The following is a 57,504-nucleotide window of genomic DNA, read 5'->3' on the forward strand; positions in this document are numbered from 1 at the left end:
CGGGATCGGCCACACCTCCTGCTTATATACCGATCAGGACAACCAGCCGGAGCGCGTTAAATTCTTCGGTGAGAAGATGAAAACCGCGCGTATCCTGATTAACACCCCGGCATCACAGGGCGGGATCGGCGACCTGTATAACTTCAAACTGTCTCCGTCACTGACACTGGGTTGCGGCTCCTGGGGTGGTAACTCCATTTCCGAAAACGTCGGACCGAAACACCTGATCAATACCAAAACTGTGGCAAAACGAGCTGAAAATATGTTGTGGCATAAACTTCCGAAGTCTATCTATTTCCGCCGTGGTTCTCTGCCGGTTGCTCTGGAAGAGATCGCCGGTGACGGCGCAAAACGTGCCTTTATCGTGACTGACGGCTATCTGTTCAATAACGGCTATGTGGATGAAGTCACCCGTGTGCTGAAGTCCTATGGTATGGAAGTGGAAATTTTCTTTGAAGTGGAAGCTGACCCGACACTTTCTGTGGTCCGCAAAGGCGCGGAGCAGATGAACAGCTTCAAACCGGACGTGATTATTGCCCTCGGCGGCGGCTCCCCGATGGATGCAGCCAAAATTATGTGGGTAATGTATGAGCATCCGGAAACCCATTTTGAGGAACTGGCACTGCGCTTTATGGATATCCGTAAACGTATCTATAAGTTCCCGAAAATGGGCGTGAAAGCGAAAATGGTTGCTATCACCACCACCTCCGGTACCGGTTCTGAAGTGACACCGTTCGCGGTTGTGACAGATGATACCACCGGGCAGAAATACCCGCTGGCAGACTATGCACTGACCCCGGATATGGCGATTGTTGATGCCAACCTGGTGATGAACATGCCGAAATCCCTCACCGCCTTCGGCGGACTGGATGCGGTCACTCACGCACTGGAAGCTTATGTGTCAGTGCTGGCAAACGAATTCTCTGACGGCCAGGCATTGCAGGCGCTGAAACTGCTGAAAGAGTTTTTACCGGCCAGCTATCACGAAGGTGCGAAGAACCCGGTTGCCCGTGAACGTGTACACAATGCCGCGACTATCGCTGGTATCGCGTTTGCCAACGCCTTCCTCGGGGTATGTCACTCCATGGCGCACAAACTGGGCTCTGAGTTCCATATTCCGCACGGTCTGGCTAACGCCCTGCTTATCTGCAACGTCATCCGTTATAACGCTACCGATAACCCGACCAAACAGACCGCATTCAGCCAGTATGACCGTCCGCAGGCGCGTCGCCGTTACGCGGAGATTGCTGACCATCTGCAACTGAGCGCTGCCGGTGACCGTACCGCGCAGAAGATTGAAAAACTGCTGATCTGGCTGGACGAAATCAAAGCGTCTCTGGGGATCCCGAAATCCATCCGTGAAGCCGGTGTGCCGGAAGCGGAATTCCTGGCAAAACTGGATAAACTGTCCGAAGATGCCTTTGACGACCAGTGTACCGGTGCAAACCCGCGTTATCCGCTGATTGCAGAATTAAAACAAATCATGCTGGATACCTATTACGGACGCACCTATGACGAATCTGTTCCTGTTGCGGCACCAAAACCGGTTGCCAAACGAAATGCTAAGAAATAATCATCAATCCGGCAAATAATAACCGTAAAGCCCTCCCCGGAGGGCTTTTTTATATCTGTCTCATAATAATTATTAAATAATTGTCTTTGTATTAACAGCGGTTCACTTTTGATCATGTTTTCCGCTGCAGCCGGTTTTAATATTTCACTTAATACCCGTTACAAAACTGTGGTAACTCCCGGGGGTATTCACCGGTATTTTATCCCTGCTGACTCAAATACCGCCTCATCACTTTCCCCGCAGAAACCGTTCCGGCGTTTTTTGATATCCGGCGCAATCCGCAGCGGATATAAAAAAGCCGGACAATGACGTCCGGCACTTTTTGTATAACAGAGAGGCTTCCCTCATTTATGACCGATATTCTGCTGCTTTTACTTCGCGTATCGCTTCATTGTAATGTTTGCGGCAGACAGATACATATTTTTCATTACCGCCGATGTCAATTTGCGCACCGTCTGACATCACCCGCCCTTGTCCGTCGTAACGTAAAACACGGCTGGCTTTTCGTCCGCAATAACAAATAGTTTTTAATTCAACTAATTTATCCGCCCAGGCTAATAAATAATGGCTGCCGCTGAATAACTCACCTTTAAAGTCTGTGCGTAACCCGTAACACAGAACCGGGATGTCAATATCGTCGACGATATAGCAGAGCTGCTCCACCTGCGCTTTGGTCAGGAACTGGCATTCATCGATTAATACGCAGTGTACGGGTGTCTGCTGATGTTCACGGATAATAACCGGGCTGACGTCCGTCTCAGGGCCAAATACCCGTGCATCAGCGCTCAGGCCGATACGTGAGGTGACTTTGCTCTGCTCATAGCGGTTATCTATCTCTGCGGTGAATATCAGCGTGCGCATACCGCGCTCATTGTAGTTATAGGATGACTGCAGTAACGCTGTCGATTTTCCCGCATTCATTGCGGAGTAATAAAAATAAAGCTGAGCCACCGGCTCTCTCCCCTTACACATTCAAGATCCGGGACAATACTAACACATTAGTGTTAAAAACAGCGCAATCTGTATTTCGCACATGCCGTGATCGCATGCACAATATCCTGAGTTCATCGCTCACGTAAATTCACACAGGTCATGGTTGCATACCGGATATTCACTGTTGTTATCGGGTATCCTTCGCTTTATCCTGTTTTTCATTATACCGGGGCCGAAGAATAACGTTTCTTTACATAAGATAAGGTTAAATATAATTTGTATTCCCTACCACATTTATGAACAATTTTTATGAAGATGCTGAACATCAACACATTTTCACCCCGTCCCCTTATCAAATTTAAACGAAAAGCCAAAAAGACCCTTATTATTCCTCAGAAATAATTGCTTTTAAAAAAAATGTGTTTTAACCTTACTCCGAAATTTGCTATTGCAGATTTTTAAATAGCAATCTATTATTATCTATACACCAGCCAACATTTAATTTGAGACCAGGATTATGAGTGAATCTTTGAAGCCATTTAATAATATCCGTACTCTTCGCGCTCAGGCGAGAGAATCCAGCTTAGAAGTTTTAGAAGAAATTCTGGAAAAGCTGACTTCTGTTGTTGAAGAACGCCGTCTGGAAGAATCCCAGGCTCAGGCTAAAGAAGAAGAGCGCACCCGTAAATTAGAAGAATTCCGTCAGCTGCTTGAAAAGCAGAATATCAATCCGGAAGAATTAATTCAGTCTATGGGTACAGGCAAAACAGCCCGCAAATCCAAGCGTGCTCAGCGCCCTGCCAAATACGAATATATCGATGAAAACGGTGAAAGCAAAACCTGGACCGGCCAGGGCCGTACACCAGCTGTGATCAAGCAGGCTATCGATAACGAAGGTAAATCTCTGAACGATTTCTTAATCAAGTAAGTGATAATATCTGCAAAAAAAGCCCTTCTCTGAAGGGCTTTTTTATATCTTCCGGTCAGACGGACAGTAAAAAGGAGGCTTTTGCCTCCTTTTTTATACTTATAACCGTCGCTGTTAGTTATTTTTTTCCGTGATAAAACGACATATACCAGTCAACAAACTGTTGCACGCCGTAATTAACCGGCGTATCCGGTGAGAAACCAATCGTTTTATACAATTCGGAGGAGTCTGCACAGGTGGATAACACGTCACCATCCTGCATATCCATATAGTGTTTGTTGGCTTTAATATCCAGCGCCGTTTCAATCGCCTGAATAAAATCACCCAGCCGGGTCGGCTGACCGTTACCGACATTATAAATTTTGTACGGCGCAGAACTGGCTGACTTCAGCCCTTCTTCCACCGTCCAGTCATTATTTACCGCCGGAATCACATCCACCAGACGCACCACCGCTTCAGCAATATCACCGACATAGGTGAAATCGCGTACCATATTGCCGTGGTTATATACATCGATCGGTTTTCCGTCCAGCATGGCTTTCACAAACTTAAATAACGCCATATCCGGACGACCCCACGGGCCGTAGACGGTGAAGAACCGCAGACCGGTTGTCGGCAGCTGATACAGATGTGAATAACTGTGAGACATTAATTCATTGGCTTTTTTCGTTGCCGCATACAATGACACCGGATGGTCCACATCATCCTCAACGGAGAACGGCTGTTTGCGGTTCAGACCGTATACAGAACTTGAGGAGGAGTAGATCAGATGCCCGACGTTATGATAACGGCACCCTTCCAGAATATTCATATGCCCCAGAATATTCGCGTCAATATACGCCATCGGATTCTGGATGGAGTAACGCACGCCCGGCTGTGCCGCCAGATGGATCACCCGTTCAAATTTTTGTTCGGCAAACAGCTCACTGACAGCCGCTTTTTCCGACAAATCCATTTTAAAAAACTGAAATTGCGGATGCAGTAATAACAGATCAAGACGGGCCTGCTTGAGATTCACATCATAATAGTCATTCAGGTTGTCGGCACCGACAACCTCGTGCCCCTGCTCAAGCAGGCGCTGCGAGACATGATAACCAATAAAACCGGCCGCGCCGGTTACAAGTATTTTCATATTCAGACTCAGATTACCGGATTAATGGAAGCACCACGGCCTATACCATAATAGATAAAGCCGCGATTTTCTAAACGTTCCGGGTCATAAAGGTTGCGTCCGTCAAAAATAACCGGGGTTTTCAGGCCAGCTTTGATAGCATCGAAGTCCGGCGCACGGAAACTCTGCCATTCCGTACAGATAACCAGCGCGTCTGCGTTGTGCAGTGCTGCTTCTTTGGTGCCCATCAGCGCCAGGTCATCACGCAGCCCGAAAATGCGCTGCGCTTCCTGCATTGCTTCCGGATCATACGCCTGAACTTTGGCACCGGCGGCCCATAATTCCTGCAACAGGATACGGCTGGAGGCTTCACGCATATCATCGGTGTTCGGTTTAAAGGAAAGACCCCATACCGCGAAGGTTTTGCCTTCCAGATTTTCACCGAAATGACGTTTGATAAAGGATGGCAGTTTGTATTTCTGCTGCTCATTCACTTCTTCCACCGCACGCAGAATGCGCGGGGTAAAGCCGATATGTTCCGCCGTGCGGATCAGCGCCTGCACGTCTTTCGGGAAGCAGGAACCACCGTAGCCGCAGCCCGGATAAATAAAGTGATAGCCGATACGGGAGTCAGAACCGATCCCCTGGCGTACATTCTCAATATCCGCGCCCAGCATTTCCGCCAGGTTGGAGATTTCGTTCATAAAGCTGATTTTTGTCGCCAGCATGCAGTTTGCTGCGTATTTGGTCAGCTCCGCACTGCGGATATCCATCACAATCATGCGGTCGTGGTTACGGTTAAACGGCTCATACAGTTCGCGGATAATATCGATAACACGATCATTATCACAACCGATAACAATACGCTCAGGACGCATACAGTCAGCGACCGCTGCCCCTTCCTTCAGGAATTCAGGGTTAGATACCACGTCATAGGCAATATCCGCACCACGCTCAGCCAGTGCTGCTTTGATAGTGGCATTCACTTTATCCGCGGTACCGACCGGAACGGTGGATTTGTCGATAACCACTTTGTAGTCCTGCATATGCTGCGCAATAGTGCGGGCAACGGCGGTGACATATTGCAGATCCGCAGAGCCGTCTTCATCCGGCGGTGTACCGACCGCGATGAATTGCAGTGTACCGTGAGCCACACCCAGTGCCGCATCCGTGGTGAAGCTTAAACGACCTTCGTCATAATTTTTCTTCACCAGCGGGGTCAGGCCCGGTTCAAAAATCGGGATAACACCGTTTTTCAGGTTTTCCACTTTTTTTGCATCAACATCGACACACATAACATCATGGCCGACTTCCGCCAGCACAGTTGCCTGCACCAGGCCGACATATCCGATTCCAAATACGGTTACTTTCATAGTTCACCTATTGCAACAATTATTAATTCTGTAATGTTTTCAGCCAGTCTGAGAATTCACGGCCCAGGTGCTTATGACGCATGCTGTATTCGACAAAGGCTTTCATATAGCCCATTTTGTCGCCGCAGTCATGGCTGTGGCCTACCAGACGGTACGCCTCCACCGGATTTTTTTCAATCAGCATGGCGATAGCGTCAGTCAGCTGGATCTCATCACCGGCCCCCGGGGCAGTTCTCCCCAGCAGCGGCCAGATATCCTGAGAAAGCACATAACGGCCGACAATAGACATGTTCGACGGTGCTTTGGCCGGTTCCGGTTTTTCCACCACGGCAAACATCGGTTTGCTTTCACCGGCGGCCAGGCTTTCACCGTGGCAATCCACCACACCGTAATTTGCCACCATTTCCTGCGGAACCGGATCGACCATCACCTGGCTCGCGCCGTGTTCTTCATAACGCGCTATCATCTCTTTCAGGTTAAACTTCGCCAGGTCAGTGCTGTATTCATCAATAATGACATCCGGCAATACCACAGCGAAAGGCTCATCACCAATCATTGGTTTTGCACATAACACCGCGTGGCCAAGCCCTTTGGCGATCCCCTGACGGGTCTGCATGATAGTAACGTGACGCGGGCAGATTGACTGGACTTCATCCAGCAACTGACGTTTTACCCGTTTTTCCAGGATGGCTTCCAGTTCAAAACTGGTGTCGAAATGGTTTTCAATGGAGTTTTTTGATGAGTGGGTCACTAAAATAATTTCAGTGATCCCCGCCGCGATACATTCATTCACCACATACTGAATAAGTGGTTTATCCACCAGCGGCAGCATTTCTTTCGGAATCGCTTTTGTGGCCGGCAGCATACGTGTTCCTAATCCTGCAACCGGGATCACAGCCTTGTGTACTTTACTTTTCTGCACTGACATACATCATCCTCAATGCGCATAAACAGAATAAATACGCGATTTATAAAAAATAATGAGACTGAGTATACCAGCTAATTTTCCGGGATAAATACTCTGTGCCGCGTAAATGCGGTTTAGTGTTAAGAGATGTTTAATATCTGAACGGGTTGGTAAAGTCCGGTAATTATCCCTGATGCGGTCCGGGGGTCAGGCTTAATTTAATCTGACTGCTGCTGTTCCAGATCCGGCATTGCAGATGGCGGCTGAATTCACTTATCTGACTGGAATAAACGGAGGAGAGTGTCCCCAGCGGAATACCCCGGTTAATGCGGATCACATGGTTATCAGAGCGTAATTCGGCACTAATACCGGCACTGGACAATAACACCGACTTGCGCCGGGTGTGATAATACCCCAGCAGCAGCGGCAGCTGTCCCGGAATACCCGCGTCCTGCAATAAGCGGTTCAGCTTATTTAATATAGCGGTCATGCTCGGTAATTTCCGGTGGTGATTATGAATATAGCGTTTAAGCAGATCGTTAAAGATGACGCGGATTAACATCGCCATCAGCGGGCCGTTGCCGGTGTTCTGACTGATATCGAGACAATAAAACGCCACTTCATTATCAGAAAATTCTGCCACATCAAATACCAGCCCTGCCCGGCAGGTATCGGATAATTGCGCATAGCGGATCTGATAATTGGCCAGCACCTGGCTCGGCGGCGGGTTCAGCTGTTTTAATAAACGTAAAACATCATCCACATTATGCTGTAACTGAGCCCAGATCCCGGAGAGATCATTATTTTCCAGCACACCCGGTGAGAAAAATGACGGATACAGGTGGGACAGACATAATTTTTTTATTTCTTCCAGCCTGTTCAGGGGTTTTAACAACACATCTTTTGCCCCGAGGCGCAGTACTTCATCGATATCCGACATTTTTTGTGTCGCGGAAATAACAATCACCGGAATAGCCGGTAAATCCGACTGTGACCGGGCAATAAATTCCGCCCCGGTCATCACCGGCATATTGAGGTCGCAGAAAATCAGTTCCGGCTGAAAGCCCTGTTCTATACATTCCCATGCGCGTGCACCATCACCGGCAGATAACACCGTGGCACCGAGAAGGCGCAGATAGGATGACAGCGCCATATTGAATGCCGGGTCGTCATCGATGACTAACAATCGTTTTCCGTCCAGTGCCTGCTTCATCGCATCCCCTTTCTGCCCGGCCTCATCACTCAGCGTGCCCGGAACACCGGTAATGCCGCTGCTCCCGCACTGCTGCTGAGATTAAGGATAGCGTGTGATCGCTATTTCCGGTAGCATCTGAGCTCTGTTCCTTACGATTATTTACCCTGAACACATTATTTGATAATTATGTCTCACTTTACAGATACCGATCCCTGCCCGTGCGGCAGCGGGGATACTTTTGCACAATGTTGCCAGCCTTATCTCTCCGGTGCACAGTCCGCCCCCGATGCGCGGGCACTGATGCGTTCACGTTACAGTGCGTTTGTCACCCATAATGCTGATCATCTGATCCGGACATGGTATCCGCCGGCACACGCAGAAGCACTGCGGGCAGAACTGACCGCCGGGTTCGGTGAAACGGAATGGCTGGGGCTGAATGTCATTGATTTTCAGTCCGGCACCGCGCCGGACGAGGCTTTCGTTGAATTTTGTGCTTGCTTTATTGATAAAAAGTCCGAAGATAAACAATTCATTCACGAACGTTCCCGTTTTCGCCTGACTGACGGTGCCTGGATGTACCTCGATGGCGTAAAACCACAGACCGGTCGTAATGACCCCTGCCCCTGCGGCTCCGGAAAAAAATATAAAAAATGCTGTGCCTGACACCGGACAGGCACCTTCTGTAAACAAACATCACCGACATCAGTTATTAAGGATCCACACCTTCCATGCAACACCAGACGAGCCAGAAAAAAATTCTGCGAACCATTTGCCCTGACGCAAAAGGCCTTATCGCCAAGATCACCAATATTTGTTACAAGCATCAGCTGAATATTGTCCAGAACAATGAATTCGTTGATCACCGCACCGGCCGCTTTTTTATGCGTACCGAGCTGGAAGGGATTTTTAACGATGAAACCCTGCTGGCCGACCTGGATGATGCACTGCCGAAAGGCTCCACACGCGAATTAACCACCGCCGGACGCCGCCGCATTGTCATTATGGTAACCAAAGAAGCACACTGCCTCGGTGATATCCTGATGAAAAGCGCCTATGGCGGTCTGGATGTCGAAATCGCGGCGGTTATCGGCAATCACGATCTGTTGTCTCATCTGGTCACGCAGTTTGGCATTCCGTTCCATCATATCAGCCACGAAGGACTGACCCGTGAGCAGCATGATATGCAGATCATTCAGCAGATTGATCAGTATCAGCCGGATTACGTCGTGCTGGCAAAATACATGCGTGTGCTGACCCCGGCATTTGTGCAGCACTATCCGAACCAGATTATCAACATTCATCACTCCTTCCTGCCGGCCTTTATCGGCGCACGGCCTTATCATCAGGCGTATGAGCGCGGCGTGAAGATTATCGGTGCCACCGCGCACTATGTGAATGATAACCTCGATGAAGGCCCGATCATTCACCAGAGCGTGATTAACGTCGACCACACTTACAGCGCTGATGATATGGTCATGGCCGGTCGTGATGTGGAGAAAAATGTGCTCAGCCATGCCCTGGGACGCGTTCTGACACAACGGGTATTCGTTTACGGTAACCGTACTGTCATTTTATAACGGCTTAATTGCCTGAAGTTGCACGGTTAACGTGCACTTCGGGCAAAAAAACACCGACCACACATTTTTTCTCTTTTTTTACTTTACAGCGTCCGCATATTTGCTATTATGCAGCCCGTCCCAAGGCAACAGCTGAACGGACAGACAATTTGATTTTTGGTGGGATACCCAAGCGGCCAAAGGGAGCAGACTGTAAATCTGCCGTCACAGACTTCGAAGGTTCGAATCCTTCTCCCACCACCATCTCTCTTCTCTCCTGTTATTTCATATTCTCGATACAATCCATTATTTTGTTCAGCACACTCGCGTGTGATTTTGACTTGTACAGATAGCAATGATTTTCCGCCTCACTCTGCGATAACGGCAGAAAAATCAGGTCATCGCTGTACGGCAGCGTTTTCGGGTGCTCGTCTATAAAGCAGAGATAATCCCCGTCAATCAGCAGATGCAGATAACTGTTCACATTGTCGATCAGATGCACATGTTCATGCTTGCTCTGCTCACCGAGCTGCAGCAATAATGTTTTGAGTAACGGGCTTTCATATAATAACGGCTCACATAACCAGACGCAGGAGGATAATAAGGTCTGTAAATTGTTATCACAGTCCTGAAACAGTGAACGACGGCAGCAGATCCCGATTTGACCCTGCGGTAAATGGCGCAGCAGCGTAAAACGTTCGCTGATAACCTGCTCTGACGACAGTATCAGCGTATTGCCCTCAAAATCATTTATTTCATCAATACAATCATAGTGAAAACGAAATATATTAATTTGTATACCTGCTTTGAATGCTGTCCGGTACAATGCCGCAATATATTTACTTTTCCCCCAGTCATAAAATATATTCACCTTATTACATATCGTTCCGCTGATATGTTTTTTTGTGATTTCTTTTTCCTGCATATAGAGATCTTTAAGGTCATTGTACAACTCCATCCCTTCCCGCGTCAGGCTCATACCAAATTTTTCGCGTTTAAATAAACGCTTACCCAGTGAGATCTCAAAATCCTTGATAGACTTGGCCACAGGCGGGGTTGTCCTGTTCATCACTTTTGCTGCCTTGCTGAGCGAGCCGTATTCAACAACAGCCATAAAGGCTTCCAACTTCCTTGAAAAAAACATAATGTCGATTCCTGTGCTGTAGTAAATAATCAGTTAAATAATTACTTATTGATATGTAACGACTTTATTTCTGGTGTTTTTTCTCAAACAAAGAGTTTAAATACGATTTAAATTAAAACTCATACAATAACAATAATGCAATGTTATATTTTTATTATTCTGTTTTATTAAATTTCATTTAAAAGATTAATACATAAAAACAAAAATCTTCCTTCCGATTTTTATCACACCCATTTCATTTCACTGTACAGAAGAAAGAATAATCATTATTAATGCTGATTATTTTGTCAATTAAAATTAAGACATATTAACCCCTGCCCGGTGTACCGGTTTTTATTATTCTGCCGGCGGGTTACTTTTTTTCTGCGATCTGTTACTCTTTTGTTGTTAACTCATCAACCGGTTGGAATTCTATGAAGTTTGTCTCTTTTAACATTAACGGGTTAAGAGCCCGGCCTCACCAGCTGGAAGCGATTATCGCACAGCATCAGCCTGATGTTATCGGCCTCCAGGAAACCAAAGTCCATGACGAGATGTTCCCGCTCGAAGACCTGAAACACCTCGGCTACCACATTTTTTATCACGGTCAGAAATCCCATTATGGTGTCGCCCTGCTGACCAAAGCAGAGCCGCTTGCCGTGCGCAAAGGCTTCGCCGGGGATGATGAAGATGCCCAGCGCCGTCTGATTATGGCGGATATTGATACCCCCGCCGGCGTACTGACAGTGATTAACGGTTATTTCCCCCAGGGAGAGAGCCGCGACCATCCGCTGAAATTCCCGGCGAAAACCAAATTCTATCAGGACTTACAGGACTATCTGTCCGGGCGCTCCAGTCAGGATCCGATAGTTATTATGGGCGATATGAATATCAGCCCGCAGGATATTGATATCGGAATTGGTGATGCCAACCGCAAACGCTGGCTGAAGACCGGTAAGTGCTCTTTCCTGCCGGAAGAGCGCGAGTGGATGGATCGCCTGCTCAGCTGGGGACTGACAGACACTTACCGCGCAATGTATCCGGATGCAGACGACCGTTTCTCGTGGTTCGATTACCGTTCACGCGGCTTTGATGACAACCGGGGGCTGCGGATTGACCTGATTCTGGCAAGCAACGCGCTGGCGCCGCGCTGTACCGCCACCGGCATTGATTATGAGATCCGTGGTATGGAAAAACCCTCTGACCACGCGCCAATCTGGGCTGAATTTGATTTAACCCGCTGATAACAAAACGTCCCGCAATGCGGGACATTTTTTATTCATCTTCCTGTGGCGGCGCTTTTTTTCCGCCTGTCTTCCCTTTGCCCTTCGCGGCAGTTTTACCTTTACCTTTCGCACCGGCCTTCTTCGTCTGCGGCGGCGGTGGTAAATCACGGAAGGCGCGGACATTCCGGTTCTGCCGGGCCTGGTTTATCAGCCCGGTCAGTGTTTCAGACAATGGCACCATGAAATCCTGATAACGATACTGTTTTTCACTGATTTGGGTCAGTGTCGATTCCCAGTGCGCCGTCATATCCGGCAAGGTGGCCATTTCGGGCAGAACATGGATCAGTGCACGACCAGCCGGAGATGAATGAATATTCCGCCCTTTTTTGTACAAAAACTCGCGGCGGAACAGCAGTTCGATAATCCCGGCGCGGGTCGCTTCAGTGCCTAATCCGTCAGTTTCACGCAGTACTTTTTTCAGCGCCTTATCTTTCACAAACCGGGCAATCCCGGTCATGGCTGACAGCAACGTGGCATCGGTAAACGGTCTCGGCGGCTGAGTCTGGCGCTCCACCACTTCACCGCGCTCACACAGGAGTTCATCCCCTTTGGTCAGCACCGGCAGCGGCGTACCTTCGTTTTCCTCATCGCGCTCTTTGGCACCCAGCATGGTCCGCCAGCCCGCCTGAGAAAGAAAACGCGCCTTTGCCACAAATTTACCGTTAGCAATATCCAGCTCAATCACGCATTTGCGGTATTGTGCATCCGGCATAAACTGCATCAGATACTGACGCGCAATCAGCTCGTAGATATTGGCTTCATTCTCACTGAGCGATACGGAGACCGATTTGGCGGTCGGAATGATGGCGTGGTGCGCATCGACCTTTTTATCGTCCCAGCAGCGGTTACGCTGCGAATCATCCAGGTTATCCTGCGGCAGCAGATGCGGGGTATGCACAGAAATCGCGTTAAGCACACTGTGACGCCCGGCAAAATGCTCTTCCGGCAGATGACGGCTGTCCGAGCGGGGATAGGTAATCAGTTTGTGAGTTTCATACAGACGCTGACAGACATCCAGCACCGCCTGGGCACTCAGACCGTAGCGTTTGGCGGCCTCAATCTGTAAGGCGGATAATGAAAACGGCAGCGGCGCGATTTCATTTTCTGTTTTATCCTGAAAATCAGTCACAAAGGCCGGTTTACCGGTGATGCGGCTGACCACATGCTCCGCCAGCGGCCGGTGAGTCAGACGACCTTCGTCATCCTGATAATCCTGGCATGCCTCACTCGGCACCCACATTGCCGTAAAACGTTCGTCTGCCGGGGTAACAATATGTGCCCGCACTTCGAAGAAATCGCGCGGCACAAAGTTTTCAATTTCCTCATCACGCCGCACCACCAGCCCGAGCACCGGGGTCTGCACACGGCCGACCGAAAGCACGCCGTTATATCCGGCATTACGGCCAAGGATGGTGTAAGCGCGCGTCATATTGATGCCGTAGAGCCAGTCTGCCCGTGCCCGGGCCAGCGCCGAGACACACAGCGGGATAAAATCACGGTTAAGACGCATTTTATCCACCGCCCGGGTTACCGCCTGCGGGTTAAGGTCATTGACCAGACAGCGCTGCACCTGCTGACGCTTTTCCGGGGCGAGTTCCAGGAAATCCAGGACCTCATCCACCAGCAACTGCCCTTCGCGATCGGGGTCTCCGGCGTGGATAACTTCGGTTGCGGAACTGAGCAGCGTACCGATGGTGCGCAGCTGTTTCGCCACCGCGTCGCGGGGTCTGAGGATCCATTTTTGCGGAATAATCGGCAGATCAGCCAGGTTCCAGCGGGCATAACGCGGATCATACGCATCCGGCTCTGCCTGCTCCAGCAGGTGGCCGACACACCAGGTCACGCAGTCATTCTGACCGCAGCGGATAAAGCCGTCCCCCCGCTGGTGCGGTTTGGGTAATACATCCGCAATCGCACGGGCAAGGCTGGGCTTTTCGGCAATAAACAAACGCATGTTTATGCGGTGACTTCAATCAGTGCACGGGACGGGTCCGGCTCAGTCAGTTCACCGACCGGGCTTAATGTCAGGCCGTATTTGCGGGCAACTGTCTCCACTTCCTCACGCGCCGCCGGGTCGACCGCCAGCAGCAGCCCGCCGGATGTCTGCGGATCACACAGCAGTTTGCGCTGAACATCGGTCATTTCGCCGATAAGGTGGCCGTAGCTGTCAAAGTTACGCTGTGTGCCGCCCGGGCAGCAGCCCTGTGCAATATAGTCATATACACCAGGCAGCACCGGAACAGAATCGGTGTGAATGATGGCCTGTAACCCGGAGCCCTGACAGATTTCACTAAGGTGGCCGAGCAGACCGAAGCCGGTCACATCGGTCATCGCTTTTACACCGTCAATTTCAGAGAAATCCGCGCCCGGTTTATTGAGCTGACACATAGTGTCACGCGCCAGGTTTTTATGTTCAGGCCGCAGTTTGCTCTGTTTTTCAGCCGTAGTCAGAATACCGATACCCAGTGGTTTGGTCAGCAGCAGCTGGCAACCGGCTTTTGCGCGGTTATTTTGTTTGATTTTATCTGTCGGGACGATACCGGTGACTGCCAGGCCGAAAATCGGCTCAGGGGCATCAATAGAATGGCCGCCCGCCAGCGAAATACCGGCATCGCGGCAGACCGCACGTCCGCCCTCAATCACCTGCTGTGCAATTTCCGGGGCCAGTTTGTCTACCGGCCAGCCGAGGATCGCAATCGCCATAATCGGCCTGCCGCCCATGGCATAAATATCACTGATGGCGTTGGTGGCCGCAATACGTCCGAAATCATACGGGTCATCCACAATCGGCATAAAGAAATCGGTGGTGCTGATGATGCCGGTACCGTTACCGATATCATACACCGCCGCATCATCACGGGATTCATTGCCGACCAGCAGATTAGGATCAAGAAATTTTGCCTGCTCACTGTGCAGGATGGTATCGAGCACTTTCGGGGAAATTTTACAGCCGCAACCCGCGCCGTGACTGTATTGCGTTAAACGCACCGCTTCTGACATGATAGTCTCCTTGTTAACGTCAATCCGCTCAGAAATACGTGACAAACGGTGTCAGATCCGGTGCCGCCACTTTGGCAGGCGCTTTCAGTGCCGGCGTGCCGAGATACAGAAAGCCGACAATTTTATCGTGCTCCTCACATCCCAGACCTTCCCGTACCACCGGGTCCTTTGTCCACGAGCCGGTGCGCCAGATCCCGCCGAAGCCCTGAGCCACAGCAGCCATCTGCATCGCATGAACCGAACAGCCTGCCGCCGTGACCTGCTCCCATGCAGGAACTTTATGTTCCGGCTTCACTTTCGCGATAACCGTGATAATCAGCGGTGCGCGTAATGGCGCATTGCGGGCTTTCTCTTCCACTTCCGGCCCGAGTCCGGCTGTTTTTGCCGCTTTTTCGAGCAACTGACTGAATTTGGTGATGCCGTCATCCTGCATCACGATAAAATGCCAGGGCTGTAACGCGCCATGATCCGGCGCACGCATCCCGGCATTGAGAATATTTTTTAATGCTTCGCCTTCGGGTGCAGGTGTGGTCAGACGAGAAGCAGAACGGCGATTGAGTAGTAATGTCAGTGCATCCATCGGTTTTCCCCTTTTTTAGTCGCTAATAAGCTACCACTTTTTTCACTATTTTTAAGGATAGATTGCTTAACTGCCTATATTTTCCGCAATGTGTCGTTTTCAGGCTGACAAATCCGCACATCCTCTTTACGATAGCAGGACATCTTTGTCTTTGGAGCCGTCATGCATACTTTATGGACTATCATTGCCGGAATATTTAAATGGAGCTGGCGTATACTGAATTTTGTGCGTCAGCTTGTCGCCAATGTCCTTTTTATCATCATACTGCTGTTAGCCGCCGGGGCCTATGCACTGCTGAGTGAGCAGGATGCTCAGACCAGCCGTGAACCCGGAGCATTATATGTAAATCTTTCCGGTGTTGTCGTCGATCAGCTGACCCGTAACAGTCCGCTGGAAAGCCTCTCCCTTCAGCTGCTTGGCGCGTCTTCCGGTCAGTTACAGGAAAACTCCCTGTTTGATGTGGTGGAAACTATCCGTACCGCCGCCACCGACCCGGATATTACCGGGATGATCCTGAAGCTGGATGATTTCGTCGGTGCTGACCAGCCGTCACTTCAGTATATCGGCAAAACCATCACCGAATTCCGCAAACAGGGTAAGCGGGTCTATGCCGTCAGCGGCAACTATAATCAGGCTCAATACTACCTGGCATCCTATGCAGACAAAATATACATGCCGCCGCAGGGCAGCGTCGGTATCTACGGCTTCGCCACCAATACGCTGTATTATAACGAATTACTGGAAATGCTGAAGGTGAAAACCCATATCTTCCGCGTCGGTACCTATAAATCGGCAGTTGAGCCGATGTTGCGCAACGATATGTCACCGGAAGCCCGCGAATCCACACAGCGTTTTATCAGTGTGCTGTGGGATAATTATCTCACCAGCCTCGCGGAAAACCGCAAAGCCGGTAAGAGTACTATTTTCCCGGGCGCACAGCAGATGCTGGCTCTGATGAAAACAGCAAAAGGTGATAATGCCGCTTATGCCGTCACGCAAAAGCTGGTTGATGAGATCATGCCGGCTAACGTGTTTGAATCAGAAATGGCCAAAACCTTCGGCTGGGATAAGAAGAACAACACAATCAATGCGATTCCGTTTGCCGAGTATGCCAAAAACATGAGCATCGGTGTGCCGCAGGGCAAAACCACCGGTAATATCGCCGTGGTTGTGGTTCAGGGTGCTATCGTTGACGGCCCGGATGCCCCGGGAATGGCCGGCAGTGATACCATCGCCGCACAACTCCGCGAAGCCCGTCTGGATCCGGAAGTGAAAGCGCTGGTACTGCGGGTGAACAGCCCGGGCGGCAGTGTGACGGCATCGGAGCAAATCCGTGCGGAAGTCGCGGCACTGAAACAGAGCGGCAAGTCCGTGGTGGTTTCCATGGGCGGCGTGGCAGCCTCCGGCGGTTACTGGGTCTCAACACCGGCGAACTACATCATTGCCTCACCGAGTACCATTACCGGTTCCATCGGTATTTTCGGTGTGGTCACCACCTTTGAGGACTCTCTGAGCGAAATCGGTGTGCACACTGACGGCGTGTCGACCTCACCGCTGGCTGATGCCACAGTAACCAAAGCTCTGACCCCGGAATTCTCAGAGCTGATGCAGCTCTATATTGAAAGCGGCTACAGTAATTTTATTAATCTCGTTGCCAAATCCCGTCACAAGACGCCGGAGGAAGTGGATAAAATTGCCCAGGGTCGTGTCTGGGTCGGTAGTGACGCCAAAGCTAACGGCCTGGTCGATAAACTCGGTGATTTTGATGACGCGGTTGCCAAAGCAGCAGAGCTGGCCTCTGTTGAGCATCCGGTACTGAACTGGATGCAGCCGGAAATGACATTCATTGACAGACTGCTTGCGGAAACGGCCGGTAATGTGAAAGTGACACTGCCTTCATCATTGCAGGGGCTGATCCCGGCGCCGGTCGGTGCACAGCTGACACAACAGGCATCCTTTATGAAAATGCTGACGGATCCACAGTACCGCTATGCGTTCTGTTTAAATTGCACCAATATTCAGTAAGTTTTATTCTCAGCTGACAAAAGCCTGTTCGTGACGAACAGGCTGAAATTGCTGCAAAGCAGGATAAAACGTGGTTTTTCCTGCTTTGTGTTATCAGCCGAAAATCAATAAATTGATTTTCCTTATTTATTTTCACAACCTCTGCCGGTCGTCGCCTCCCCCTGCGGGTTTGTCAACGGCCTGAGCCTGTTCGTGACGAACAGGCTTTTTTTTATTTCTGAAGCCCCTATAATTTCCTTCCCTGTACTCATTGTTAAGAGCAGTAACATGCAAAAGAAATCCATTTATGTGGTCTATACCGGCGGGACTATCGGTATGCAGCACTCGGCGCAGGGCTATATCCCTGTTTCCGGCCACCTTCAGCGCCAGGTTGCAAAAATGCCGGAGTTCTTCCGTCCGGAGATGCCGGATTTCACCATCACCGAGCACCAGCCGCTGATTGATTCTTCCGATATGACACCGGATGACTGGCAGTGTATCGCGGATGATATCAAAGCCCAGTATGACCACTATGATGGTTTCGTTATCCTGCATGGTACGGATACCATGGCATTCACCGCGTCAGCACTGTCCTTTATGTTTGAGAACCTGACCAAGCCGGTTATTGTGACAGGGTCACAAATTCCGCTTGAGGCACTCCGCTCCGATGGCCAGATCAATCTGCTTAATGCCCTTTATCTGGCGGCAAATTATCCGGTCAATGAAGTGGGATTGTTCTTCAATAACCGCTTATACCGGGGTAACCGCACCGTCAAAGCCCATGCTGACGGCTTTGCGGCCTTTACCTCCCCGAACTACCCGCCGCTGATGGAAGCCGGGATTAATATCCGTAATCTCAATACCCACCCGCTGCCGCAGAGCACCGCACCTTTCACGCTGCATAACATCACCCCGCAGCCCATCGGCGTGGTGACCGTATATCCGGGCTTGTCAGTGGATGTGGTGAACAACATTCTGCAGCAGCCGGTCAAGGCGTTGATTATCCGCTCTTACGGTGTCGGTAATGCACCGCAGCAGCCGAAGCTGCTCACCGCATTGCGGGAGGCCACAGAGCGCGGCATCATCGTGATCAACCTGACACAGTGTATTTCAGGACGCGTCAATATGGGCGGCTATGCCACCGGTCATGCGCTGGCAGAAGCCGGCGTGATCAGCGGCTTTGATATGACCTTCGAGGCGGCACTGACCAAACTGCATTATCTGCTCAGCCAGGATTACACCAGCGATGAGATCCGCATTCTGATGCAGCAGGATCTGCGCGGAGAACTGAGCTATAACGACAACTGAGGAGTCTGCAATGAAACCGGCACTGCTTCTGGTGGATATTCAGAATGATTTTTGTCAGGGCGGCAGCCTGGCTGTCCGCGACAGTGATGCGGTGATCCGCACAGCAAACCGGATGATAGCCTGTTGTCAGCAACAGAATATTCCGGTGATCGCCAGTCAGGACTGGCATCCCGCTGAGCATCTGAGCTTTGCGGTTAACTCCGGGACAGTGATTGGTGAATGCGGCGAACTGAACGGGCTGCCGCAGGTCTGGTGGCCGGTGCATTGTGTGCAGAACACGCCGGGGGCGGATTTTCATCCTGAGCTCAATAAACAGGCTGTCAGCCATATTATTTATAAAGGTGAAAACCCGGCCACGGACAGTTACAGCGCGTTTTATGATAACGACCACCGGGAGCCGACCGCCCTGCTGCAACTGCTGGCAGAACTGCAGATCACGCACCTTGTGGTACTGGGGATCGCTGCAGATTACTGTGTGAAATTTACGGTGCTGGATGCACTGGCGGAAGGATTTGCCGTCACTGTGCTCACGGACGGCTGCCGGGGTGTTAATTTACAGCCGGATGACAGCCTCACCGCATTTGCAGAGATGGAGAAAGCCGGTGCGCTGTTGCAGACAGCGGCTCAGTTCTGCGACGAAAAAGAATAGCGATCGTCATGACGGGACAGTAACCACTGTCCCGTTTTACACTCAGTCCTGCGGTTTCAGTGTGGCCAGATGTGTATCAGTAAACAGCGCTTTCAGTTCCTGCTTACTTTTCAGGCTGATTTCCCCGTCAGTACCCACCGTCATATGTGCCGGATCCGCGTTATGGCGGGACTGCCATAACATCACCAGCTGCAGACTGCTGCTTTTCTGCGATTCCGTAAGTGGTACACCATCGGCCCATTTCCCCAGTTCGACGGCGGTCACCAGACGCCCGTAGACTTCCGGCGTCATGGCAGACAATAAATCATCAATTTCCATACAGTTCCTTCCCCGAAAGCGTCTGATTTCACGTTTTGATCACATCAGAAGCTGAATCGTTTTTTCTATCGTTATACAAATGTTAAATTTCAATATAACCAAACTAACCGTTTGTTATTGCTTTTGTTTTTTCATCTTCGAAACTCAGTGATGCTGAATTAATACAATAACGCTGCCCTGTCGGCGCAGGCCCGTCAGGAAAAACATGCCCCAGATGCGCATCACAATGGCCGCAGCGCGTCTCAATACGATGCATGCCATGAGAGGTATCGTCAATATACCGGACCGCACTTTTGCTGACCGGCTCATAAAAACTCGGCCAGCCGCAACCGGCATCAAACTTGGCATCCGAATAAAAAAGCGGAGAACCACAACAAATACAACGATATACCCCCTGTTTCTCGTTATAGAGCAGGCGGCCGGTAAACGGGTGCTCAGTTCCCGCTTCCTGTGTGACGTAGCGCTGAATCTCTGTCAGCTCAGCGGGTGTATCCCGCTTTTTATCAGTCCCGGACATAGCTGAATCCTTATCATTATTGTGCAGGGTCAGTCAGAATACAGAGTAACAAAAAATTAACATAAAATGACCGGATGTTATTCTAAACTTGTCATGTCAGCATTGACACCACTTATTTGTGACATGTTTCACATTTATGCCCCATACACGCTGTCTTTATTCCGGTAAGTCCCGATAATAGCGGCGACAAATTTACTGAAAGTGGCGATTTGTTGAGCAGATTAAATGTTAAATGACATTAATTGACACGATTCCGCTTGACGGCTGGCAAGGTTTTGGTAACTTTAGTAGCAACTTTAATTCACTAACAAATAGCTGGTGGTAATACTATGACTATCAAAGTAGGTATTAATGGTTTTGGTCGTATCGGCCGTATCGTATTCCGTGCTGCACAAGAGCGTTCAGATATCGAAATCGTTGCAATCAACGACCTGCTCGATGCAGATTACATGGCATACATGCTGAAGTACGACTCAACTCACGGCCGTTTTAACGGTACCGTTGAAGTGAAAGATGGCCATCTGGTTGTTAATGGTAAAACTATCCGCGTTACCTCCGAGCGTGACCCTGCAAACCTGAAGTGGAACGAAGCCGGTGTTGATGTTGTTGCTGAAGCAACCGGTCTGTTCCTGACTGACGAAACTGCACGTAAACACATCCAGGCAGGCGCGAAGAAAGTCGTTCTGACCGGTCCTTCCAAAGATGCGACCCCGATGTTTGTTATGGGTGTTAACCACAAAGATTACGCGGGCCAGGAAATCGTTTCTAACGCATCCTGTACCACTAACTGCCTGGCACCACTGGCAAAAGTCATCAACGACAAATTCGGTATCGTTGAAGGTCTGATGACCACTGTTCACGCCACCACTGCCACTCAGAAAACTGTTGACGGTCCTTCACACAAAGACTGGCGCGGCGGCCGCGGTGCATCTCAGAACATCATCCCGTCTTCTACCGGCGCAGCAAAAGCAGTGGGCAAAGTTATCCCTGCACTGAACGGCAAACTGACCGGTATGTCTTTCCGTGTTCCTACTCCTAACGTCTCTGTTGTTGACCTGACTGTCCGTCTGGAAAAAGCAGCAACTTACGCTGAAATCTGTGAAGCTATCAAAGCGGCAGCAGCAGGCGAGCTGAAAGGCGTGATGGGTTACACCGAAGATGACGTGGTTTCCACTGACTTCAACGGCGAAGTACTGACTTCTGTGTTCGATGCCAAAGCCGGTATCGCACTGAACGACAACTTTGTGAAACTGGTTTCCTGGTATGACAACGAAACCGGTTATTCTCATAAAGTCCTGGATCTGATTGCACACATCTCCAAATAAGTCTGCACTCCGTTATCCTCACAAAGAGCCGCTTTTGCGGCTCTTTTGTTTTGTGGTAAACAGTCGTAAAGTAGAGAGTAAATGTCCTGTTTTTATTACAAAAGGGTAAATTATGATTGACCGCCTTCTTGCGTTACCGGTTACCAGTCCGATCACCCCTTCGCTGTCCCAGCGTCAGATGGGGGATTTACCGGTTATTGTGATCGACCATCCGAAAGTCCGTGCTGCGGTCAGTTTTCAGGGAGCACAGGTGCTGGCATGGCAACCGGCCGGTTCAGAACAGCCCGGATTGTGGCTCAGTGAGAACAGTGCATTTACCCCGGGTGTAGCCATACGCGGCGGGATCCCGATCTGCTGGCCGTGGTTCGGTCCGGTGCAGGCACCTTCCCACGGTTTTGCCCGTATTATGCAGTGGGAATTCACGGCTCATAATGAAAATGAAGAGGGTGTGTTTCTCACATTCACTTTGCGTGACAGTGCTGAAACCCGCAAGTTGTGGCCGCACGAGTTCACACTGATCGCCCGAATCCGCCTGGGGGATACCTGCGAGGTCGAACTGGAAGCTTACGGGCAGTATCAGGCAACCGCTGCGCTGCATACCTATTTTACTGTCGGTGATATTGCTCAGGTCAGTATCAGCGGGCTGGGTCAGCATCTGCTGGATAATCTGTCACAGCGTGAAGAATATACGGAAGAGACAAAGCTGATTTTCAACGGCCGCACTGACCGCATCTATACCGAGCCGGAACAATCCACCTATATCCACGATAAAAAATTAAAACGTCATATTGAAGTGGTGCATTTTCATCACAGTGATGTGGTCTGCTGGAACCCGGGTGCAGCATTATCCGCATCAATGGCCGATATGCCGGATGACGGTTATAAAACCATGGTGTGTGCCGAAAGCGCGCGAATTAACCGCCCTATGGCACCACAGGGCGATAAACCGTCCCATCTCTCCGTCCGTATCCGCCTGAACCCGAAAATCGGCTGACAGACCACTCAGGAACATATAAAGCCGGTGAATGGTTACCGGCTTTCATATACCGTTTTCAGCAACAGTGAATCAAACATCGCCACCGGCGAAATCACCGTTTCATTCAGCGGAACCACCTTTCCGTACCGTTCTTTCATCTTTGCCTGTACTTCCGGTGAGGATAAATCAAACTCCCGCAACGTCTGTAACTGACCAACCTCTGTATTCAGGGCATTTTTATAGATTTTCCAGACCAGTTCAGAACAATAAATCCGCTCATCATCCCATGAAAATGTCAGGTCGTAAGGCCGGGACAGATAACGGATAGCCTCACGGTACAATGCCTGTTGCTGTGATGCACTCAGTGACTTTTTCAGGCGTTTCACCACGTAATGGTTACCGGTGCCGCGTGCAACCCACTGTTTCAGCGGCGTAAAGCGGACGGTTTTTGCCGCCTCGTACACATACGGCTTACCGTCACGCAGCAGAATAATCCCCATATGGCTGTAGACCGACCCGGTCGCTTTTTGTATGGCGAGGCTCTGAGAGGAACGCGAGGTATGGAAAATAATATCGCCCTGCTGCGGCTGCCACGCGTACACGGCGGAGACAAAGAAACAGAGCAATAGCAGACAATGACGCAACACACTGATCACAGAACGCCTCCGGCATGGTTAACAGCCATAAAAAAACTGCACCGGACACAAATCGGGTGCAGTTCTGTTATACCACTGAATTATCAGAAAGTATAAGTCACGCCTGTCCACAGGATAGAGGTGTGTTTTTTGTCCACCATCGGGCTGTCTTTGGCCTCACTTGGTAACAGGTCGATACGGCCCATGGCGAATGCAGACCAGTTTTCATCAAACTGATAATGACCGGACACCTCAACATACGGTGTCCAGCTGCTGCCCGGACGGTATTCATCCAGACCGCTGCGGCGGGATTCAGCAGCAGTGATCCCGTATTCATAACGGTTCTGTTTTTCGCTGGACCAGATCACACCCACACCCGGCTGGACAGACCATTTGTCGCCCTCAAACCCGTAAAGATAAGCGGCATCAAAACGCATACCGTCACTTTTACCCAGGATATCGCCGGAGAAGTTGGCACGCAGTGTTCCCCACTCCTCATGATGACGATAGCTCATTCCTGCCATGGCGGTATCACGGCGGTTATCGAGCTTGCGCATACGGGAATCTTTATTATCTTTGGCACGGTATGCCTGCGGATAGTAGAACAGATCAACGGACAGCTGATCTTTTTTGTCATTCCACAGATAATAACCGGTCGCTAAGGTATGAAAATAAAAGTTTTTACCTTCATAGTTAACCATCGGAACCGGCATAAATTTATCAGACGTTTTTGTGCCGCGGTATGCCTGCTCCTGATAGAGTACGGAAGCACCGACAGACCATTTTCCGTCGTCTGCAAACGCAGAAGCTGACATGACAGTTAACATACTGAGACTGAGCAGGCCGGTTAATTTCTTATGCATTATTATTTCCTGAGTTAAATTCATGTACAAATTACCGCAACAACTGTTTGCGGTGCGAATATGTTGCGGTGAATGATAATTCAGCGATGATAAAAATTACAAATATTTACTGTGCTAAATCGTGCCACCAGTTTCAGTTAAGTAATGTCATTGCCGCGATAAGTGCCTGACCTGCCGCTATTCCGCCATCACCGCATGGCAACTGACGGGGTTCCCGCACCTGTCTGTGGCTTAATCTGTCCTTAATGAAACGACGCAATAACCGGTTATTAAACACGCCGCCGGAGAGTACGATGATATCCGTATTTCGCCGGGTGGCGGTGTCATCGGCCAGCGCCGCAAAGGTATTAGACAACAGCACATGAAAACGGAATGCTCTTTCCGGTTTTGTCAGAGCATCATCCGCCAGCATCTGCCAGAGCGGACGTAACTCAATAATATTACCCGTCGTCAACGGCAGTGTTTCACCGGTGATAAGCTCATCCTGATTGTGACACTGTAACGCGCAGTTTTCCAGCGCACAGGCTGCTTCCCCTTCCCAGCTTATCTGAGCTTCTGTTAATCCGAGCGCACAGGCCACCGCATCAAACAAACGCCCGCAGGATGACGCTTTCGGAGCATTGATGCCCTGCTCAATGGCTTTAATCAGCAATGATACATTCTTCCCGGCAAGCCGTGCTGCCAGTGGCGAAGACGGCCACAAACCGGAATGATGCAGATGTGCCAGCAGGTTACGCCACGGCTGAACAGCGGCTTTATCACCACCGGGCAGACTCACCGCCGGTAACCCCCCGGCACGGGTCATCTGCCGGTAATCACCCGCCAGAATTTCGCCGCCCCACAATGTGTTATCCGCGCCGTATCCGAGTCCGTCCAGCGCAATTCCCACCACTTCGCCATCTTCCTGACGCCAGCCGTGTTCTGCCAGACAGGCTGCAATATGCGCATGATGATGGTAAACCGGTATAAATGGCACCTGATACGTCTGTGCCAGTGCCATCCCCATCTGATGGCTGATATAGCCCGGATGCGCATCCCCCGCGATAACCTGTGGTTTGATCTGATAAATCTGCTCAAACAGTTTCAGCGAAGCCTCCAGCTGCCCCTGTACAGAGAGATCCGCCAAATCCCCGAGATGCGGTCCGGTAATCAACTGCTGATGATGCAGCAGACAGAAGGTGTTTTTAAGATCACCCCCCAGTGCCAGTACAGCAGGCGGATTTTCGCCTGTTATCGCACTGACGTCGATGGTATCCGGCACATAGCCGCGGGCACGTCGTATTACCTGAATATCACCGGACTGATAGCGGACGAGTGAATCATCTGCGCGCTGAATAATTTCGCGATTATGCAGCAGAAAAGCATCAGCAATGTGACTGAGTTGTGCAAATGCCGCCGCGTGATCCAATGCCGGGGTATGACCCGATGCATTCCCTGAAGTCATAATCAGCGGGCGCTGAATATCATGCAGCAACAGGTGCTGTAACGGGTTAGACGGCAGCATAATACCGGTTTCACACAGTCCCGGCGCGACCAGCGGAGACAATGCGGCGATCACTTCCGGTTCATCTGTCAGCACAATCGGTGCAGACGGACTTTTCAGCAAGGTTATCAGGCCGGGATCCGGCTCCTGTCCGGTGCATTCCGCCAGCCAGTCAACGGACGGTATCATCACCGCAAATGGCTTGGCAGGCCTGTGCTTACGGGATCTCAGCAGGGCCACAGCGTCACTGTTTTGTGCATCCGCCACCAGATGAAAACCACCCAGCCCTTGCATCGCCAGAATTTTTCCGTCTTTCAGTAAGCGGACTGCGGCTGACAGAGCATCATCAAAACGGGCGGTAATCTGCTGCTGCGGATCCGTCAGCCAGATATGCGGCCCGCAATCCGGGCAGGCATTAGGTTGCGCGTGAAAGCGGCGATCTGCCGGGTCACGATATTCATGCTGACACACCGGACAAAACGGAAAAACCGACATCGCGGTATTCGGGCGATCGTAAGGCATTCCCCTGATAATAGTGAACCGGGGTCCGCAGTGTGTGCAGTTAATAAAAGGATAGCGGTAACGGCGGTTACCGGAGTCAAACAACTCACTCAGACAGACATCACAGGTTGCGGCATCCGGGATAATCTCTGTATCCATTTCTCCCTGTCCGCTGGCGGTGATGGTAAATGCTGCCGGACACTGTTCAAAGGTATAATGCTGCTGCCCGATATGGTCGATTCTTGCCAGCGGCGGGCACTGCGCCTGCAACCGGCTGATAAAAGCGGCAATATCCGCATCTGCCGGAAGGTGGATAAGCACCCCTTCACTGTCATTGCTGACATCCCCGCACAATCCCATCTGATGTGCTATCTGCCAGACAGCCGGACGAAACCCGACCCCCTGAACTTTTCCTTTCACCCGGATTTCCACACCCGCCTGCATACCGCACTCCTGCCTGATTTCAACCGCCACAGTTTACTGCGCGCAGCGTGGCCGGGTATTTATCAGGATCATAAAAACAACCGGAAAGACGTATAATTACCCGGCGGTGATCACCGGTACCCGCCGTGCCAGTGCTGTCAGCAGCTCGTAGCCGATAGTCCCGGCATATTGCGCGACATCATCCGCCGGAAGATTCGCCCCCCACAATTCAACCGGTGTACCGATATCAGCTTCCGGACAATGGGTGATATCAACTGTCAGCATATCCATGGAAATTCGTCCCGCCAGCGGACAGCGCTGACCGGCAATCCAGACCGGTGTACCATCCGGCGCATGGCGCGGGTAACCATCGGCATAACCACAGGCAATGGTGGCAATCCGCATCGGCGCTGCGGCGGTAAAACGGCTGCCGTAGCCTACCGTTTCACCGGCTTCAATATCATGAACAGCAATAATTTCACTGCGCAGTGTCATCGCCGGTTTCAGGCCGAATTCTGCAATATCCGCACTGTTACCGCTCGGTGATACACCATAGAGGATGATACCGCAGCGCACTTCATCCGCACGGGTGTCCGGTTCCCACATGGCTGCGGCGGAATTCGCCAGACATTGCGGTAAGTTCAGAGAACTGAACAGCGCAATACGCGACATCTGTTTATGAATACCGGCGGTTAAATCCGCATCTGCAAAATGGCTCATCAGTGTGATAGTGCCGACCTGCGGTAATACTGTCAGGCGCTGGAGTGCATTCAGGTACGCCGCCGGTGAAAAACCTAATCGGTTCATGCCGCTGTTCAGTTTCAGATACACATTCAGCGGATGAATAAATGATGCTTCCTCTATCGCTTTAATCTGCCACTCACTGTGTACAGATGTTGACAGCTGATAACGGTCAATCAGTGACAGATCCTCTGGCTGAAAAAATCCCTCCAGCAGCAAAACCGGCTTTTGCCAGCCCAGTTCACGAACCTTTACCGCCTCACTGAAATCAAGCAGCGCAATGCCCTCCGCCTGCGCCAGTGCCGGAAAAATCCGTTCAATACCATGTCCGTATGCATCCGCTTTTACCACTGCCCACACCCGGGACGGGCTGACCCGCTCTTTTACCCGGGCCAGATTATAGCGGACGGCTTCACTGTCAATCACAGCCTGTATCGGACGAGGCATAAAATCACCGTACCTTATTTTGTTGGTTATGCTGTATGTAACTGCTGCGGGATCACCAGCCGGGTTCTGAACCCGTTCAGATAGCGTGAAACGGCAAGATCATCCGCACGGATAGCCGGTTTATCACCGGACATAATATCAGCAAGCAACTGCCCGCTGCCGCAGGCCATTGTCCAGCCGAGGGTGCCGTGACCGGTATTGAGAAACAGGTTACTGTATGCGGTCGGCCCGACAATCGGTGTGCCGTCCGGTGTCATCGGACGCAGACCGGTCCAGAACGTGGCTTTGCTGATATCCCCGCCGCCGCCGTAAAGATCCTGCACCACCATTTTCAGTGTTTCGCAGCGACGTCTGACAATATCAAGGTTAAAACCGACCACTTCCGCCATACCGCCGACACGGATACGCTGGTCAAAGCGGGTTACCGCAATTTTATAGGTTTCATCCAGTACGGTGGATGCAGGAGCGCGGCTTTCGTCAATAATAGGCATGGTCAGGGAATAACCTTTCAGCGGATACACCGGGATGGCGACATGGCCGTGCAGTAATTTCGTGGAGTATGACCCCAGCGCCACCACATACTGGTCACCGGTGATCACTTCCTCATCACAAATCACCCCGCTGACGCGATCACCGCTGAATTGCAGACGGTGAACATTGACACCGAAACGGAATTTTACACCGGCCTGCTCCGCCATTGCCGCCAGCCGTTTGGTAAAGAGATTACAATCCCCGGTTTCATCATTCGGCAGTTGCAGGCCACCCGCCAGCTTATGTTCCGCATGGGCCAGCGCCGGTTCTGCCTCGTGCAGTTCACGGGCACTCAGCAGGCGGTACGCCACGCCTTCCTGCTTCAGAACCGCAATATCATTGGCGGCGTTATCCAGCTGTTTTTGTGTGCGGAACAGTTGCAGTGTACCGCCCTGACGCCCCTCATACTGTATTCCGGTTTCGGCGCGTAATGCTTTCATACAGTCACGGCTGTATTCCGCAATCCGCACCATGCGGCTTTTATTCATGACGTAATAATCAGCACCGCAATTGCGCAGCATCTGCCACATCCAGCGCAGCTGGAACAGCGAACCGTCCGGCCTGATGGCCAGCGGAGCATGTTTTTCAAACATCCATTTCACGGCTTTCAGCGGAATGCCCGGAGCACCCCACGGCGTGGCATAACCGGGAGAGATTTGCCCGGCATTGCCGAAGCTGGTCTCTTCCGCCGCCGCCGGCTGCCTGTCGATAACGGTCACATCGTGCCCTTTCTGCGCGAGATACCAGGCTGTTGTGACACCGATAACACCACTTCCCAGGATGACAATGTTCATGTTGCCGCCTTGTTATTTATTTCACATTAGCATCAGCATAATATTTCAGAAACATTTTGCCAACATAGCGGAATCCCCTCGTATCATATTAAGTGTGTTTCTTTGCAGCCGGTCACAAAACAGTATTTTTTTTAATCACTGATATAATTAATTAAATTATCCTTTTATCCGAAAATGATTTTATTATCTTGTAATATAAGCATTTGTTAAATAACAGGCAGGTTATCTGTCGCAGGCACCGCTGCGAACTCATCGCGAAACGCAACCGGACTCCCGTCTCTGTTGCCGATGACACCAGACTGAATAAATAATCCGTATATTTACGTTATGACGGTTATTTATCAGAAAACCCTTCTTCTTTTTTATGCCTTCCGGCATATTTTCCGGTAATCACCATGAATATTAAAAACCAACGCAAAAACATCACCCTCTTACCCGATGGCCGCCGCTTCAGCTGGTATGATTCCGGCCCGGAAACCGGTACGCCGGTTGTGTTCTGTACCGGTGCAGGTATGAGCGGCTCTGCCGGGTTCGGTATTTCGCATCTGGCAGACCATAATATCCGGCTGATCACCCCGGATCGCCCCGGGCTTGGAGATTCTTCTCCCGATGCCGGAAAATCCCTGAAATCCATTGCTGCAGATATCACTTTTCTGATGCAGTCGCTGGGTTACACCCGGTTCAGGGCGGCCGGATTCTCTCAGGGAGCGGTTTATGCCATGGCGCTGGCGTATTATGCGGACGTTTCCGCTCTGGCACTGATTTCGGGACAGGATCAGTTCGATTACCCGCCAATCCGGGCGCTGTTATCTGCGGATGTCATTGATATGCAAAATAACGCCCGGACTCAACCTGACGGATTTAGTGCATGGGTGCGGGAAAATATCACGGCAGAGTGGCTGATGAATTTCATTCTGAATTACAGCGGGGAAACAGACCTGGCGGTCTATCAGGCAGCAGATTTTTTACCGGTTTACCGGCAGTGTATGGCAGAGGCGTTTTCTCAGGGACATGAAGGCTATACACAGGATCTGCTGATTGCCATGCAGGAATGGGGATTTACACCGGAGCAAATCACCTGTCCGGTGTCGCTGTGGTACGGGGAGAAGGACACCAGCACCGTGCATTCCCCTGATGGCGGCAAAATCCTGGCCGGACGCTTTCCCCGTGCGGAACATCATCTGTTTGCGGAAGAAGGCGGTTCCCTGCTCTGGACACAGTCACCGGCGATATTACAGGTACTGGCCCGCGCATAACAAAAAACCGGCCAGCGCCGGTTTTTCATCCTGTCCGCCTGTATTACTGCGGATTCAAATCCTGTGCAATACCGCTCTGCATGGTCTGCCAGATAGTGCCGCTCTCTTTGCCGTAGCTGCGGACACAATCCAGCACTTTATCATAGGCTTTTTCACGGCACAGGCCGGTCAGCTGCTGATAAAAATTCCGCGCCAGTTTACGGGCTTCCGGGCTTGCAAAATAGAAGCGGCCGACACGGGTGTACAACCCTTTCAGCCCGTTGAGGATCAGGCCGTAAATCGGGTTACCGGACGCAAATGCCAGACCACGGAATACATCATAATCATACTGGCTGAACGCATCTGAATTATCATCCGGTTCATTTTCCTGACTGAGAATTTCCAGTGATTTTTCCGGATTATTGCGAAACGCAGTACGGATAAAAATAGAAGCAATATTAGTCCTGGCTGCCAGCAGGTTCTCAATCAGTTTCGGCGCGCTTTCGTGATCGAGACGGGCAATGGTTTCCAGGATATTCAGTCCGGATGTTTCCCAGAAATTATTAATTTTTGTCGGTTTACCGTGCTGAATCGTCAGCCAGCCATCTCTGGCAAGGCGTTGTAAGACTTCACGCAGGGTTGTCCGGGTCACACCAATCAGTTCAGATAACTCACGCTCTGCGGGTAAAATGGATCCCGGCGGGAAGCGGTTATTCCAGATACTCTCAATAATATACTCTTCTGCAAACCCCGCAGGGCTCTGCGCCTTGATGACCATAGATGACTTCGTCCAAAACAATTAACCTTCCAATTATCCGGATGATAACAGAATGTGATGCCGCGATATAGCAATCAGCTTGCGAAAGAGTGAGTCCGGTCATAAATCATGATAGTGCGGACGGTAACCATCAGTTGATTTAAATTCTTAATAAATTCAGAATACCGGCGTAGTATAAAGCACTGTAGTTATACGCGGATCATCTTTTCACCCCCTGCGGAGGACACACAGCAACAATGGAAATATCAATGCGGCAGGCCTTCCTGAAGAACTTCATGGGCCACTCTCCTGACTGGTATAAGCTTGCTATTATTCTTTTTTTAATTATAAATCCGGTTGTTTACTTCTTTATTGACCCTTTTACCGCCGGCTGGCTGCTGGTCATTGAGTTTATTTTTACCCTTGCGATGGCGCTGAAATGCTATCCGCTGCAACCCGGCGGCCTGCTGGCGATTGAGGCGGTACTGATCGGCATGACATCTCCGGCGCAAATCAGCCATGAGATTGTGAATAACCTTGAGGTTATCCTGCTGCTGATCTTTATGGTTGCCGGTATTTATTTTATGAAGCAGCTGCTGCTGTTTCTGTTTACTAAACTACTCCTGTCTATCCGTTCCAAACGCGCTCTTGCCCTTGCTTTCTGTCTGGCAAGTGCGTTTTTATCCGCGTTTCTGGATGCACTGACGGTGATCGCCGTGGTGATCAGTGTGTCTGTCGGGTTTTATGCGATTTATCATCAGTATGCCTCTTCCGGAAAAGAAACGGTGACGCTCAGTGATGATGAATTTATCGACAGTACCGAAAAGCGTCAGACGCTGGATCAGTTCCGTGCCTTTCTGCGCAGCCTGATGATGCATGCCGGTATCGGTACTGCCCTCGGCGGCGTGATGACCATGGTCGGTGAGCCGCAAAACCTGATTATTGCCAAACATGCCGGATGGGATTTCGTGAATTTCTTCCTGCGCATGGCGCCGGTGACGATTCCGGTGTTTGTCTGTGGTCTTCTGGTCTGTTACCTGGTGGAACGGTTTAAACTGTTCGGTTATGGTGCGGAACTGCCGGATCGGGTCAGGGCCGTACTGGAGGATAATGCACAAAAATCCGCGGCACGCCGGACCAAACAGGAAAAAATGCAGCTGATTGTTCAGGGCCTTATCGGTATCTGGCTGATCACTGCACTGGCCCTTCATCTCGCCGAAGTCGGGCTGATCGGTTTATCTGTGATTATTCTGGCAACAGCATTCTGCGGGATCACGGAAGAACATGCACTCGGTGAGGCTTTCGAGGAAGCATTGCCGTTTACCGCGCTGCTGACCGTGTTCTTCTCTGTTGTTGCGGTAATTGTTGACCAGAAATTATTCACACCGTTTATTCAGTTTGTCCTCAGTTCGGATCCGTCATCACAGCTGTCACTGTTCTATCTGTTCAACGGCCTGCTCTCGGCGGTCTCCGATAACGTCTTTGTCGGCACTGTGTATATCAATGAGGCAATGACGGCGATGAAAGCCGGACTGGTATCCTATACACAGTATGAATATCTGGCTGTTGCTATCAATACCGGGACAAACCTGCCGTCAGTGGCGACACCAAACGGTCAGGCGGCATTCCTGTTCCTGCTGACGTCCGCACTCGCACCGCTGATCCGGCTTTCCTACGGAAAAATGGTGATAATGGCGCTGCCTTACACCATCGTGATGACACTGGTCGGCTTCTTTGGTGTTGAATTATGGCTGGTGCCGGTTTCAGAATGGATGGCTGCCAATGGTGTGATCACACTACCGTAACCACCTTTTCACACTGCACTAACCGGAATAACAGTGTTATTCCGGTTTTTTTGTTTCTGCCCGCCGTAAATGCGGAAAAGGGGTGCGCTGCAGTATTTTTTATCGTACAGTCGCTGCGTTAGTTAATCTGTTTCTTATTAATCGGATAACCCGGATACAATTATGCTGACTTATCTTTATGAGTGTTCGCGGGGCCGCAGTGCATGGTTTTTACTGATGATCTCCGCACTGGCACTCGACGGTATCGCCCTGTTCTTTCAGCACGGAATGGGATTACAGCCGTGTGTGATGTGTATTTATGAACGTATTGCCGTCCTGGGCATTGCGTTTGCCGGATTCCTCGGCTGGATAGCGCCGCGCAGCGTTATCATCCGCTGGCTGGCTATTGCCCTGTGGATTTACAGCGGAATTGCCGGATTACAGCTGTCATGGGAACACACCATGATTCAGCTCTACCCGTCTCCGTTCAATACCTGTGATTTCTTTGTGAATTTCCCGGAATGGCTGCCGCTCAATACCTGGCTGCCGTCAGTATTTGAGGCATCCGGTGACTGTTCAGTTCAGCAGTGGGTATTCCTGAAACTGGATATGCCACAGTGGCTTATCGGGATCTTTGCTGTGTATCTGCTGATCAGTGCGCTGGTATTATTATCCCAGTTCATTCACCGCAAACAGCCACGTCGTCTGTTCTGATCTTACTCTGCCGATAACAGCCGCGCTGTCATAACGCGGCTGTTCCGGACATCCCTCACAATACCGACCCGCAACTTCCGGAAAGCAGTGACTGCTGGCTGCAGCGTTTGCCGTTGGCAAACTGACACCCCGGTGTCTGTGCGCCGTTCAGCTCACGGATAAGTGATGGTGTTCCGCCTGCATAGCTGCAACTGGCACGGGCATCTTCGGTTAAATCAATTAACGGCTGCTGGAAGCGCGGAATCTGCTTTTGCTGCACCGTATCCGGTGAACTGCTGCAACCGGCAGCAAAAGCCGCTGCCGCAACAATAACACTGCACAATATCCGCCCCGGGCGGCGGAAAAATGGAACTGATATCATGATTATGGCCTCATAGCTGCGGATGCAGCTCAGTGAACACTGCTTTTCGAAAATAAATTTATCACTAATACACCCGCAATAATGAGAGCCATCCCGATAACTGCGGGTAAATCCAGTTTCTGGTGATAGATAAAATAAGCGGCGGCAGAGACAATGACAATACCCATCCCGGACCAGATAGCATACGCAATCCCCAGCGGCATCATCCGCACCACCTGAGACAGCGCCCAGAACGACACACAATAGCCAATCACCACCACGACCGACGGTATCAGCCGGGTAAAACCGTCCGCCGCCCGTAACATTGAGGTCGCCACCACTTCCGCGCCCACGGCCAGCGTCAGCCACAATAAACCATTCATAAAACACCCGTTCATATCGTTATCAGCCAGTAAGGCGGATATTATAAAGAAATCAGAAAAAAAATCCCGCAGCGAAACGGTGCGGGATTGTATTAATTGGTGCGGAATATGATTAATTTATGACGGATTATGCGAGGTAATACGGCTCTCCGCTTTCGGCCTTTGTATAAACAAGGCCCGGTAACGGCGGAAAACAAACAGTGAGATAAGCACTCCCGCCACAGCAAATACCGCCCCGGCATAGCCTATCTGTTCCATGCCCATATGAATAATCACCTGATTACCGAGCAGCGCCCCGCCGCCGATACCGATATTAAAAATGCCAGAATAAACAGACATCGCCAGATCGGTGGCATCCGGTGATAAATCAATCACTTTGACCTGTAACCCCAGCGCGGTGCACATCATACCGATCCCCCAGACAACCCCGAGGATAATCAGCGCAGTATCGGTCACACGGCTGGTCAGCAGCAGCATCAGACATACCGTCAGTAATGTTATCGCCGCAGGCAGAAACAGCAACGGCAGCCGGGTGTTGTAACGACTGAAAATCACACTGCCGATAATCCCCGCTGCTCCGAAAATCAGCAGAAACAGCGTAGCGAAATCCTGTGATTTCCCGGCAACGGTCTGCACAAACGGTTCAATATAGTTATAAGCGGTGAAATGCCCGGTGACCACAATCGCTGTCAGCACAAAAATCCCCACTAACGCGGGCCGTCTGAACAGAACCGGAATACTTTTCAGGGAACCGGAATGCTCGCTCGGCAACAGCGGAAGAAAACGCGCCATCGCCGCCATCGTGATCAGCGCCAGGCCGCCGATACAGAAGAACGTCATCCGCCAGCCGACCCACTGCCCGATAACACGGCCTATCGGCAGCCCCAGCACGGTTGCCAGCGCCGTACCGGTCGCCAGCAATCCCAGCGCCTGGGATTTTTTACCGGGCGGTGCCACCCTGACCGCCAGAGATGCGGTGATCGACCAGAACACCGCATGCGCCAGCGCCACACCGATCCGGCTGACCACCAGCACATCAAAACGCTGCGCCAGCCCGGACACAATGTGACTTATCACAAATACGGTAAACAGCCAGAGCAGCAATTTGCGCCGCTCAATACGCGCCGTCAGCAGCATCAGCGGCAGCGACGTCAGCGCCACCACCCAGGCATAAATGGTGATTATCAGTCCGGTCTCTGCGGGTTGCATCGCAAAGCCCGCCGAGATATCACTCAGCAGCGCAACCGGAATAAATTCAGTGGTATTAAATACAAATGCCGCCACCGCAAGTACCATCACCCGCAGCCAGGCCTGATTTCGTGACAGGGTTTCAGTCATTATGGTCCCCCGTAAAGAAAAGCTGTATCGATACAGCTTTTGAGCGGAAAAGTGTGACCATGGTAACACATATGGTTTTCACGGGAAACGCGGGAACAAAAGCAAATGCCCGGCATCATCGCCGGACAACCGTATTATAACGCGCGTTTTGACTGTTCCGGAATGGCATCAAAAATCGCTTTTAACTGCGCTTTTTTGAGTGTCGGCCCGACAATACGGACACGGCGGCTGTTTGCCGGATGATAACTCAGAATATAAGAGTCCGTGGAGAAAGAGACCATTAACGCTTTCAGCCCCTTCACTTCCTGCAGGGAAAAATGGCCGCCGTCAAACGGCATAGATACCACTTTACCGACCGCAATTTTGGAGGTCAGTTTATCACCGTACACTTTAATCACAGGGAACTGCGCGATATAGACATATACCGTCAGACCCAGCGCGGCAGCCACGCCCGGCATCCGTGTCTGGAATAAGTACGCCAGTGCGATATAAAGCACAATAACCACAAAGAATGTAATGATACAGGTGATAATTCTGCGTTTCTGATCAACCTGATATACCGTTTCTGCTGAACTCATAACCCATCCTGTTGCTGAATTTCCGCTGCCGGAAAATAAAAAAATATCAAGGCCGGACAGGATAACGAAAATACCGGCGATTGACAGTAACATTCCGTGAAAAAATCATTCCTGCGTACTCTGCGGAAATCCCGGAAACAGGGGGTTTACAATCCTGCTTTTATTTGACACCATTGCCGCAGTTCATTTCCCCTGAGGATGTCTGCCGACATGATTTAATTGCCTGAATCCCATTGCTGTATCATCCGCATTTTTACTAATGCGCTGTTTTGATATCGGGCAGGCAGCTATCCTCATCATCGTTTTCTTTTTTATCCGGTAAATCCGCCTGCCCCTGTTTATTCAGGAGCTTTTGTATGTCCGTACAATGCCATTTTTCTCACTTATCAGTGACATTTAACGATATTCCGCTGTTTGACAACATCAGCGGCACATTAACCCGTCAGGTTCAGGGGCTTACCGGTCATAACGGGCGCGGTAAATCAGTGCTGATGTCGTTGCTCGCGCAGCAGCGGCAGCCGGCAACCGGCACGGTCAGCTGGCAGGTACCGTTTTATTACGTACCGCAACTGACCCGCCTTTCCGGTATCACACTGGCGGATGCACTCGGAACCGCAGAAATTCAGGCTGCACTGCGCCGCACAGAAGACGGCACTGCCACCGCAGAGGATTATGATTTTCTGGCGGATAAATGGGATATGCCGCGACAGCAGCAATCCCTGCTGGAAAGTGCACAGCTGTCGCATCTCCCGGCGGACACTCTCTGCACAAACCTGAGCGGCGGTGAGCAAACCCGGCTGGCACTCTGCCGCGCCTTTTTACAGCCGCGCGCCTTCCTGTTACTCGATGAACCCGGAAACCATCTGGATGCCGCCGGGCGCTGCTGGCTGAGTGAGCAACTGCGGAATCACCCGGCCGGAGCACTTGTGATCAGCCACGAGCGCCGTTTGCTCGACACCATGCAGCGGATTTTTGAACTCACGCCGTCCGCACTGGAAGAGTACGGTGGCAATTATACCCATTATGCGGAGCAGAAAGCCTTTCAGCTCTGCGCATTACAGAGTGAAGAGAAGCAGTTACAATCGCAGCTGAACAGAGAAAAAACGGAGTTGCAGCGCGCACTGGAAAAGAAAGCGCAGCGCCGCCGTCAGGGTGAGAAAGTGCGTTCATCCGGCTCCTCCTCTGCCCTGCTGCTCGATATGAAAAAGAATAAAGCGGAGAAGCAGCAATCAAAAATAACCGGCCGCCATGACCGGGTTATGACTCAGCTGGACAGCCAGCGCCGGGAAGTGAATGAGAAAATACAGCATATCACCCCGCAAATGCTGGCTTTTAATTATACCGGAGAGCAAAAACGGGTGCGGATTAACGCCCGTGATCTGCTTTTACCGTTTGGCACACAAGAGCCGCTGTCACTGACCATTTCCGGTGGTGAACACTGGCATATTGCCGGGCGCAACGGCTGCGGAAAATCCACATTACTGAAAGTGCTGGCAGGTTTGCTCACTGCAAAATCCGGGGATTACTCCCTGCACGGTCGTCTGCGATATCTGGATCAACACCTGGCGCTGCTGAATAAAGCCCTGCCGGTTACAGAAGCACTGTGTGAGTTTGATCCGTCCATTCCGGCACAAACCTGGCGTACCCATCTCGGAGCGTTGCGGATCAGAGGTGATAAGGGGTTAATTCCGCTGTCACAATTAAGCGGCGGTGAGCAGCTGAAAGTCACGCTGCTGGCATTAACATTATCCGAACCTCTGCCGGATATTTTACTGCTGGATGAACCGGATAACCATCTGGATCTCGATTCCCGGTTATTACTGGAAAATGTGCTGCGCAGTTATAAAGGGGCATTATTACTGGTCAGCCATGATGAGGCATTTACTGAACATTGTGCCATTACCCATACACTGACCTTAGCCTGAAAAAGAATACGGCGGGATCACCGCCGTATTGCTACAGTTTACAGATATTCACGATAACATAACGTGCCGCATTAATATTATGCTTTTCCGCATCGGCGGCAGCGGCATTATTAAATAGCGCGACAAAACGTTCTGCTTCCGTTCTGCTGATATCGGTATTAATGGCCACATGGCTGCGGAATAATACCGAGCCGGTTAACCCCAGACCTTCATAACACACAATATACTTATCCATATCCTTCTGAATTCCCTGTAATGATAATTTTCCTATCATAGTGTGTATTACCGGCCGGGGTTATCAGTATTTCCTTAAACTGCCGGACACCGCTGTTATTTTAATGCCCGGCCTTCTTTTGCACCCAACGGGGTATGGAGCTGTGACGGCACAAATACACCGGTGCTGTCATTACGTCCCTGTAATAATACTTTGGCGTCCTTCTGACCGTGCTCTTTAACCGCCTGTTTTGATAACTGCCCGATAATGGTATCCGGTGAACGCAGACGGTTAATAATCAGCACCACTTCCGTATCCGGGAAGTCGGACATCATATTCTGGTCACCTTCACTGTCACCGGCGACTAATAACGGTCCTTTACCGGCATATTTATCCTGAATAAACTTGTTGATAGTCTCTGTTTTCCCTTTACCCTGCGTCTGCGGATAAACCGGATCCAGATCAGATGTCAGTTTATTATCTTTGGTGCGCAGTAAATGCATAGCAAATACCTGTGACTCCGGCACAGAATATGGTGGTTGTGTGACAATCGATTTAATCACTTCCAGATTCGACGCAGAAATCACATAGACATCAATACCGGATTTTTGCAGCACCTGATACAAATCCTGCATTTCCGGCACCAGACGGAAACCATTATGCCAGTCAATTTCAACAATACCCGCCTGTCCCGGTAACGATTCAGGGCTTTCCCATACCACACCCTCAACCGGCTCTGATTTCTGCCATTCAATGGTTTGGGCGGTAATATCCGCAACCTGCTCCGGTGTCATATTCATAAATAAATAGGTGACCCAAGGATAGGAAACGGCATGATCAAATGTGCCGCCGATTGCCGCATATAAATAGCGCATTTTGGTGATGAAATTCTGATAATGCGGCGACTTTTTGATTTCAGACAGCGGCTTATCACCCTTCAGGCCATCATAGTTGTCATACAGCCACTGGTAACTTTCCAGAATATCGGTACCGACCTTCTCAATATTGACCGGTTTACCGTCTTTATTGTTGAACTCAGCGGAAAAATTCCCGGCCGGAATATCTTTGAAAATAACGGATTTCAGTTCCTGCGGTGTCATGGCAAATAACAGGTGCTCAAGCTGATAAATCATCACCGCTTCTTCAATATCCAGAAATGCCGTCGTGTTATCAAAGTCAAACACCGCATAATAGGTATGTGCCGGTGACTGTTTTGCTTTGGCAATCATGGCATCCAGACGCTGTTTATTAAAACTGTCCCACTGGCCCTGCTGTAACACCGCTATTTCTGTCACAGCCTGCGGTACTGCGGCGGCATTCAGGGAAACAGTCTCAGCCTGAGCAGTCATATTCAGTGACAACATACCAACAGCCAGTGCAATTGCACTGTAACGATTAATAAATTTCATTGATAATCCCCTTTGAAATAAAAAAACTGATAAAAGGGATACCACAGGCTATTTTTTTGCTGTATCAAAAATCAGCAACGGATAGCATTAAGCGAAATTGATCACACTCTTTTACCCGGTCCGTTCCGCCGGTTACGTGATATTATCAGGCCAGTCACAAACCGGTTATTTACAGCGGATAAATTCATGAGTGATCACTTTGATAGTAAATATGAAGCGGAAATTAAAAACGGTGCTGAATCAGCATAATAGTGTTCAGCACCGCAAGTACCTGTTTATTTCAGCGTATACATGGTCAGCACAGTATAAGTGACATCTTTTTCATCATTTATCTGTACCAGATTGGCATTACTGACCACCCCCACCACAACCTCAGTATCTTCTGATTCATATTTGCGCTTAAACTGCCCGATTTTTCCTTTGGCGACTTTTGCCAGGAACGGCGTTTTGCGATCATATTCTTCATTGACCCCGGCCGGTTTGCCGTAGATTTTCTCCATTTCCGCATTCACTTTATCGTATTCATTCAGCAATGCGGCCTGATCACGGCTCCAGACACCGAAGCGGGATATTGCATTTAATTTTTGCCCTTCCGGTGAAAAGACCATCATAAAGAATTGCTTTTCAACATCCGGTGATGCCAGTGAACTGCATAATTGCCCGCCGTCACGGGTTTTTGTGCAGTCAAAATCGTCCAGATTCAGTGCTTTTAATTCTGCGGGCGTCTGCCCCCATGTAAAGCCCCAGGGTGCTTCCGGTGTTTTACTTCCTGTACCTGCACAGCCGGATAATAATGCGGCCATAATCCCTGACAGAATAAATTTTCTCATTGCCCCGCCCGTATACATTGAGTTACTTATTACTGATCATACCAAAGACCGGCAAGTGACCAGAAGCCTTACTGTCGCTTTATTCATCAAAATCAGATTTGATGAAGATGTTACCGCGTAATTATACGCTTTATTCAGCAGATATCAGGTATATATACCCGGTTCCGCACGATTTAGTCAGCCAGACGGATATCAAGTACCCGCAGCAGATTCAGGGCTTCGTATGCGGAAAATGTGGCTTTGGCGGTTTTGTTTTCACGGATATCGATATAAAAAGAGTGAGAACCGCAAAGATACGCCCCTTCAAGATTAGTGTGCATAAACAGCGTATCGGTTAAATCGCAGTCCTGTATAACGGATTTATTCAGCTCCGCCTGTCTGAAATCCGCATTATGGATCCGGCAGGATGCAAAGTGCGATTCATGCAATCTGAGGTCAAAAAAGTTATTGCTGTCTAAAATACACTCTTTGAACACCAGCTGAGAATAAAAATCAAACTTCGGCCAGTATGCTTTTGTCCAGTCAATACCAATCATTTTCGTCCCGGTAAATTCAGTCCCGGAAAACCGGGTTTCGGGAACTGCCAGCAGGCTCATATTGCATTGCTCAAACACACAATCAGTGAAACGGCACTGCTGTGCAACCGCCGAACTGAAATCACAGCGGATAAAGGTGCAGTCCTCAAATACCACGCCACGGATGGTCTGATCACTGAGATCTGCTTTTTCAAACCGGCTGCCGGTATACTCATGATTATTTTCAATAACTGTCATTATCCCTCTCCGCCGGTGTGTTGTTTTATTCTCAGTTGCTCCCTGTAAATCTCCTGATTTTCACGGATAGTGTTTACTGTGCTGTTTTTATAAGGGTCATCATTATTCTTTTCATATTTTCCCGGTTGTGTACCCGGTGAAACACATCCGGACAGAATCAGTACGATAAACAGGCTCAGTGTTTTTTTAGTCACTCTGTTATTCCTCATAATAATATGGCTACGTGAATAAACGGATATTACGCACCAATACGTAATCTGTATTGGTATAATTTGCTCATTTTACACAACATTCAGATTATTCTACCTTTTAAAAAAAGGGAAATACTGTAAACCTTCACACCAGCATAAATCATATGATTTTCGTAGATGAGGTAAGTATGTCTGTCAGCAATAAGACTGTTTATTCTGTATGCTCCAGATTAACCCTGATGGTTATGAAGCTGACCGGCCTTGAGCGGGTTATTACTGTCGGCCAGTATTTTGAGCGGGCAACAGATAAATCACTCCTTCAGCGACTGATTGAAGAAAACAGAGATCTCAGCACACCGTTTTCAGCACTGGATAAGACAAACAAGGACTGCAAAATTGAGCTGATTGAATATCTGAATACGGCAATCCGTGAATACGCTGCGTCTGAAATAAAGGAAAACTACGCTGCACTGAAAAACGGTAATCTGCTGGTTGTAAAAACATTCAATTCTATTATGCAAAGCCACGCTTAAATTTTGTCCGTTCTCATGGCTGTCACCGGGCGCAGGCATCAGCCATGAGTACTGTCATTTTCAGGTCGTGCATCACCGCTGGTATTACCCATATTCTGATAATAGTGCTGAACACCGAAAATCACGATCATTAGGTAATAGCGAATAATATATCAGGTGATTATTACTCGAATTACCGAATTGGCTAATATATTTTTATTTATGATGAAAATTGTATTTTTTTGAATGATTGTCACTCGCCGGTAAAAATAATGTTGTTATTTTCTATGTGAATCCGTCATGCCAATACCATCTGCTGAAATATTCCCGGTAACAAAATAAAAGTATCATCTGAAAAATAGTGCTGACAAAAGCTAAATAGAACAATTGATTAAGAAAAAACACTAAAGATATTGATACTTTTGCCGTTATGTTTCTCTGTATGTCCCGAATACCTTGTTTTTACATCTTTTAAACATTTCCCGGCAAAAAAAACAGCATTGCGCAACAAATTAAAGTCTTATTATTCCACTTAAGCAAAAACTATAATTCAGATAATCTGATGACATCATCAGAAATGATGGTGTATTCAATTAAAATAACTAAAAAAAGATGATCATCCTCCGATACAGTCCGGATAAAAACCTGTAAGATAAGTACAAATACTCGTGACTGTTGTTATTTTGATTCCCTGCATTGCAGCGATTATTTTTTATTTAAAAATCAATAAAATGAAAAAGCCATCTCCTGAGGCCGCTTAAATCTTATGTTAGCTATAAACTTTGTATACTTTTCAGTTTTAATTAGTTTCTTTATCAGAACATTGTTTTCTGTGTGAATTTTATTTATTGACAACTATTCCATGGGTTGCATATTATGAATCATATGATAAATGTCTCATAAACATTTTCTATTTATATATGGGATTAATTTTGATCCGACGGTATCTTTATGCATTCTGATAAATATCAAGAGCTGCTTATTCAGCAACGGAACTTCAAAAAAAAACTTCAGGTTATTATAGGGCAAGAGATAAAATCATTAAGGAAATCCAAAGGCATCAGTGGTTATGAGCTAGGCGATATTATCCGCATATCCCAGCAGCAAATATCACGCTATGAGTGTGGCGACAGTGCCATTCAGATAGACACATTAATATTGATACTCAGGCTATTTAATATATCGCCTGAAAAATTCATTCACAGAATACTATCTCTGGCAAACAGAGATATTGAATCCGGAAAATTATTATCAGCAATGTCAAATTACTTTCACATGTGTTCTGACAGTAATTACCTGGAGACATTTGAACAATATAAACACAATTAACATATTTAAGATTACACACAGCGTTTTAATTAAGGGTTCACATCATGAATGAGAGAGAAATCAGTCTCTTTATCGGTCAGCAAATTTCACGAAAAAGGAAATCACTGGGATTATCCGGTATGGCACTTGCCGAATTACTGGGTTTAAGTCAGCAACAAATATCCCGCTATGAACAGGGTATTACCAATATAAGAGCCAGCACATTACTGCAAATCGCTTTTTTGTTTAATGTTGACGTAAAAAGTTTTTTTACTGACTGTATCGAAAACAACAACAGACTGAGTTCACTTAACTATAAAGAGAAAAAAAGTCAGGAAACTGACTATGACATGATCACTATTGATATGAAGAACAGAGGAAGGGGTAAAATCCGCAGTAAAAAATAACCACACCAGAAAGTACCAACAGCCCGCTCCCGTCATCCCGGATCATTCCGTTCCGGGCTGTCATCCTTTTTAATCCATACGTATCCGAATCCCCTGTCCTTCTGCTATCATTGCGTCCTTATTTCAGATTTCCGTTGCCGTGCGGCCGGCCTGACAAGGCACCAGCCAAACCCGTTAAGAACAGTAAGACATGAATACACCGAAAGAACAGTACAACATCAATAAGTTGCAAAAACGCCTGCGCAGCCATACCGGCAAAGCGATCGCAGATTTTAATATGATTGAGGACGGCGACCGCATTATGGTTTGCCTGTCCGGCGGCAAAGACAGTTACACCCTGCTTTCTGTTCTGCAGAGCCTGCAGCAGAGCGCCCCAATCCGTTTTTCCCTGGTAGCTGTGAATCTCGATCAGAAACAGCCGGGTTTTCCTGAGCATATTTTGCCGGAATATCTGGAAAAACTGGGCGTTGAATACAAAATCGTCGAAGAAAATACCTACGGGATTGTGAAAGAGAAAATTCCGGAAGGGAAAACCACCTGCTCCCTCTGTTCCCGTCTGCGCCGGGGTATTTTGTACCGTACCGCGACTGAACTGGGTGCAACAAAAATCGCCCTCGGACATCACCGTGACGATATTCTGCAGACCCTGTTCCTGAATATGTTTTACGGCGGAAAACTCAAAGGCATGCCGCCGAAACTGATGAGCGATGACGGTAAACATGTGGTGATCCGCCCGCTGGCCTATTGCCGCGAGAAAGATATTGAGCGTTTCGCCGAAGCCAAAGGATTTCCGATCATTCCGTGTAACCTGTGCGGCTCTCAGCCGAACCTCCAGCGTCAGGTGATCAAAGATCTGCTGCGCGACTGGGATAAACGCTATCCGGGCCGGATTGAAACCATGTTCCGCGCCACACAAAATGTTGTGCCTTCACATTTATGTGACACTGAATTATTCGATTTCAAATCTATCCATCACGGCAGTGAAGTCGTCGGCGGCGGTGATCTCGCGTTTGACCGCGAAACCCTGCCGGTACAGCCGGTATGGGATGATGAGGATGATGACGGCGAAAGCCCGGATTTCACAGAGTTACGTCTGGATGTGACGGAAGTGAAATAATCACGCTGTTATAGTGCCGTGCCACGGAAGGCACGGCCTGAATATTGCCGGGTTTGTTTCAGGCAAAAAAAAAACCGATGTATAAAATACACCGGCATGATAATGGTCAATATTCTGTATAAGAACTCAATATGAGAAAAACTACAATTATGGAGCACAACGTTCATCGCTCAACGTTGTATTCACCTGCGGGAGTAATAGTGCCCTAACCGGGCGCGCCATTTCTTGATATATCTCAAGTCCGGTACGTAAAATCATATAAAAATACACGTTTTTACAACCAGTTACTCTTACGTAACCACCAGGCAACAAATCCGACAACACCCGCCAGTCCCACACAGAACAAACTGAAGGCAAACGGGAAATCGCCCCCCGGAATCCCGCCGAGGTTGACCCCGAACAATCCGGTCAGAAAGGTTGTCGGCAGAAAAACCATCGCCAGCAGCGACATAGTGTAAGTACGCCGGTTCATGGCATCCGCCATCATATTGGTGATTTCATCCGAGATAACCGATGTCCGCGCGATACAGGAGTCAATATCGTCAATAATCCGCCCCAGGCGGTCACTGACATCCGTCAGCTGGTGTCGGTCCTGCTCTGAGAGCCAGGTGTAACGCTCGGAAGCCAGCCGGGAAAACACATCCCGCTGCGGAGCCATGTAGCGGCGCAGGACAATCAGCTGCTTGCGCAGCAGTGCCAGCTCCCCTCGTGCCGGAATATGCTGATCGAGTATCGCATCTTCCATATCAATCAGGGTGTCGTGCAGATCTTCAATAAAATCCGCCACTTCGTCGGTGATACAGAATGCGGCTTCTGCCAGCCATTCTCCGGTATTTTTTACCCCTTCCCCGTTCTGTAAATCATCCTGAATGGTCTGAATGGAGTGCACTTTGCGGTGGCGGGTGGAGATAATATAACTGCCGCAGATCCAGACACGGAATGCCACCAGTTGGTCAGGCCGGTCGCCGTCATTGTTGTTAATGGTTTGCAGGGTAATTAATGCGCCCTCACCAATACGAAGTGTCCTGGGGCGGATAACATTGTTTGTCAGCCCGTCACGCGCCTGCGGCAGCAGCAGTTCCGTTTCACGCAGCCAGCGCTGGTTATCCGCGGATAAATAGTCCAGGTGCAGCCACACCGGTTCTTTTATTCCGGCAACTGCATTGACGTCCACCGGCGTACAGCCGCCCTCTCCGTCAAACTGCACCCGGCAGATGGGATCTGTTCCCTGAAAAGCGGATCCGTACAAAGCGCTCATGCGTCTCTCCCCATTGTCCGTGAAAACAGCGGCTGAGTGTGTTCAGCCGGTACCTGCCGCCGTCCGCAGCAGGTACCGGAGGCAGGCTTAGTGTTTAATAATATAGAGATTATGGCTGTATGCCACATCTTCCGGATTATTGACCGGATATCCCTTCAGCCACGGTTTAATCAGACGGCCGTTGGTATACTGATAGATTGGTGCTATCGGCATGTCTTCCGCCAGCAGTTTTTCGGCGTCGTTATAATCGGTATTACGGGCGTTATCATCCGTTTCCAGAGCAGCGGTTTTCAGCAGCGCATCATATTTTTCATTATGATACTGCGCGATATTGCCGCTGTGTGTGCTGGTCAGCAGAGACAGGAAGGTTGACGGCTCGTTGTAATCCCCGACCCAGGAGGCGCGGATCACATCAAAATTACCGGTATTGCGGCTGTCGATATAGGTTTTCCATTCCTGATTGACCAGTTTCACTTCCGCGCCCAATTTTTTCTTCCACATCGACCCGACGGCAATGGCAATTTTCTGATGGTTTTCCGAGCTGTTATACAGCAGGGATAATTTCAGCGGATTATGCGGTCCGTAACCGGCAGCGGCCAGCAGGGTTTTCGCCTGGCTGTCGAGCTCATCCTGTGTGAATTTCTGGTACAGGCCGGGTTCCGGTGTAAACCCGGCAGTGACATCCGGCGTGAAATGCCAGGCCGGTTTTTCGCCTGTACCCAGCACTTTCTCTGCGATCACCGCACGGTCGATAGTCATGGAAAGCGCCTGCCGCACACGCGGGTCATTCGTCGGCGCGCGCTGCGTGTTAAAGGCGTAATAATAGGTACCGAGCTGATCCGGAATATAAATCTGATCGGGGATCGCCTTTTTCAGTTTCTGATACTGATTTTTCGGGAACGATTCCGTGATATCCAGATCATTGGCCAGATAGCGCTTGGTGGCCTGAGATTCATGGTTAATCGGTACAAAGGTGACCGATGTCAGTACTGTGTGTTTGTGATCCCAGTAATGCTTATTGGGTGTCAGGACAATTTTTTCATTCACCACGCGGTCATGCAGAACAAACGCGCCGTTACCGACCAGATGCCCGGTGCGAATCCAACTGTCACCGTATTTTTCCACTGTGGCACGATGTACCGGGAAAAGGCTGAAGTTTGCCGCTAAGTTCGGGAAATACGGCACAGGGCGATCTAACGTAACCCGCAGAGTCCGGCTGTCAGCCGCTTCCACGCCGAGGGTTTCCGGCAGCATTTTGCCGTCGATAATCGCCTGCGCATTTTTAATCCCGGCCAGCGGTGCAAACCAGGCAAAGGTAGAGAGATTTTCCGGGTTCACCAGCCGCTGCCAGCTGTAGACAAAGTCCTGTGCCGTCACCGGTGAGCCGTCAGACCAGCGGGCATCGTCACGCAGGCGGAATGTCCATACCTGATTGTTGCGGGTTTCCCAGGAGAGTGCGACACCGGGTACCGGTTTGCCGTCTGCGCCCTGGCTGGTCAGCCCTTCAAATAAATCACGTAAAATCTGAGCTTCGGTCAGCCCGACCGCTTTAATCGGGTCCAGAGACGCGGGTTCATCCTTCAGATGACGATAAACAGATTGTTCTTTTGCCAGCTGTGTTCCTGCGGGGATCTCCGCCGCCGTTGCACAAAACAGTGAAGAAAAAGTGAAAAACGTCCCGGCAAGAAGTGCGGAACGGGAAAATTTTGCTGGCCTGAACATAACGGGCGCCTTGTATTAAAAATGGTAAACCGATAGATTATCTGATGATTACCGAAACACAACAACCGGATATTACATTTTTATTAACGATATCCGGTGAGAAAACACCTGCCAGGTATTATTTATACCAACAATTATGAGCCCGTTCAGAGGATGATAAAAATGACACAAACTGTAAAACTTCAGGGTAATGATGTTCTGGTTTACGGCGCACTGCTGCGTGCCGGTGAAAAAGCCGTACCATTCAAATTAGTCGCTAATGATTTGTCAGATGTCCAGCTTACCAAATTCGCCGGGAAGCGTAAGATTCTGAATATTTTCCCGAGTGTGGACACCGGTGTCTGCGCCACCTCAGTGCGCAAATTCAATGAAACTGCCGCAAAACTGTCCAATACCGTGGTGTTATGTATTTCCGCTGATCTGCCGTTCGCGCAGTCCCGTTTCTGCGGCGCGGAAGGTATTGAGAATGTGGTGATGCTCTCTACTCTGCGTGATCCGGAATTCCGTGAAAATTACGGTGTCGGTATCGGCAGCGGCCCGCTGGCCGGTCTGTGCGCCCGTGCGGTGATCGTGCTGGATGAGAACGATACTGTGATTTACAGCCAGCTGGTCGGTGAAATCACCGAAGAGCCGGATTATGACAGCGCGCTGAATGCACTGAAATAAGTTACCCGTATCTGTAAAAAAACCCCGCGGCCGGTGACGGTCGCGGGGTTATTTTTTACCGGGGAAAAAATTATTCTTCCTCTCCCTCATCATCTTTTGCCGCGCCGCGCCGCTGACTCAGCCCGTATTCGCGCAGTTTATTGGCGATCGCGGTATGTGAGACATTCAGGCGTTTCGCCAGCTTACGGGTGCTCGGATAGTGGCGGTACAGCCGTGTCAGCACAGAGCACTCAAACCGTTTGGTGATATCATCCAGCGAGCCGCTGAGGATATCCTCACTGAAGCCGATTTCCGCTTCCAGTTCCGGCAGAACGATGTCCTGCGGACGCAGCAGCGAGCCTTCCAGTGAAGAGAGCGCCTGATAAATCACATTACGCAGCTGACGGACGTTACCCGGCCAGTGATAAGCACAAAGGAACTGCCCCAGCTCCGGCGCAAGGCGCGGTTCTTCACAGCCCTGCTCTTCGGAAAAACGTTTCACGAAATCACGGGTCAGCGGCAGGATATCTTCCTGGTGCTCACGCAGCGGCGGAATGGTCAGCGTCAGCACATTGAGGCGGTAATAGAGATCCTCACGGAATTTGCCTTCCTTCACCAGCTCCAGCAGATTTTTCTGGGTCGCACAGATAACCCGCACATCCACTTTCACCTCATGCTCTTCCCCGACACGGCGGAATGTGCCGTCATTCAGGAAACGCAGCAGTTTGATCTGCATCTGCGGGGACATTTCCGCGATTTCATCCAGCAGAACTGTGCCACCGTTAGCCTGCTCAAAGAAACCTTTTTTCGGCTCGGTGCTGTTGGCGTAAGCTCCGGCTGCATAACCGAACAGCTCTGTTTCCACCACATCATCCGGCATCGAGGCACAGTTCAGCCCGAGGAACGGCTGATTACCGCGCACACTGTAGAGATGACAGGCTTTGGCGAACACATCTTTCCCGGTGCCGGTTTCACCGACCAGTAACAGCGGAGAGTCCATTTTTGCCATGCGCTGTGCCTGTTCGACCACATGACGCATTTTGGCGCTTTTCGCCACCAGGTCATCAAAACTGCCGGAATGCATCACCTGCATACGGCGCTTCTGCCCGCTGGTACTCTCACTGACAGCGCGCAGCAGCACAACCGCGCCGATAGTGGCGGATGCGTCATCTTTCTCATCAAAATTAATCGGCGTCACACTCAGGGTGTAAGAGCGGCCTTTGAGAGTGATGGTTTCCTTGTACGGCGCAGGTTCATCATCCTCAATCCAGCGGGTAAAGTTAAACTGGCTGAAATAGTAAGTGATATTGCGCTGACGGATGCGCTCTTCGGTGGTGGCAAACAGGGAGAGTGCCGCGCTGTTGGCCAGTTCAATATTCCCGCGCAGATCGAGGGATAAAATCGGGTCTTCCAGGGATTCGAGTAATGCCCACATGGCGCGCTGTTCGCGCTCAGACGGCATAAAGTGAACAGTTCTGACATCCACCACGCCCTGAATCCGGCGGATCTCAGCCATCAGAGACTGAAACACAGAAAAATCGATCTGCATAAAATTGAGGTATATCCGGCCATTACGGGCAATTTCGATGCCTTTGAGGTCGATATTTTGTAATACCAGCAGATCCAATAACTCCCGCGTCAGTCCGATTCGGTCCTGGCAAATTACTTCCAATCGCATCGTTACGATCCTATTTACACTTAAGTTATTATTTTCCCGTTAATTGAAACTGATTTTACGGTATAAAATGAAAACTGTCACGATTTGTTGACACAATAAATGCGTTCCTGCGGTGTTTCTCCACAGTTCCGTGTGAAAAGGCAATGAAAGTACAGATATGTCAATCGGTTAACGAAGCTTTATTCAGCGCGGACGGCAAACCGCGCCGGAGAGGTGATACAATAACCCGCAGGGAGCATAACGGGAACGCCGTGAAAAAAACAGTGACCGGGCACGGGTTTCTGCATAAAAAAGCCGGATGACATCACAAAATGTGCATCCGGCCGGGTTATCGGCTACAGGGCAGACTTTTCCGCACTCTTCCCTTTTGGTACAGCCTGTTTAAGTTGTTGTAACAACTGCTTACGGAAATCCATGAGTTTAGGTTTATCTGTTGCAGTCCATGGCAGCGGACGACACAGTTCCATCGCTTTAATCCCCAGACGGGCGGTCAGCAGCCCGGCCCCCATGCCCTGTGCGGCACGGGCGGATAACCGTGCGGTGATGTCCTGGGAGAGCCAGTCCATCCCCACTTCGCGGATAAGCTCGGATGCCCCTGCGAAAGCAATATTGAGCAGCACCAGTTTAAACAGACGCAGACGGCTGTAATACCCCAGTTCAATACCGTAGATAGCTGCCACCTGGTTGATCAGGCGGATATTGCGCCAGGCAATAAAGGCCATATCCACCAGCGCCAGCGGGCTGACGGCAATCATCAGGGCAGATTCCGCCGCAAAACGGCTGATCACCCGGCGGGCCTGTTCATCTGTCACCGGCTGGACAAGCTGGCTGTACAGCGTCACCACTTCGCGATCATTATGGCTGCTCTGTAACAGGCTCTGCCACTGCTGTAATGCGGGATGATGTGACGGGATATTGGCCTGTTTCGCCAGTTTTTCACAAAACGCACGTCCGTCACCGATGCGGTGACTTTGCAGCAATTCCTCTGCCGCTTCGCGCTCTGTCGCACGCTGGCGCAGACGGTACATGCGCCGCCATTCAGTAATCACCGACCCGGCGGCGGCAATCAGCACCAGAAAGGTAGCGGCGATGCCGCCGAGAGCAGTCCAGTCATTGCCTGTCCACGCATCATTTACCCACTGAATCAGTTGCGCGACCGCGCTGATCCCCAGCAATCCGCCCGCGACAAACACCAGTTTGCGCCACAGGCTGCGCTGGGGTTTCAATGCCTGAATCAGCAATGCTTCCGCTTCCCCGTCTGTATCCTGTTCTGCCGTGAATTCCGTGCGTTCAAACTGTATGCTGTCATCGTCCGCAAACTGCTGTGCCGGTTTCAATGTGTCCTGTACCGGCGGCGACAGCGGCGCTTCCTCAAAATCAATACGGGATTTGATAGGCTCACTCATGACAGTTTATCTCCCAGTAAAAATTCCATCGCACTGTCCATCCGGATATGCGGCAGCGGCGTGTCCATCCGCATCGGTAATGGTCTGAAGGATTCAAACTGAAACCCCTGCTGCTGCCAGAAGTCTGCATCCGGCAGCCGTTTCGGTACTTCGCCGGGATAGAAAGTCAGCGGGGTGTTATCTGCCAGCCGGGTGCCCTTGAGTGCGGGCATTTTTTCCCCGTTATGCATCACCATGCCGTATTCCGTAGCCTGTACCGACGCCAGCCCGGTGCAGTCCATTTTAATCCCCTCAAAAGCAGCCTGCTGCCAGGCTGACTGTGTCAGCTGCTGAAGCAGTGCCACGAGATTAGCGTGCTGGTCGGCAGTGACATGGTCCGCTTTGCTGGCGGCAAACAACAGTTTGTCGATACAGGGGGAAAACAGGCGGCGTAATAGCGTGCGTTTGCCGTAATGGAAGCTCTGCATCAGTTGGGTCAGGGCCAGACGCATATCCGTAAATGCCTGCGGTCCGCTGTTGAGCGGGGTCAGGCAATCCACCAGCACAATCTGGCGGTCAAAATGCTGAAAATAGTGCTTATAGAAACCTTTGACCACATGGTCACAATAATACTGATAGCGATCGCGCAGCATGCCGAGGACACTGCTTTTTGCCGCTTTGGCCAGCCGGGACGGATCCGGCATCAGGTCGGTAATAAACGGGAAAAACTGCAGTCCCGGCGCACCGGCCATATCCCCCGGCAGCACAAAACGTCCGGGCTGGATAAAGTGGAACCCTGCGGCTTTACAGCGGTGAAGGTAATCGGTATACGCCTGTGCAATAGCGGCCAGCTGCTGTTCATCCGCCGGCGCATCCGGGTCAAGCTGACGGCAGAGCGCCAGCCACGGCTCTGCCCATTCCCCCCGCTCACCTTTGAGCAGGGTTTTCATCTGCTGCGACCAGGTGAGGTAATCCTGTTCCAGCATCGGCAGATCCAGCAGCCACTCCCCCGGATAATCGACGATTTCCAGGTAGAGCGTGGAGGTTTCCTTAAAGTGGCGCAGCAAACTGTCCTGAGTGCGGTAACGCAGTTTCAGGCGGATTTCGCTGACACCGCGTGTCGGTACCGGCCAGTCCGGCGGTGTGCCGTACAGCGAGGCCAGTCCTTCATCGTAGGCAAAACGCGGTACACCCAGGTCCCGCTGAGGGATGCGTTTCACGCCGAGAATGCGGCCGTCACGGGCAGCTGAAAACAGCGGCAGGCGCGCACCGCTCTGTACATTCATCAGCTGATTAACAAACGAGGTAATAAACGCGGTCTTGCCGCTGCGGCTCAGTCCGGTAACGGCAAGACGAAGATGACGATCAAGCCCCCGGTTAACGAGGGCACTCAGCTCATTTTGCAGTCGTTTCATAATTCTCCGGTGTAAAACGGCCAATCACTTTTTTCATACCGGCACGGATAACAGGCTCCAGTACCAGTATTGCCGCCCCGCGCAGAGCAGGACGGGTTACCGATTTCAGAATCACCGCGGCAATACCGCCGGGTGCTGCCGCCAGTGCTGCGGTGGTTAACAGCTGCGCCCCGGTTTTTCCGGCGCGCAGCAGGGTGTGTTTATCCGGCCACTTCATACTGTTCTCCGTCTGACAGATTACAGGTCACGGAAGCGGCGGTTGAGCGCATACTGTTCCGAGGTCACATAGCGCTCAATGTCGCGGATCCGTTTTTCGGTGCGCGCCTGGCTGCGCTCTGTCTGTTCAAGCAGCATGGCAGCATTCACTCCGCCGTCGCGGCCGGGGTAATCACGCGGCACCACCGGCAGAATCATTCCCATCAAAATATAGAGGGTAATAGTCAGCCAGAAAAAGCCGGTAAATGTTGCCACCACCGCGATAATGCGGATCATCCAGGCCGGTACATCAAAATAGTTGGCAATACCGGCACATACGCCCCGGAACATACCTTCATCCGGATAGCGGTACAGTTTACGTGACTGAAATTCCATTATGATTGCCTCCAGCCCGGATTTTCCGCATCCAGAATCGCTTCCAGGGTTTTGATCCGCGCTTCCATCTGCTGAGCATTTTCCGCCAGCGCCGCAAGGCGGCGGGTTTCGAATTCACCGGCCCGGCTTCCCCGCTGACTGTTATAGTGCAGCCATAACCAGATCGGCAGCACGAACAACACGAAAATTGTCAGTGGTATACCTAAAAATACAAATGCCATATTTTTGTCCTTAATGGTATTAATTCAGGAAAGCCTGTTACCGACCTTATTCGCCCTTTTCTTCTTTTTCAAGACGTGCTTTGATGGCCGCGATTTGCGCACTGATCTCATCTTCCGCTTTCAGCTCGGCAAACTGCTGTTCCAGTGATTTTTCTTTCCCCAGACCATAGCTTGCGGCTTCACCTTCCATATGGTCAATCCGCGCCTCAAACTGCTCGAAACGGGCCATTGCCTCATCCATCCGGCCGCTGTCGAGCTGACGGCGCACCGCACGGGATGATTTTGCCGCTTCGTGACGCACGACCATGGATTGCTGGCGGGCACGGGTTTCGGTCAGTTTCTGTTCCAGTTCGTTAATTTCATTTTTCAGCCGGGCGATAGTTTCGTCCAGAATAATCAGCTCATGACGCAGTGTATCGACATGGCCTTCCACACGTTGTTTTTCCAGCAGTGCGGCGCGGGCCAGATCTTCTTTTCCTTTGACAATCGCCAGTTCCGCTTTTTCCTGCCAGTCACTTACCTGACGCTCACCGCTTTCAATCTGACGTGACAGATTTTTGCGTTCCGCCAGGGTACGGGCAGAAGTGGAGCGGATTTCCACCAGCATATCTTCCATTTCCTGAATCATCAGGCGGATCATTTTCTGCGGATCTTCCGCTTTATCCAGCAGTGATGCAACGTTGGCGTTAATGATATCGGCAAAACGTGAAAAGATTCCCATGATTGATGTCCTTTTATCAGTAGTTATGTCTTATGACACGTTTACTATTACAAGATACGTGCCAACTCCGTAATTTTTTTTACCCGCTTGTTTTTTCTCAGATTTATTTATTTCCCTTTTGCCATGACTTTTTGTAAAGTGGTGATATTCGCCACTTGGTGGTCAAATTAATCATGAAAAATAACACAGAAACCCTGCTCGGTATCGATAATACCTTTCTCGATGCACTGGAAAAAGTGTCGCGGCTGGCAAAAATTGCCCGTCCGGTACTGATTTGCGGAGAACGGGGCACCGGTAAAGAATTATTTGCTCACCGTCTTCATTATCTCTCTCCCCGCTGGGATGAGCCATTTATTGCGCTGAATTGTGCGGCACTTAACGATAATTTGCTCGATTCCGAGCTGTTCGGACATGAATCCGGGGCTTTTACGGGAGCTCAGCGCCGCCATCACGGGCGTTTTGAGCGGGCGGATGGCGGCACCCTGTTTCTTGATGAACTCGGTACCGCACCGCTGACCGTGCAGGAAAAGCTGCTTCGGGTGATTGAATACGGGGAATTTGAACGTGTCGGCGGGCAGCAGCCCCTGAAAGCGGATGTGCGGATTGTCTGCGCCACCAATGCGGATTTACCGGCACTGGCGGCGGAGGGAAAATTCCGCGCCGATTTACTCGACCGGCTGGCTTTTGATGTCGTCAATATCCCGCCGCTGCGCGATCGTCCGCGCGACCTGACTGAACTCGCCGGTCATTTTGCTGTGCAGATGTGCCAGGAGATGGGCACGCCGTTTTTTGCCGGTTTCTCCCCGCATGCTCTGCAACAGATGCAGAGCTATCACTGGCCGGGCAATATCCGTGAGCTGAAAAATGTGATTGAGCGATCCCTGTATCGTCAGGGGGATACCACCGAACTGCTGGCGGAACTGGTGATCAATCCGTTTGTCACCGCACCGGTGCCTTCTGCAGACACGGCATCACCGTCCCTGCCGCCGCTGCCGTTCTCCCTGAAGCAGTGGCAGCACACACAGGAGAAGGACGCGCTGGATGCCGCGCTGCAAAGCGCGCAATATAATCAGCGGGAAGCAGCACAGTTACTGAATCTGACCTATCATCAGTTTCGCGGGTTACTGAAAAAACATGCCGGCGGTCCGCAACCGGATTAAATGCTTCCGTTTTTGGTTAGTCGCACAAATTGCGATACAATGCCCTGTTCATTTTTAACGGTAACTGATTTATGCGCCATTGGATTATCCGGGCCTGCGCGGTTCTTCTGCCTGTTTCAGGCTTTGCCGCCGCACCCGCCCCGCAGACAAAGCAGCCGGTAAAACCGGTCACGGCTCAGGCCGCCGCACTGCCGCCTGTCCGCGATACCGGTTTTGTCTATTGTGTGAACGGCAACATCAGTACATTTAACCCGCAGCTGGCCAGCAGCGGGCTGATTGTCGAGCCGCTGGCGGCACAGATTTATGATCGCCTGCTGGATGTTGACCCTTACACCTACCGCCTGATCCCGGAACTGGCCGCCCGCTGGACCGTGCTGGATAACGGCGCGACCTACCGTTTTTATCTGCGCCGTGATACCGATTTTCAGACCACAGACTGGTTTAAACCGACCCGAAAAATGAATGCGGATGATGTGGTGTTCAGCTTTTCCCGCGTGGTGGATAAACAGAACCCGTATCACTATATCAACGGCGGCCGTTATCCTTATTTTGACAGTCTGCAGTTCGCGTCCAATGTTAAATCCATCCGCAAAATCAATAATTATACCGTTGAATTTAAACTGAATTCGCCGGATGCTTCCTTCCTGTGGCATCTGGCAACCCATTACGCGCCGGTTCTGTCCAAAGAGTATGCCGATAATCTGCTGAAAGCCCGTCGTCAGGAACAGTTAGACTGGAAACCGGTCGGCACCGGGCCGTATTATCTGGATGATTACCAGAGCGGCCAGTTTGTCCGTCTGCAGCGCCATGATAATTACCGCAAAGGCAAACCGCGCATGCAGGAAGTGGTGGTTGATCTCGGGGCGGGCGGTACCGGACGGATGTCAAAACTGATCACCGGCGAGTGTGATGTGCTGGCCTATCCAGCCGCCAGCCAGTTACAGGTGCTGCGCGACGACCCGCGTCTGAGCCTGATGCTGCGCCCGGGAATGAATATCGCGTATCTGGCGTTTAATACCAGCAAACCGCCGTTTAATAATCCGCAGGCGCGCCGTGCGATTGCTTTCGCGATTAATAATGAGCGTCTGATGAAATCCATCTATTACGGCACGGCAGAAACCGCTGCATCTATTCTGCCACGCGTCTCCTGGGCGTATGATAACCAGGCCCGGGTGACGGAATATAATCCCGAAAAAGCCAAAGCGATGCTCAATGAGCTGGGACTCAGCGGCATGACACTGAATCTCTGGGTACCGACTGCCTCACAATCTTACAACCCCAGCCCGCTGAAAATGGCCGAACTGATTCAGGCCGATCTGGCCCGTGTCGGGATAAAAATGAATATCCGCCCGGTTGAGGGGCGTTTTCAGGAAAACAGCCTGATGGATCGCAGTCACGATATTACCCTGGCGGGCTGGTCAACTGACAGTAATGACCCGGACAGCTTTTTCCGTCCGCTGCTCAGCTGTGCGGCTATCGGTTCGCAAACCAACCTGAGCCACTGGTGTTCCCCGGAATTTGATGATGTGATCCACCAGGCGCTGCTTGAGCAGCAACTGAGCAGCCGGATTGAGTATTATCACAAAGCACAGCAGATTCTGGCACAGGATCTGCCGGTACTGCCGCTGGCCTACTCACTGCGGTTGCAGGCATTCCGCTATGATATTAAAGGGCTGGTACTGAGCGCATTCGGTAATACCTCTTTTGCCGGTGTCTACCGTGATACCGGCGATACCCCGGAACCGGAGGCTGAACCATGATCATTTTTATTCTGCGCCGTCTGCTGCTGGTGCTGATCACCCTCTGTTTTCTG

Annotated in this window: 56 protein-coding genes and 1 tRNA gene (2 of these 57 only partly in view); 23 read left to right on the top strand and 34 right to left on the bottom strand. The window is 50.4% G+C overall.

Features of this window, described 5'->3' with window-relative positions; genetic code table 11:
- Positions 1-1,573: the 3' portion of a bifunctional acetaldehyde-CoA/alcohol dehydrogenase gene (gene adhE, locus AB7038_RS00845; RefSeq protein WP_004239173.1), read on the top strand. It extends 1,088 nt beyond the left edge of the window; 1,573 of the gene's 2,661 nt are visible here — the last part of the coding sequence; its start codon lies beyond the left edge, outside the window; it ends in the stop codon at positions 1,571-1,573.
- 348 nt (positions 1,574-1,921) lie between these two features.
- Here adhE and AB7038_RS00850 read toward each other — a convergent pair whose 3' ends face one another.
- The gene (locus AB7038_RS00850; protein ID WP_368889303.1) at positions 1,922-2,524 is read right to left on the bottom strand and encodes a thymidine kinase; all 603 of its coding nucleotides are present in this window, start codon (positions 2,522-2,524) and stop codon (positions 1,922-1,924) included.
- A 499-nt stretch (positions 2,525-3,023) separates the two neighbouring features.
- Here AB7038_RS00850 and AB7038_RS00855 point away from each other — a divergent pair, with 499 nt between their 5' ends.
- Positions 3,024-3,434 (top strand): H-NS family histone-like protein, encoded by a 411-nt coding sequence (locus AB7038_RS00855; protein ID WP_004238195.1) that lies wholly within the window; start codon positions 3,024-3,026, stop codon positions 3,432-3,434.
- A gap of 118 nt (positions 3,435-3,552) precedes the next feature.
- On the opposite strand, the gene AB7038_RS00860 is transcribed toward AB7038_RS00855, so the two are convergent.
- The 4 genes from AB7038_RS00860 to rssB all read right to left on the bottom strand — a co-directional run bounded on the left by AB7038_RS00860 (position 3,553) and on the right by rssB (position 8,038).
- A complete protein-coding gene (locus AB7038_RS00860) occupies positions 3,553-4,566 on the bottom strand; it encodes an NAD-dependent epimerase (RefSeq protein ID WP_369452609.1) in 1,014 nt (337 codons plus the stop codon).
- A gap of 8 nt (positions 4,567-4,574) precedes the next feature.
- On the bottom strand, positions 4,575-5,918 hold the full coding sequence (locus tag AB7038_RS00865; RefSeq protein ID WP_369452610.1) for a UDP-glucose dehydrogenase family protein: 1,344 nt from the start codon (positions 5,916-5,918) through the stop codon (positions 4,575-4,577).
- A 22-nt stretch (positions 5,919-5,940) separates the two neighbouring features.
- Positions 5,941-6,846: a UTP--glucose-1-phosphate uridylyltransferase GalU gene (gene galU, locus AB7038_RS00870; protein WP_369452611.1), complete on the bottom strand. Its 906-nt coding sequence runs from the start codon at positions 6,844-6,846 to the stop codon at positions 5,941-5,943.
- A gap of 163 nt (positions 6,847-7,009) precedes the next feature.
- On the bottom strand, positions 7,010-8,038 hold the full coding sequence (rssB, locus tag AB7038_RS00875) for a two-component system response regulator RssB (protein ID WP_368889266.1): 1,029 nt from the start codon (positions 8,036-8,038) through the stop codon (positions 7,010-7,012).
- 168 nt (positions 8,039-8,206) lie between these two features.
- Here rssB and AB7038_RS00880 point away from each other — a divergent pair, with 168 nt between their 5' ends.
- The 3 genes from AB7038_RS00880 to AB7038_RS00890 all read left to right on the top strand — a co-directional run bounded on the left by AB7038_RS00880 (position 8,207) and on the right by AB7038_RS00890 (position 9,840).
- A complete protein-coding gene (locus AB7038_RS00880; protein ID WP_368889265.1) occupies positions 8,207-8,683 on the top strand; it encodes a YchJ family metal-binding protein in 477 nt (158 codons plus the stop codon).
- A 65-nt stretch (positions 8,684-8,748) separates the two neighbouring features.
- Positions 8,749-9,597 carry a formyltetrahydrofolate deformylase gene (purU, locus tag AB7038_RS00885; protein WP_072868252.1) on the top strand — a complete coding sequence of 283 codons (849 nt, stop codon included), beginning with the start codon at positions 8,749-8,751 and terminating at the stop codon, positions 9,595-9,597.
- 158 nt (positions 9,598-9,755) lie between these two features.
- Positions 9,756-9,840, top strand: a tRNA-Tyr gene (locus tag AB7038_RS00890).
- A gap of 16 nt (positions 9,841-9,856) precedes the next feature.
- Here the strand turns inward: AB7038_RS00890 and AB7038_RS00895 are convergent.
- On the bottom strand, positions 9,857-10,720 hold the full coding sequence (locus AB7038_RS00895; RefSeq protein WP_368889264.1) for a LysR family transcriptional regulator: 864 nt from the start codon (positions 10,718-10,720) through the stop codon (positions 9,857-9,859).
- A gap of 413 nt (positions 10,721-11,133) precedes the next feature.
- Between AB7038_RS00895 and xthA the strand changes: the two genes are divergently transcribed.
- Complete coding sequence (gene xthA / locus AB7038_RS00900; RefSeq protein ID WP_368889263.1) at positions 11,134-11,943, top strand: exodeoxyribonuclease III; 810 nt, start codon at positions 11,134-11,136, stop codon at positions 11,941-11,943.
- A gap of 31 nt (positions 11,944-11,974) precedes the next feature.
- On the opposite strand, the gene AB7038_RS00905 is transcribed toward xthA, so the two are convergent.
- From AB7038_RS00905 to AB7038_RS00915, 3 genes are read right to left on the bottom strand one after another with little or no spacing between them, the layout of a single operon-like run.
- The gene (locus AB7038_RS00905) at positions 11,975-13,939 is read right to left on the bottom strand and encodes a DNA topoisomerase III (protein ID WP_368889262.1); all 1,965 of its coding nucleotides are present in this window, start codon (positions 13,937-13,939) and stop codon (positions 11,975-11,977) included.
- A gap of 2 nt (positions 13,940-13,941) precedes the next feature.
- Positions 13,942-14,985 carry a selenide, water dikinase SelD gene (selD, locus tag AB7038_RS00910; protein WP_439958096.1) on the bottom strand — a complete coding sequence of 348 codons (1,044 nt, stop codon included), beginning with the start codon at positions 14,983-14,985 and terminating at the stop codon, positions 13,942-13,944.
- Between the two features lie 28 nt (positions 14,986-15,013).
- Entirely contained in the window at positions 15,014-15,565 is a 552-nt protein-coding gene (locus AB7038_RS00915) for an NAD(P)H nitroreductase (protein WP_369452612.1), read from the bottom strand.
- Positions 15,566-15,727: 162 nt separating this feature from the next.
- Here AB7038_RS00915 and sppA point away from each other — a divergent pair, with 162 nt between their 5' ends.
- From sppA to pncA, 3 genes are all read left to right on the top strand, one after another.
- Positions 15,728-17,590, top strand: a complete 1,863-nt coding sequence (gene sppA, locus AB7038_RS00920) for a signal peptide peptidase SppA (protein ID WP_368889260.1) — start codon at positions 15,728-15,730, stop codon at positions 17,588-17,590.
- Positions 17,591-17,857: 267 nt separating this feature from the next.
- Complete coding sequence (gene ansA / locus AB7038_RS00925) at positions 17,858-18,877, top strand: asparaginase (protein WP_004235543.1); 1,020 nt, start codon at positions 17,858-17,860, stop codon at positions 18,875-18,877.
- Between the two features lie 10 nt (positions 18,878-18,887).
- Positions 18,888-19,526, top strand: a complete 639-nt coding sequence (gene pncA / locus AB7038_RS00930; RefSeq protein ID WP_369452613.1) for a bifunctional nicotinamidase/pyrazinamidase — start codon at positions 18,888-18,890, stop codon at positions 19,524-19,526.
- Positions 19,527-19,568: 42 nt separating this feature from the next.
- Here the strand turns inward: pncA and AB7038_RS00935 are convergent, their stop codons facing one another.
- Both AB7038_RS00935 and msrB read right to left on the bottom strand, forming a co-directional pair.
- Complete coding sequence (locus AB7038_RS00935) at positions 19,569-19,844, bottom strand: YeaC family protein (RefSeq protein ID WP_004235541.1); 276 nt, start codon at positions 19,842-19,844, stop codon at positions 19,569-19,571.
- 103 nt (positions 19,845-19,947) lie between these two features.
- The gene (gene msrB, locus AB7038_RS00940) at positions 19,948-20,361 is read right to left on the bottom strand and encodes a peptide-methionine (R)-S-oxide reductase MsrB (protein ID WP_368889258.1); all 414 of its coding nucleotides are present in this window, start codon (positions 20,359-20,361) and stop codon (positions 19,948-19,950) included.
- 329 nt (positions 20,362-20,690) lie between these two features.
- On the opposite strand from msrB, the gene gapA reads away from it, so the two are divergent.
- Both gapA and AB7038_RS00950 read left to right on the top strand, forming a co-directional pair.
- The gene (gapA, locus tag AB7038_RS00945; RefSeq protein WP_004235539.1) at positions 20,691-21,686 is read left to right on the top strand and encodes a glyceraldehyde-3-phosphate dehydrogenase; all 996 of its coding nucleotides are present in this window, start codon (positions 20,691-20,693) and stop codon (positions 21,684-21,686) included.
- A gap of 112 nt (positions 21,687-21,798) precedes the next feature.
- Entirely contained in the window at positions 21,799-22,680 is an 882-nt protein-coding gene (locus AB7038_RS00950) for a D-hexose-6-phosphate mutarotase (RefSeq protein WP_368889257.1), read from the top strand.
- A gap of 35 nt (positions 22,681-22,715) precedes the next feature.
- Here AB7038_RS00950 and AB7038_RS00955 read toward each other — a convergent pair whose 3' ends face one another.
- The 5 genes from AB7038_RS00955 to AB7038_RS00975 form a co-directional block, all read right to left on the bottom strand.
- The gene (locus AB7038_RS00955) at positions 22,716-23,306 is read right to left on the bottom strand and encodes a YiiX family permuted papain-like enzyme (protein WP_369452755.1); all 591 of its coding nucleotides are present in this window, start codon (positions 23,304-23,306) and stop codon (positions 22,716-22,718) included.
- A gap of 95 nt (positions 23,307-23,401) precedes the next feature.
- Positions 23,402-24,160 (bottom strand): MipA/OmpV family protein, encoded by a 759-nt coding sequence (locus tag AB7038_RS00960; protein ID WP_072868270.1) that lies wholly within the window; start codon positions 24,158-24,160, stop codon positions 23,402-23,404.
- A gap of 133 nt (positions 24,161-24,293) precedes the next feature.
- Positions 24,294-26,588 carry a carbamoyltransferase HypF gene (hypF, locus tag AB7038_RS00965; RefSeq protein ID WP_369452614.1) on the bottom strand — a complete coding sequence of 765 codons (2,295 nt, stop codon included), beginning with the start codon at positions 26,586-26,588 and terminating at the stop codon, positions 24,294-24,296.
- Positions 26,589-26,684: 96 nt separating this feature from the next.
- Positions 26,685-27,755 (bottom strand): alanine racemase, encoded by a 1,071-nt coding sequence (gene alr / locus AB7038_RS00970; RefSeq protein ID WP_369452615.1) that lies wholly within the window; start codon positions 27,753-27,755, stop codon positions 26,685-26,687.
- Between the two features lie 26 nt (positions 27,756-27,781).
- The gene (locus tag AB7038_RS00975; protein ID WP_072868276.1) at positions 27,782-29,080 is read right to left on the bottom strand and encodes a D-amino acid dehydrogenase; all 1,299 of its coding nucleotides are present in this window, start codon (positions 29,078-29,080) and stop codon (positions 27,782-27,784) included.
- A gap of 395 nt (positions 29,081-29,475) precedes the next feature.
- On the opposite strand from AB7038_RS00975, the gene AB7038_RS00980 reads away from it, so the two are divergent.
- Positions 29,476-30,336 (top strand): alpha/beta fold hydrolase, encoded by an 861-nt coding sequence (locus tag AB7038_RS00980; protein ID WP_368889254.1) that lies wholly within the window; start codon positions 29,476-29,478, stop codon positions 30,334-30,336.
- 43 nt (positions 30,337-30,379) lie between these two features.
- Here AB7038_RS00980 and fadR read toward each other — a convergent pair whose 3' ends face one another.
- Complete coding sequence (fadR, locus tag AB7038_RS00985) at positions 30,380-31,093, bottom strand: fatty acid metabolism transcriptional regulator FadR (protein WP_004235531.1); 714 nt, start codon at positions 31,091-31,093, stop codon at positions 30,380-30,382.
- Between the two features lie 236 nt (positions 31,094-31,329).
- Between fadR and nhaB the strand changes: the two genes are divergently transcribed.
- The gene (gene nhaB / locus AB7038_RS00990; RefSeq protein WP_072868280.1) at positions 31,330-32,877 is read left to right on the top strand and encodes a sodium/proton antiporter NhaB; all 1,548 of its coding nucleotides are present in this window, start codon (positions 31,330-31,332) and stop codon (positions 32,875-32,877) included.
- Between the two features lie 162 nt (positions 32,878-33,039).
- Positions 33,040-33,570, top strand: a complete 531-nt coding sequence (dsbB, locus tag AB7038_RS00995; protein ID WP_072868282.1) for a disulfide bond formation protein DsbB — start codon at positions 33,040-33,042, stop codon at positions 33,568-33,570.
- A 55-nt stretch (positions 33,571-33,625) separates the two neighbouring features.
- On the opposite strand, the gene AB7038_RS01000 is transcribed toward dsbB, so the two are convergent.
- The 4 genes from AB7038_RS01000 to AB7038_RS01015 form a co-directional block, all read right to left on the bottom strand.
- Positions 33,626-33,931, bottom strand: coding sequence for a DUF333 domain-containing protein (locus AB7038_RS01000; RefSeq protein WP_368889253.1), 306 nt, complete (start codon positions 33,929-33,931; stop codon positions 33,626-33,628).
- A 29-nt stretch (positions 33,932-33,960) separates the two neighbouring features.
- Positions 33,961-34,293 (bottom strand): SMR family transporter, encoded by a 333-nt coding sequence (locus AB7038_RS01005; RefSeq protein WP_004235527.1) that lies wholly within the window; start codon positions 34,291-34,293, stop codon positions 33,961-33,963.
- Between the two features lie 117 nt (positions 34,294-34,410).
- On the bottom strand, positions 34,411-35,631 hold the full coding sequence (locus AB7038_RS01010; RefSeq protein WP_072868285.1) for a sugar transporter: 1,221 nt from the start codon (positions 35,629-35,631) through the stop codon (positions 34,411-34,413).
- A gap of 134 nt (positions 35,632-35,765) precedes the next feature.
- Positions 35,766-36,209: a hypothetical protein gene (locus tag AB7038_RS01015; RefSeq protein WP_368889252.1), complete on the bottom strand. Its 444-nt coding sequence runs from the start codon at positions 36,207-36,209 to the stop codon at positions 35,766-35,768.
- 356 nt (positions 36,210-36,565) lie between these two features.
- Between AB7038_RS01015 and AB7038_RS01020 the strand changes: the two genes are divergently transcribed.
- Entirely contained in the window at positions 36,566-38,134 is a 1,569-nt protein-coding gene (locus AB7038_RS01020) for an ATP-binding cassette domain-containing protein (protein WP_369452616.1), read from the top strand.
- A 31-nt stretch (positions 38,135-38,165) separates the two neighbouring features.
- Here AB7038_RS01020 and AB7038_RS01025 read toward each other — a convergent pair whose 3' ends face one another.
- The 4 genes from AB7038_RS01025 to AB7038_RS01040 form a co-directional block, all read right to left on the bottom strand.
- Positions 38,166-38,369: a hypothetical protein gene (locus tag AB7038_RS01025; RefSeq protein ID WP_072868299.1), complete on the bottom strand. Its 204-nt coding sequence runs from the start codon at positions 38,367-38,369 to the stop codon at positions 38,166-38,168.
- A gap of 95 nt (positions 38,370-38,464) precedes the next feature.
- Positions 38,465-39,757: a haloacid dehalogenase-like hydrolase gene (locus AB7038_RS01030; RefSeq protein WP_369452617.1), complete on the bottom strand. Its 1,293-nt coding sequence runs from the start codon at positions 39,755-39,757 to the stop codon at positions 38,465-38,467.
- A 275-nt stretch (positions 39,758-40,032) separates the two neighbouring features.
- Complete coding sequence (locus tag AB7038_RS01035) at positions 40,033-40,587, bottom strand: hypothetical protein (protein WP_368889249.1); 555 nt, start codon at positions 40,585-40,587, stop codon at positions 40,033-40,035.
- Between the two features lie 173 nt (positions 40,588-40,760).
- The gene (locus AB7038_RS01040; protein ID WP_368889248.1) at positions 40,761-41,360 is read right to left on the bottom strand and encodes a pentapeptide repeat-containing protein; all 600 of its coding nucleotides are present in this window, start codon (positions 41,358-41,360) and stop codon (positions 40,761-40,763) included.
- Positions 41,361-41,790: 430 nt separating this feature from the next.
- Here AB7038_RS01040 and AB7038_RS01045 point away from each other — a divergent pair, with 430 nt between their 5' ends.
- The 4 genes from AB7038_RS01045 (at position 41,791) to ttcA (ending at position 44,895) form a co-directional block, all read left to right on the top strand.
- Positions 41,791-42,084, top strand: coding sequence for a hypothetical protein (locus tag AB7038_RS01045; protein ID WP_369452618.1), 294 nt, complete (start codon positions 41,791-41,793; stop codon positions 42,082-42,084).
- A 930-nt stretch (positions 42,085-43,014) separates the two neighbouring features.
- Entirely contained in the window at positions 43,015-43,392 is a 378-nt protein-coding gene (locus tag AB7038_RS01050; protein WP_368889247.1) for a helix-turn-helix domain-containing protein, read from the top strand.
- Between the two features lie 44 nt (positions 43,393-43,436).
- Positions 43,437-43,778: a helix-turn-helix domain-containing protein gene (locus tag AB7038_RS01055; protein ID WP_072868313.1), complete on the top strand. Its 342-nt coding sequence runs from the start codon at positions 43,437-43,439 to the stop codon at positions 43,776-43,778.
- A 190-nt stretch (positions 43,779-43,968) separates the two neighbouring features.
- Positions 43,969-44,895, top strand: a complete 927-nt coding sequence (gene ttcA, locus AB7038_RS01060; RefSeq protein ID WP_369452619.1) for a tRNA 2-thiocytidine(32) synthetase TtcA — start codon at positions 43,969-43,971, stop codon at positions 44,893-44,895.
- A gap of 274 nt (positions 44,896-45,169) precedes the next feature.
- Here the strand turns inward: ttcA and zntB are convergent, their stop codons facing one another.
- Both zntB and AB7038_RS01070 read right to left on the bottom strand, forming a co-directional pair.
- The gene (gene zntB / locus AB7038_RS01065) at positions 45,170-46,153 is read right to left on the bottom strand and encodes a zinc transporter ZntB (RefSeq protein ID WP_368889245.1); all 984 of its coding nucleotides are present in this window, start codon (positions 46,151-46,153) and stop codon (positions 45,170-45,172) included.
- A gap of 87 nt (positions 46,154-46,240) precedes the next feature.
- Complete coding sequence (locus tag AB7038_RS01070) at positions 46,241-47,875, bottom strand: peptide ABC transporter substrate-binding protein (protein WP_072868320.1); 1,635 nt, start codon at positions 47,873-47,875, stop codon at positions 46,241-46,243.
- A gap of 162 nt (positions 47,876-48,037) precedes the next feature.
- Here AB7038_RS01070 and tpx point away from each other — a divergent pair, with 162 nt between their 5' ends.
- Complete coding sequence (gene tpx / locus AB7038_RS01075) at positions 48,038-48,541, top strand: thiol peroxidase (RefSeq protein WP_015422749.1); 504 nt, start codon at positions 48,038-48,040, stop codon at positions 48,539-48,541.
- Positions 48,542-48,611: 70 nt separating this feature from the next.
- Here the strand turns inward: tpx and tyrR are convergent, their stop codons facing one another.
- From tyrR to pspA, 7 genes are all read right to left on the bottom strand, one after another.
- Entirely contained in the window at positions 48,612-50,198 is a 1,587-nt protein-coding gene (gene tyrR / locus AB7038_RS01080; RefSeq protein ID WP_368889244.1) for a transcriptional regulator TyrR, read from the bottom strand.
- A 335-nt stretch (positions 50,199-50,533) separates the two neighbouring features.
- On the bottom strand, positions 50,534-51,604 hold the full coding sequence (locus AB7038_RS01085) for a YcjF family protein (RefSeq protein ID WP_369452620.1): 1,071 nt from the start codon (positions 51,602-51,604) through the stop codon (positions 50,534-50,536).
- Positions 51,601-52,998, bottom strand: a complete 1,398-nt coding sequence (locus AB7038_RS01090; protein WP_004235506.1) for a YcjX family protein — start codon at positions 52,996-52,998, stop codon at positions 51,601-51,603. The genes AB7038_RS01085 and AB7038_RS01090 overlap by 4 nt, the downstream gene beginning before the upstream one ends.
- Entirely contained in the window at positions 52,979-53,215 is a 237-nt protein-coding gene (locus AB7038_RS01095; RefSeq protein WP_004235505.1) for a hypothetical protein, read from the bottom strand. The genes AB7038_RS01090 and AB7038_RS01095 overlap by 20 nt, the downstream gene beginning before the upstream one ends.
- Positions 53,216-53,235: 20 nt before the next feature.
- On the bottom strand, positions 53,236-53,589 hold the full coding sequence (gene pspC / locus AB7038_RS01100) for an envelope stress response membrane protein PspC (protein WP_004235504.1): 354 nt from the start codon (positions 53,587-53,589) through the stop codon (positions 53,236-53,238).
- Positions 53,589-53,810 carry an envelope stress response membrane protein PspB gene (gene pspB / locus AB7038_RS01105; protein ID WP_024473219.1) on the bottom strand — a complete coding sequence of 74 codons (222 nt, stop codon included), beginning with the start codon at positions 53,808-53,810 and terminating at the stop codon, positions 53,589-53,591. The genes pspC and pspB overlap by 1 nt, the downstream gene beginning before the upstream one ends.
- Before the next feature lie 46 nt (positions 53,811-53,856).
- Positions 53,857-54,531: a phage shock protein PspA gene (pspA, locus tag AB7038_RS01110; protein WP_004235502.1), complete on the bottom strand. Its 675-nt coding sequence runs from the start codon at positions 54,529-54,531 to the stop codon at positions 53,857-53,859.
- 173 nt (positions 54,532-54,704) lie between these two features.
- Between pspA and pspF the strand changes: the two genes are divergently transcribed.
- The 3 genes from pspF to sapB all read left to right on the top strand — a co-directional run.
- Positions 54,705-55,691 carry a phage shock protein operon transcriptional activator gene (pspF, locus tag AB7038_RS01115; RefSeq protein WP_369452621.1) on the top strand — a complete coding sequence of 329 codons (987 nt, stop codon included), beginning with the start codon at positions 54,705-54,707 and terminating at the stop codon, positions 55,689-55,691.
- A 71-nt stretch (positions 55,692-55,762) separates the two neighbouring features.
- Entirely contained in the window at positions 55,763-57,451 is a 1,689-nt protein-coding gene (sapA, locus tag AB7038_RS01120; protein WP_369452622.1) for an ABC transporter substrate-binding protein SapA, read from the top strand.
- On the top strand, positions 57,448-57,504 hold the 5' end (the start) of the coding sequence (sapB, locus tag AB7038_RS01125; protein ID WP_072868329.1) for a putrescine export ABC transporter permease SapB. 909 nt of this gene lie beyond the right edge of the window; 57 of the gene's 966 nt are visible here — the first part of the coding sequence; it begins with the start codon at positions 57,448-57,450; its stop codon lies off the right edge, out of view. Before sapA ends, sapB begins: the two co-directional genes overlap by 4 nt.

The organism is Morganella morganii (assembly GCF_041099235.1).
GTDB lineage: Bacteria > Pseudomonadota > Gammaproteobacteria > Enterobacterales > Enterobacteriaceae > Morganella > Morganella morganii_E.

Excerpts from the sequence above, each read along its gene's own strand:
- AB7038_RS01010 (WP_072868285.1), bottom strand. The coding sequence starts at position 35,631 with ATGACTGAAACCCTGTCACGAAATCAGGCCTGGCTGCGGGTGATGGTA.
- tyrR (WP_368889244.1), bottom strand. The coding sequence starts at position 50,198 with ATGCGATTGGAAGTAATTTGCCAGGACCGAATCGGACTGACGCGGGAG.
- AB7038_RS00935 (WP_004235541.1), bottom strand. The coding sequence starts at position 19,844 with ATGGAAATTGATGATTTATTGTCTGCCATGACGCCGGAAGTCTACGGG.
- ansA (WP_004235543.1), top strand. The coding sequence starts at position 17,858 with ATGCAAAAGAAATCCATTTATGTGGTCTATACCGGCGGGACTATCGGT.
- AB7038_RS01070 (WP_072868320.1), bottom strand. The coding sequence starts at position 47,875 with ATGTTCAGGCCAGCAAAATTTTCCCGTTCCGCACTTCTTGCCGGGACG.
- AB7038_RS01055 (WP_072868313.1), top strand. The coding sequence starts at position 43,437 with ATGAATGAGAGAGAAATCAGTCTCTTTATCGGTCAGCAAATTTCACGA.
- AB7038_RS00980 (WP_368889254.1), top strand. The coding sequence starts at position 29,476 with ATGAATATTAAAAACCAACGCAAAAACATCACCCTCTTACCCGATGGC.
- hypF (WP_369452614.1), bottom strand. The coding sequence starts at position 26,588 with ATGCAGGCGGGTGTGGAAATCCGGGTGAAAGGAAAAGTTCAGGGGGTC.
- AB7038_RS01025 (WP_072868299.1), bottom strand. The coding sequence starts at position 38,369 with ATGGATAAGTATATTGTGTGTTATGAAGGTCTGGGGTTAACCGGCTCG.
- dsbB (WP_072868282.1), top strand. The coding sequence starts at position 33,040 with ATGCTGACTTATCTTTATGAGTGTTCGCGGGGCCGCAGTGCATGGTTT.
- pspC (WP_004235504.1), bottom strand. The coding sequence starts at position 53,589 with ATGGAATTTCAGTCACGTAAACTGTACCGCTATCCGGATGAAGGTATG.
- AB7038_RS01015 (WP_368889252.1), bottom strand. The coding sequence starts at position 36,209 with ATGAGTTCAGCAGAAACGGTATATCAGGTTGATCAGAAACGCAGAATT.
- sapA (WP_369452622.1), top strand. The coding sequence starts at position 55,763 with ATGCGCCATTGGATTATCCGGGCCTGCGCGGTTCTTCTGCCTGTTTCA.
- AB7038_RS00895 (WP_368889264.1), bottom strand. The coding sequence starts at position 10,720 with ATGTTTTTTTCAAGGAAGTTGGAAGCCTTTATGGCTGTTGTTGAATAC.
- AB7038_RS01090 (WP_004235506.1), bottom strand. The coding sequence starts at position 52,998 with ATGAAACGACTGCAAAATGAGCTGAGTGCCCTCGTTAACCGGGGGCTT.
- AB7038_RS00865 (WP_369452610.1), bottom strand. The coding sequence starts at position 5,918 with ATGAAAGTAACCGTATTTGGAATCGGATATGTCGGCCTGGTGCAGGCA.
- pspB (WP_024473219.1), bottom strand. The coding sequence starts at position 53,810 with ATGGCATTTGTATTTTTAGGTATACCACTGACAATTTTCGTGTTGTTC.
- AB7038_RS00975 (WP_072868276.1), bottom strand. The coding sequence starts at position 29,080 with ATGAACATTGTCATCCTGGGAAGTGGTGTTATCGGTGTCACAACAGCC.
- AB7038_RS01000 (WP_368889253.1), bottom strand. The coding sequence starts at position 33,931 with ATGATATCAGTTCCATTTTTCCGCCGCCCGGGGCGGATATTGTGCAGT.
- AB7038_RS01040 (WP_368889248.1), bottom strand. The coding sequence starts at position 41,360 with ATGACAGTTATTGAAAATAATCATGAGTATACCGGCAGCCGGTTTGAA.
- zntB (WP_368889245.1), bottom strand. The coding sequence starts at position 46,153 with ATGAGCGCTTTGTACGGATCCGCTTTTCAGGGAACAGATCCCATCTGC.
- AB7038_RS01085 (WP_369452620.1), bottom strand. The coding sequence starts at position 51,604 with ATGAGTGAGCCTATCAAATCCCGTATTGATTTTGAGGAAGCGCCGCTG.
- tpx (WP_015422749.1), top strand. The coding sequence starts at position 48,038 with ATGACACAAACTGTAAAACTTCAGGGTAATGATGTTCTGGTTTACGGC.
- msrB (WP_368889258.1), bottom strand. The coding sequence starts at position 20,361 with ATGTCCGGGACTGATAAAAAGCGGGATACACCCGCTGAGCTGACAGAG.
- AB7038_RS01050 (WP_368889247.1), top strand. The coding sequence starts at position 43,015 with ATGCATTCTGATAAATATCAAGAGCTGCTTATTCAGCAACGGAACTTC.
- alr (WP_369452615.1), bottom strand. The coding sequence starts at position 27,755 with ATGCCTCGTCCGATACAGGCTGTGATTGACAGTGAAGCCGTCCGCTAT.
- AB7038_RS00855 (WP_004238195.1), top strand. The coding sequence starts at position 3,024 with ATGAGTGAATCTTTGAAGCCATTTAATAATATCCGTACTCTTCGCGCT.
- gapA (WP_004235539.1), top strand. The coding sequence starts at position 20,691 with ATGACTATCAAAGTAGGTATTAATGGTTTTGGTCGTATCGGCCGTATC.
- AB7038_RS00860 (WP_369452609.1), bottom strand. The coding sequence starts at position 4,566 with ATGAAAATACTTGTAACCGGCGCGGCCGGTTTTATTGGTTATCATGTC.
- fadR (WP_004235531.1), bottom strand. The coding sequence starts at position 31,093 with ATGGTCATCAAGGCGCAGAGCCCTGCGGGGTTTGCAGAAGAGTATATT.
- pncA (WP_369452613.1), top strand. The coding sequence starts at position 18,888 with ATGAAACCGGCACTGCTTCTGGTGGATATTCAGAATGATTTTTGTCAG.
- AB7038_RS01045 (WP_369452618.1), top strand. The coding sequence starts at position 41,791 with ATGGTTATGAAGCTGACCGGCCTTGAGCGGGTTATTACTGTCGGCCAG.
- AB7038_RS01005 (WP_004235527.1), bottom strand. The coding sequence starts at position 34,293 with ATGAATGGTTTATTGTGGCTGACGCTGGCCGTGGGCGCGGAAGTGGTG.
- pspA (WP_004235502.1), bottom strand. The coding sequence starts at position 54,531 with ATGGGAATCTTTTCACGTTTTGCCGATATCATTAACGCCAACGTTGCA.
- AB7038_RS01095 (WP_004235505.1), bottom strand. The coding sequence starts at position 53,215 with ATGAAGTGGCCGGATAAACACACCCTGCTGCGCGCCGGAAAAACCGGG.
- ttcA (WP_369452619.1), top strand. The coding sequence starts at position 43,969 with ATGAATACACCGAAAGAACAGTACAACATCAATAAGTTGCAAAAACGC.
- AB7038_RS01020 (WP_369452616.1), top strand. The coding sequence starts at position 36,566 with ATGTCCGTACAATGCCATTTTTCTCACTTATCAGTGACATTTAACGAT.
- galU (WP_369452611.1), bottom strand. The coding sequence starts at position 6,846 with ATGTCAGTGCAGAAAAGTAAAGTACACAAGGCTGTGATCCCGGTTGCA.
- sppA (WP_368889260.1), top strand. The coding sequence starts at position 15,728 with ATGCATACTTTATGGACTATCATTGCCGGAATATTTAAATGGAGCTGG.
- AB7038_RS00905 (WP_368889262.1), bottom strand. The coding sequence starts at position 13,939 with ATGCGTTTGTTTATTGCCGAAAAGCCCAGCCTTGCCCGTGCGATTGCG.
- nhaB (WP_072868280.1), top strand. The coding sequence starts at position 31,330 with ATGGAAATATCAATGCGGCAGGCCTTCCTGAAGAACTTCATGGGCCAC.
- AB7038_RS01030 (WP_369452617.1), bottom strand. The coding sequence starts at position 39,757 with ATGAAATTTATTAATCGTTACAGTGCAATTGCACTGGCTGTTGGTATG.
- AB7038_RS00950 (WP_368889257.1), top strand. The coding sequence starts at position 21,799 with ATGATTGACCGCCTTCTTGCGTTACCGGTTACCAGTCCGATCACCCCT.
- rssB (WP_368889266.1), bottom strand. The coding sequence starts at position 8,038 with ATGAAGCAGGCACTGGACGGAAAACGATTGTTAGTCATCGATGACGAC.
- AB7038_RS00915 (WP_369452612.1), bottom strand. The coding sequence starts at position 15,565 with ATGGATGCACTGACATTACTACTCAATCGCCGTTCTGCTTCTCGTCTG.
- pspF (WP_369452621.1), top strand. The coding sequence starts at position 54,705 with ATGAAAAATAACACAGAAACCCTGCTCGGTATCGATAATACCTTTCTC.
- xthA (WP_368889263.1), top strand. The coding sequence starts at position 11,134 with ATGAAGTTTGTCTCTTTTAACATTAACGGGTTAAGAGCCCGGCCTCAC.
- AB7038_RS00880 (WP_368889265.1), top strand. The coding sequence starts at position 8,207 with ATGTCTCACTTTACAGATACCGATCCCTGCCCGTGCGGCAGCGGGGAT.
- AB7038_RS00960 (WP_072868270.1), bottom strand. The coding sequence starts at position 24,160 with ATGCATAAGAAATTAACCGGCCTGCTCAGTCTCAGTATGTTAACTGTC.
- purU (WP_072868252.1), top strand. The coding sequence starts at position 8,749 with ATGCAACACCAGACGAGCCAGAAAAAAATTCTGCGAACCATTTGCCCT.
- selD (WP_439958096.1), bottom strand. The coding sequence starts at position 14,985 with ATGTCAGAAGCGGTGCGTTTAACGCAATACAGTCACGGCGCGGGTTGC.
- AB7038_RS01035 (WP_368889249.1), bottom strand. The coding sequence starts at position 40,587 with ATGAGAAAATTTATTCTGTCAGGGATTATGGCCGCATTATTATCCGGC.